Consider the following 57,671-nt stretch of genomic DNA (forward strand, 5'->3'; position numbering starts at 1 on the left):
GCTCAGGCGTGCAACCTGAAAGACTCCGGTGTAGACGTAACTGTCGGTCTGCGTAAAGGCTCGGCTACCGTTGCCAAGGCAGAAGCTCACGGCCTGAAAGTGGCTGACGTGGCTTCGGCTGTTGCTGCTGCCGACCTGGTCATGATCCTGACCCCGGACGAATTCCAGGGCACTCTGTACAAGAACGAAATCGAGCCGAACATCAAGAAAGGCGCCACCCTGGCCTTCTCCCATGGCTTCGCGATCCACTACAACCAGGTCGTGCCACGTGCTGACCTCGACGTGATCATGATCGCGCCGAAGGCCCCAGGCCACACCGTGCGTTCCGAGTTCGTCAAAGGCGGCGGCATCCCTGACCTGATCGCTATCTACCAGGACGCTTCGGGCAACGCCAAGAACGTTGCTCTGTCGTACGCTGCAGGCGTCGGCGGCGGCCGTACCGGCATCATCGAAACCACCTTCAAGGACGAGACTGAAACCGACCTGTTCGGCGAGCAGGCTGTTCTGTGTGGCGGTACCGTCGAGCTGGTCAAAGCCGGTTTCGAAACCCTGGTTGAAGCTGGCTACGCGCCAGAAATGGCCTACTTCGAGTGCCTGCACGAACTGAAACTGATCGTTGACCTCATGTACGAAGGCGGTATCGCCAACATGAACTACTCGATCTCCAACAACGCCGAATACGGTGAGTACGTGACTGGCCCTGAGGTCATCAACGCCGAATCGCGTCAGGCCATGCGCAACGCTCTGAAGCGCATCCAGGACGGCGAATACGCCAAGATGTTCATCTCCGAAGGCGCTACCAACTACCCATCGATGACCGCCAAGCGTCGTAACAACGCCGCCCACGGTATCGAAGTGATCGGTGAGCAGCTGCGTTCCATGATGCCTTGGATCTCGGCCAACAAAATCGTCGACAAGACCAAGAACTGAGTCTTTGCGATGACATGAAAAACGCGGCTTAGGCCGCGTTTTTTCGTTTAAGCGGCGCGCTTCTGGTATAAAGCGACCAGTGGCTTGCCGTCAGTTTGTGCTTCGCAAGCCTGTATCGAACATTTTCCAATCAAGGTAATTTTCATGAGCGAACGTCCCGAAGAGCCGAACACGCCCTCCGACGCCGAAAGCCTGCTACCTGTAGATGAGCACGTTGAAGAAGGGCATGACGCCGAAGGGCGCAAGGTCCGCCACCGCGGTATCTACCTGCTGCCCAACCTGTTCACCACGGCTAACCTGTTCGCCGGCTTCTACTCGATCATCAGCTCGATCAGTGCGCAGAGCGCCATGAGCGCAGGTGACCCGCGCGAGGCGAGCAAGTACTTCGCCTTTGCCGCTATCGCCATTTTCGTGGCCATGGTGCTCGACGGCCTGGATGGCCGGGTAGCACGCATGACCAACACCCAGAGCGCATTCGGCGCCGAGTACGACTCGCTGTCGGACATGGTCGCCTTCGGCGTGGCGCCCGCGCTGCTGGCATTCGGCTGGGCACTGGGTGACATGGGCAAGGTCGGCTGGATGGTTGCTTTCATCTATGTCGCTGGTGCTGCCCTGCGTCTGGCACGCTTCAACACCCAGGTCGGCACTGCTGACAAACGTTACTTCATCGGCCTGGCCAGCCCGGCTGCGGCAGGCGTGGTGGCCGGTACCGTATGGGCCTTCAGCGATTTCGGCATTCAGGGCTCAAAGCTGTCGTTCCTGGTGGCGCTGCTGGTGGCGGCTGCGGGCATGCTGATGGTCAGCAACGTCAAGTACAACAGCTTCAAGGAACTCGACCTGCGCGGGCGGGTGCCGTTCGTGGCGATCCTTGCAGTGGTGCTGGTGTTTGCCGTGGTATTCAGCGATCCGCCGCGCATTCTGCTGTTGATCTTCCTCGGTTATGCCGTGTCGGGCCCGGTGCAGTATCTGCTGCGGGTACGTCGGCAAAAAAACTGAAGTTGATTTAATGACGGAATAACCTTCCGGCTCCATAGTCTTACGGGTACATCAGTTGCCCGCACTGTGGAGCCGTTATGCTCATCAAGATCGCTCGTCCATCCGACTGCAAAGCGTCGGATATCACCCCTGAAGGTATCTACCTTTCTCGACGTACCATGCTCGGTGCTTCCCTGGCGGGTGCCGCCGTGGCCGCATTGCCTGGCGTTGCGCTTGGCGCCGAGCCTTCGCGCTACGCCGATGTCGAACCTGGCGCCGCGCCGGGCTGGTTCAAGGACAAGCTCGGCGCGACCCGGTGGGGCGCGGTGACGGTCGAGAACGAGGCGATCACGCCGTTCAAAGACGCCACCCACTACAACAACTTCTATGAATTCGGCACCGACAAGGGTGATCCAGCCGCGAATGCCGGCAGCCTGAAAACCGAGCCGTGGAGCCTGGTGGTGGATGGCGAGGTGGCCAAGCCAGGGCGCTATGCGCTGGAAGACTTCGTCAAACCCTATCAGCTGGAAGAGCGCATCTATCGGCTGCGCTGCGTCGAGGCCTGGTCGATGGTGATCCCGTGGTTGGGCTTTAGCCTGGCGCAGGTGCTCAAGCAGGTCGAGCCAACTTCGAAGGCGCGCTACCTGCGTTTCGAAACCCTGCAGGACCCAAAGGTAATGCCCGGCCAGCGCTCATCGTTTGCCTTGATCGACTGGCCCTACGTGGAAGGCCTGCGCCTGGACGAGGCGATGAACCCATTGGCGATTCTTGCGGTGGGCATGTATGGACGTGAACTGCCTAACCAGAATGGTGCGCCACTGCGGCTGATCGTGCCGTGGAAGTACGGCTTCAAAAGCATCAAGTCGATCGTGCGCATCAGCCTGGTCGCGGAGCAGCCGCAAACTACCTGGGAGCGCCTGGCGCCGACCGAGTATGGCTTCTATGCCAACGTCAACCCGACGGTCGATCATCCGCGCTGGACTCAGGCCCGTGAGCGGCGGCTGCCGAGTGGCCTGTTCAGCCCGAACGTGCGCGACACCCTGATGTTCAACGGCTATGGCGATGAAGTAGCGTCGTTGTACAGCGACCTTGATCTGCGGAAGAACTACTGATGCGCTATCCCTGGTTGCGCCTGGGCATCTTTGTGCTGGGCTGCCTGTTCCCCTGCTGGTGGCTGTATCAGGCGGCGACCAACCAGCTCGGCCCGGACCTGGGCAAGATCATCATGGACCGGTTGGGCCTGGGGGCGCTGATCTTCCTTTTGATCACCTTGAGCATGACGCCACTGCAGCGGCTTACGGGCTGGTCGGGGTGGATCGTGATCCGCCGGCAACTGGGGCTGTGGAGCTTTGCTTATATAGTGCTGCACATGATCACCTACATGGTGTTCATTCTCGGCCTGGACTGGGGGCAGTTCGGCGTTGAGTTGCGCAAGCGGCCATACATTATTGTCGGTGCGCTGGCCTTCCTCGGCTTGCTGGCCTTGGCGCTGACTTCCAATCGTTACAGTCAGCGGCGCCTGGGTGCGCGTTGGAAGAAGCTGCACAAGCTGGTGTACGTGATTCTTGGGCTGGGTTTGCTGCATTTCCTGTGGATCGTGCGGTCGGACCTTAAAGCGTGGGCGATCTACGCCTCGATCGGCGCATTGCTGTTACTGCTGCGGGTTCCGCTGGTGGCGCGGCGCGTTCCGCGGTTGATCGGCAGGCGGGGCAGGGCGGTGTGAGAGGCTTATTCCAGTGATATTGCACAAAGCTGAAATTAACGGTTGACGGGGTTTCATATGCGCTTATAATGCGCCCCACTTCCAGCGTAGTTGGAGCGGAAAACTCCTAGAGTTTCAAAGAGTTAGAAGTTTCATTAGTGCTGCAAGGGCTTCGATCGAAAGATCGCCAGCGGTGAAAAAGGCAGTTGACAGCAGGTTGTAACGCTGTAGAATTCGCCTCCCGCTACGAGAGATCGCAAGCGAGTCAAGTGTTTGAAGTTGAACGAGTTTCTCGCAAAATACTTCGAAATAAACGCTTGACAGACACAGAGGAAAGCGTAGAATGCGCGCCTCGGTTGAGACGAAACGCTCAGCCAACCGCTCTTTAACAAATTGAATCAAGCAATTCGTGTGGGTGCTTGTGAGTACGGTTTGATAGTCGCCAAGATTATCAGCATCACAAGTGGCCGCATGAGAAATCATAGTAGTCATTTGAGATTGCTGAGCCAAGTTTAGGGTTTCTTAAAAACCCAAGCAGTATTGAACTGAAGAGTTTGATCATGGCTCAGATTGAACGCTGGCGGCAGGCCTAACACATGCAAGTCGAGCGGATGAGAAGAGCTTGCTCTTCGATTCAGCGGCGGACGGGTGAGTAATGCCTAGGAATCTGCCTGGTAGTGGGGGACAACGTTTCGAAAGGAACGCTAATACCGCATACGTCCTACGGGAGAAAGCAGGGGACCTTCGGGCCTTGCGCTATCAGATGAGCCTAGGTCGGATTAGCTAGTTGGTGAGGTAATGGCTCACCAAGGCGACGATCCGTAACTGGTCTGAGAGGATGATCAGTCACACTGGAACTGAGACACGGTCCAGACTCCTACGGGAGGCAGCAGTGGGGAATATTGGACAATGGGCGAAAGCCTGATCCAGCCATGCCGCGTGTGTGAAGAAGGTCTTCGGATTGTAAAGCACTTTAAGTTGGGAGGAAGGGCAGTAAGCGAATACCTTGCTGTTTTGACGTTACCGACAGAATAAGCACCGGCTAACTCTGTGCCAGCAGCCGCGGTAATACAGAGGGTGCAAGCGTTAATCGGAATTACTGGGCGTAAAGCGCGCGTAGGTGGTTTGTTAAGTTGGATGTGAAAGCCCCGGGCTCAACCTGGGAACTGCATCCAAAACTGGCAAGCTAGAGTACAGTAGAGGGTGGTGGAATTTCCTGTGTAGCGGTGAAATGCGTAGATATAGGAAGGAACACCAGTGGCGAAGGCGACCACCTGGACTGATACTGACACTGAGGTGCGAAAGCGTGGGGAGCAAACAGGATTAGATACCCTGGTAGTCCACGCCGTAAACGATGTCAACTAGCCGTTGGAATCCTTGAGATTTTAGTGGCGCAGCTAACGCATTAAGTTGACCGCCTGGGGAGTACGGCCGCAAGGTTAAAACTCAAATGAATTGACGGGGGCCCGCACAAGCGGTGGAGCATGTGGTTTAATTCGAAGCAACGCGAAGAACCTTACCAGGCCTTGACATGCAGAGAACTTTCCAGAGATGGATTGGTGCCTTCGGGAACTCTGACACAGGTGCTGCATGGCTGTCGTCAGCTCGTGTCGTGAGATGTTGGGTTAAGTCCCGTAACGAGCGCAACCCTTGTCCTTAGTTACCAGCACGTTATGGTGGGCACTCTAAGGAGACTGCCGGTGACAAACCGGAGGAAGGTGGGGATGACGTCAAGTCATCATGGCCCTTACGGCCTGGGCTACACACGTGCTACAATGGTCGGTACAGAGGGTCGCCAAGCCGCGAGGTGGAGCTAATCTCACAAAACCGATCGTAGTCCGGATCGCAGTCTGCAACTCGACTGCGTGAAGTCGGAATCGCTAGTAATCGCGAATCAGAATGTCGCGGTGAATACGTTCCCGGGCCTTGTACACACCGCCCGTCACACCATGGGAGTGGGTTGCACCAGAAGTAGCTAGTCTAACCTTCGGGAGGACGGTTACCACGGTGTGATTCATGACTGGGGTGAAGTCGTAACAAGGTAGCCGTAGGGGAACCTGCGGCTGGATCACCTCCTTAATCGAAGACATCAGCCTGCTGATGAGCTCCCACACGAATTGCTTGATTCACTTGTATAAAGACGATGCTGTAACGTGACCCTGTTATAGGTCTGTAGCTCAGTTGGTTAGAGCGCACCCCTGATAAGGGTGAGGTCGGCAGTTCAAATCTGCCCAGACCTACCATTGCAGATACACGGGGCCATAGCTCAGCTGGGAGAGCGCCTGCCTTGCACGCAGGAGGTCAGCGGTTCGATCCCGCTTGGCTCCACCATTTTGCTTCACGCAGCACAGCGCGTCAGAACTTAGAAATGAACATTCGTTGATGAATGTTGATTTCTGACTTTTGTCAGATCGTTCTTTAAAAATTCGGATATGTGATAGAAATAGACTGACATGCACTTTCACTGGTGTGTGATCAGGCTAAGGTAAAATTTGTGAATGCTCGAAAGGGCAGTACGAATTTTCGGCGAATGTCGTCTTCACAGTATAACCAGATTGCTTGGGGTTATATGGTCAAGTGAAGAAGCGCATACGGTGGATGCCTTGGCAGTCAGAGGCGATGAAAGACGTGGTAGCCTGCGATAAGCTTTGGGGAGTCGGCAAACAGACTGTGATCCAGAGATCTCTGAATGGGGGAACCCACTCAGCATAAGCTGAGTATCTTGTACTGAATACATAGGTGCAAGAGGCGAACCAGGGGAACTGAAACATCTAAGTACCCTGAGGAAAAGAAATCAACCGAGATTCCCTTAGTAGTGGCGAGCGAACGGGGACCAGCCCTTAAGTTGGTTTGAGATTAGTGGAACGCTCTGGAAAGTGCGGCCGTAGTGGGTGATAGCCCCGTACACGAAAATCTCTTATCAATGAAATCGAGTAGGACGGAGCACGAGAAACTTTGTCTGAACATGGGGGGACCATCCTCCAAGGCTAAATACTACTGACTGACCGATAGTGAACCAGTACCGTGAGGGAAAGGCGAAAAGAACCCCGGAGAGGGGAGTGAAATAGATCCTGAAACCGTATGCGTACAAGCAGTGGGAGCCTACTTGTTAGGTGACTGCGTACCTTTTGTATAATGGGTCAGCGACTTATATTCAGTGGCGAGCTTAACCGAATAGGGGAGGCGTAGCGAAAGCGAGTCTTAATAGGGCGTTTAGTCGCTGGGTATAGACCCGAAACCGGGCGATCTATCCATGGGCAGGTTGAAGGTTGGGTAACACTAACTGGAGGACCGAACCGACTACCGTTGAAAAGTTAGCGGATGACCTGTGGATCGGAGTGAAAGGCTAATCAAGCTCGGAGATAGCTGGTTCTCCTCGAAAGCTATTTAGGTAGCGCCTCATGTATCACTGTAGGGGGTAGAGCACTGTTTCGGCTAGGGGGTCATCCCGACTTACCAAACCGATGCAAACTCCGAATACCTACAAGTGCCGAGCATGGGAGACACACGGCGGGTGCTAACGTCCGTCGTGAAAAGGGAAACAACCCAGACCGTCAGCTAAGGTCCCAAAGTCATGGTTAAGTGGGAAACGATGTGGGAAGGCTTAGACAGCTAGGAGGTTGGCTTAGAAGCAGCCACCCTTTAAAGAAAGCGTAATAGCTCACTAGTCGAGTCGGCCTGCGCGGAAGATGTAACGGGGCTCAAACCATGCACCGAAGCTACGGGTATCACCTTTTGGTGATGCGGTAGAGGAGCGTTCTGTAAGCCTGTGAAGGTGAGTTGAGAAGCTTGCTGGAGGTATCAGAAGTGCGAATGCTGACATGAGTAACGACAATGCGAGTGAAAAACTTGCACGCCGAAAGACCAAGGTTTCCTGCGCAACGTTAATCGACGCAGGGTTAGTCGGTCCCTAAGGCGAGGCTGAAAAGCGTAGTCGATGGAAAACAGGTTAATATTCCTGTACTTCCGATTGTTGCGATGGAGGGACGGAGAAGGCTAGGCCAGCTTGGCGTTGGTAGTCCAAGTTTAAGGTGGTAGGCTGAGATCTTAGGCAAATCCGGGATCTCAAGGCCGAGAGCTGATGACGAGTTGCCTTTAGGCGACGAAGTGGTTGATGCCATGCTTCCAAGAAAAGCTCCTAAGCTTCAGACAATCGGGAACCGTACCCCAAACCGACACAGGTGGTTAGGTAGAGAATACCAAGGCGCTTGAGAGAACTCGGGTGAAGGAACTAGGCAAAATGGCACCGTAACTTCGGGAGAAGGTGCGCCGGCGAAGGTGAAGGGTTTACCCCGTAAGCTTTTGCCGGTCGAAGATACCAGGCCGCTGCGACTGTTTATTAAAAACACAGCACTCTGCAAACACGAAAGTGGACGTATAGGGTGTGACGCCTGCCCGGTGCCGGAAGGTTAATTGATGGGGTTAGCGCAAGCGAAGCTCTTGATCGAAGCCCCGGTAAACGGCGGCCGTAACTATAACGGTCCTAAGGTAGCGAAATTCCTTGTCGGGTAAGTTCCGACCTGCACGAATGGCGTAACGATGGCGGCGCTGTCTCCACCCGAGACTCAGTGAAATTGAAATCGCTGTGAAGATGCAGTGTATCCGCGGCTAGACGGAAAGACCCCGTGAACCTTTACTATAGCTTTGCACTGGACTTTGAATTTGCTTGTGTAGGATAGGTGGGAGGCTTTGAAGTGGGGACGCCAGTTCTCATGGAGCCACTCTTGAAATACCACCCTGGCAACTTTGAGGTTCTAACTCAGGTCCGTTATCCGGATCGAGGACAGTGTATGGTGGGTAGTTTGACTGGGGCGGTCTCCTCCCAAAGAGTAACGGAGGAGTACGAAGGTGCGCTCAGACCGGTCGGAAATCGGTCGTAGAGTATAAAGGCAAAAGCGCGCTTGACTGCGAGACCCACACGTCGAGCAGGTACGAAAGTAGGTCTTAGTGATCCGGTGGTTCTGTATGGAAGGGCCATCGCTCAACGGATAAAAGGTACTCCGGGGATAACAGGCTGATACCGCCCAAGAGTTCATATCGACGGCGGTGTTTGGCACCTCGATGTCGGCTCATCACATCCTGGGGCTGAAGCCGGTCCCAAGGGTATGGCTGTTCGCCATTTAAAGTGGTACGCGAGCTGGGTTTAGAACGTCGTGAGACAGTTCGGTCCCTATCTGCCGTGGACGTTTGAGATTTGAGAGGGGCTGCTCCTAGTACGAGAGGACCGGAGTGGACGAACCTCTGGTGTTCCGGTTGTCACGCCAGTGGCATTGCCGGGTAGCTATGTTCGGAAGAGATAACCGCTGAAAGCATCTAAGCGGGAAACTTGCCTCAAGATGAGATCTCACTGGGATCTAGAATCCCCTGAAGGGCCGTCGAAGACTACGACGTTGATAGGTTGGGTGTGTAAGCGCTGTGAGGCGTTGAGCTAACCAATACTAATTGCCCGTGAGGCTTGACCATATAACACCCAAGCAATTTGCTCATGCAGGTTGCGGTGGTGAAGACGAAACGCCGAAGATTCGTACACAAACATCACATATCCGAATTTGCTGGGCCGTTCATCTGGACGTTCTGGCTACAGAATTTCTTGACGACAATAGAGCATTGGAACCACCTGATCCCATCCCGAACTCAGTAGTGAAACGATGCATCGCCGATGGTAGTGTGGGGTCTCCCCATGTGAGAGTAGGTCATCGTCAAGATTCATTTCGCAAAACCCCTATCTGCGCGAGCAGGTAGGGGTTTTGTCTTTTCCGGGATCCGGAAATCTGCGGCTACATAGCGTCCCCCATCGCACCACCCCCGCCCATGATATGGTTCCCCCCCAGGACGAACGCCTTTCAGAGAGAGCGCAATGGCAGATACCCGCTTGCACCCCGGCTTCATGGTTGTTCACGGCAACCGCCTGGACGACCTGCGCAGCTTGGTGGTGAGTATGATGCGCCGCTTCCCTCTGGCCCCGTTGGAAAACGAAGTCGCCCTGGTGCAAAGCAATGGCATCGCCCAATGGCTGAAACTCGCCCTGGCCGAAGACCCACAAGACGATGACAGCGGCGGTTGTGGCATCGCTGCCGCCATCGATGTGCAATTGCCCGGTACCTTCATGTGGCAGCTGTACCGTAAGGTGCTCGGCCGCGACGAAATCCCCGAAGTATCCCTGCTCGACAAGGCCCCACTTACCTGGCGCCTGATGCGCTTGCTGCCGGCGCTGATCGAGCGCCCGCACTTCGAGCCGCTACGGCGCTTTCTGACTGACGACAGCGACCTGCGCAAGCGCTACCAGCTGGCCGAGCGCCTGGCTGACCTGTTCGACCAATATCAGGTCTACCGCGCCGACTGGCTGCAGGATTGGGCAGCCGGTAAGCATGTTCTCAATACCGCCCGCGCCCAGCGCAAGCCACTGGCTGCCGGCAACTGCTGGCAGGCCGAACTGTGGCGGGCGTTGCTCGAAGATGTAGGCCAGGCCGGTATGGAGCAGAGCCGTGCCGGCGTGCACCAGCGCTTTATCGAGCGTATGAACAGCCTCGAGCAGCCGCCCAAGGGCCTGCCAGCGCGAGTCATCGTCTTTGGTATTTCGTCCCTGCCGGCGCAGGCACTCGAAGCTCTGGCGTCGTTGGCCCGTTTCAGCCAGGTGCTGCTTTGCGTGCACAACCCGTGTCGGCACCACTGGGGCGATATCGTTGCCGACAAAGACCTGCTCCGCCACCAATACAAGCGCCAACAGCGCAAGCAAGGCATGCCCATGCAACTGGACGACGAGAGCTTGCACCAGCATGCCCACCCGCTGCTCGCTGCCTGGGGCAAACAGGGTCGCGACTACATCAACCTGCTCGACAGCTACGATGACCCTGCTAGTTACCTTGGCGTGTTCAACGAAGGCCGCATCGACCTGTTCAGCGAGGCCCAGCCAGGCAATCTGCTCAACCAGTTGCAGGATGACATTCTCGAGTTGCGGCCATTGGCCGAAACCCGCGAAGTCTGGCCCGCAGTGGACCCGACCAAGGACCGCTCGGTCAGGTTTCACATCGCCCACAGCGCCCAGCGTGAAGTCGAGATCCTCCACGATCAGTTGCTGGCCCGCTTCAGCGCCGATCCTACCCTGCGCCCGCGCGATATCATCGTCATGCTGCCAGCCATCGATGACTACGCCCCGCATATCCGCGCGGTGTTCGGCCAGCTCGATCGCCACGACCCGCGCTATATCCCGTTCACCCTGACCGATCAGGGCCAGCGTGGCCGCGACCCTTTACTTATCGCTCTTGAGCATCTGCTCAAGCTGCCCGACAGCCGCTTTGCCGTTAGTGAGGTGCTCGATCTTCTCGACGTGCCCGCACTGCGCGCGCGCTTCGCCATTCAGGAAAGCGACCTGCCGACTCTGCATCGCTGGATCGAAGGCGCTGGCATCCGTTGGGGACTGAGTGCCGCCCAGCGCGCCAGCCTCGGCCTGCCCGAAGGGCTGGAGCAGAACAGCTGGCGGTTTGGCTTGCGCCGGATGCTGCTCGGTTACGCAGTGGGCGTAGGCGAGGGCTGCGATGGCATCGAGCCGTACGACGAGATCGGCGGCCTCGATGCCGCCTTGATCGGGCCGCTAGTGGCGTTGCTCGATGCGCTTGATGTGGCCTGTGTCGAGCTCGCTCAAGCGGCAACAGCAGTTGAGTGGGGCGAGCGCCTGAACGCACTGCTGCAGGTGTTTTTCCTGGCCGAAAACGAGCATGACGAGTTTCTTCTGGTACAGCTTCAGGACCTGCGCGACACCTGGCTGCAAACCTGCGATACGGTCACCCTTCACGACCCACTACCACTGACAGTAGTGCGCGAGGCATGGCTGTCAGGTCTCGATCAAGGCAAACTTTCGCAACGCTTTCTCGCCGGCTCAGTAAACTTCTGCACGCTGATGCCGATGCGAGCGATCCCCTTCCGGGTGGTCTGCCTGCTGGGCATGAACGACGGCGATTACCCACGAGCCCAGCAGCCGCTGGATTTCGACCTGATGGCCAGTGACTACCGCCCAGGCGACCGCTCGCGCCGTGAGGATGACCGCTACCTGCTGCTCGAAGCCCTGCTGTCTGCCCGCGACCAGCTGTATGTCAGCTGGGTAGGGCGCAGCATCCGCGACAACAGCGAGCGGCCGGCCTCGGTCCTGATCGGCCAGTTGCGCGATCACCTGGCCGCCGGTTGGCAAGTCGCCAACGCCAAGCCAGGCCTGCGCGAAGACGCCGGCCAGCAACTGCTGCACGGCCTGACTCAGGAGCACCCGCTGCAGCCGTTCAGCCAGCGCTACTTCCAGAAAGGTAGCCCGCTGTTCAGTTACGCCCATGAGTGGCAACTGTTGCATCAGGCCGAGGCTGCCACACCCCTCGCAGACGACACGCTAGCGCCCTACGTCAATGACGAGCCGCTGAGCATGACCCAACTGCAGGACTTTCTGCGCCACCCGGTGCGGCATTTCTTCCGCCAGCGCTTGAAGGTGTTCTTCGAGTCACTCGAGGCACCGACCCCGGACGAAGAACCGTTCGTGCTCGACGCACTGCAGCGCTACGGCCTCAGCGAAAGCCTGCTGGATGCCGCCCTGGCTGACCCAGGCAACGCCGAATCGGCCCTGTACGCCCAGGCGCGCCGCCTGCAAGGCCATGGCCTGCTGCCGTTGGCCGGTTTTGGCGAGATCCTCCAGGCCGAGCTGATCGAGCCCCTGCCCAATCTGCTGCAACGTCATCGACACCTGCTGCAACGCTGGCCGAGCCTGGTCGAAGGCGCGCTGCCGATTCACTTTGAGCATGGCCGCGAGCGCCTGCAAGGCTGGCTTGGGCGGGTGTATCAGGCGGCCGACCAAAGCCTGCTGAGCATCACGACCATCCCCAACACCATCAGTGCCGGGCGTAACAACCTCAAGCGCCATCGGCTGATTCCGACCTGGGTCATGCACCTGGCTGCCTGCGCTGCCGGCTACCCGCTGCACAGTGCACTGGTGGCCAGCGACCTGACCCTGCTGCTGGAACCTTTGCCACAGGCTGAGGCCAGTGAGCGGCTTGCTGATCTGCTGGTCGCACGTCAGGCCGGCATGAACGCGCCGCTGCCGGTGGCGGCCAAGACCGCCTTCGCCTGGCTCGGCCAGGACGACCCGGACAAGGCCTTGGCCGCTGCCGCCCGGGCCTACGAAGGCGACGGCCAGAACAGCTTTGGCGAACGCAGCGAAAGCCTCGCCCTGGCGCGCCAGTTCCGCGACTTCGCCGCACTGAGCGCCGATGAAACCTTCGAAGGCTGGTGTGAAGCCCTGTACCGCCCCCTGTTCGCCGCGCCCTGGCAAACCCAGGGCAATCCGGAGAGTGCCGCATGACCCAGGCCCGCCCCTTGGCCTTGAGCTTCCCGCTGCATGGCAGCCAGCTGATCGAAGCCAGCGCCGGTACCGGCAAGACCTTCACCATCTCGGCGCTGTACCTGCGGCTGATCCTTGGCCATGGCGATGCGCACGGCTTTGGCCGCGAGCTGTTGCCGCCGCAGATCCTCGTGGTGACCTTTACCGATGCGGCCACCAAAGAGCTGCGTGAGCGCATTCGTACGCGACTGGCCGAAGCCGCACGGTTCTTCCGTGACGAGCTGGCCGACGCCGACCCGCTGCTGCAGATGCTCCGTGCCGACTACCCGGCAGAGCTCTGGCCACGTTGCGCCAGCCGCCTGGAAGTGGCCGTACAGTGGATGGACGAAGCCGCCGTATCGACCATTCACGGATGGTGCCAACGGATGCTGCGCGAACACGCCTTCGACAGCGGCAGCCTGTTTACTCAAAGTCTTGAGACCGATCACAGCGAACTGCTCGGCCAGGTCATGCGCGACTACTGGCGGCGTTTCTGCTATAGCATGCGCGGCGAATCCCTGAACTGGGTACGCGGCAACTGGGTCAGCCCCGATGCCTTGTTGCCGCGCCTGCGTCCGCTGTTTGGCCGTGTCGCCAGCAGCGCCGATGATATCGAGCCGCAGGCACTGATCGAGACCACTCTGGAGCAACGCGCGCAGCAGCTGTGCCAGCTCAAGGCGCCTTGGGGCGTCTGGGCTGACGAGTTGCAGCAGATCTGCCACGCGGCGGTTGCGGCCAAGCACGCTGATGGGCGCAAGTTGCAGGCGCGTTACTTCGAGCCGTGGTTCGAAAAACTGCGCGCCTGGGCCGGTGACGATCAGGTCCTCGAACTGGATCTGGGCACCGGCTTCACCCGCCTGACTCCAGCCGGCATGGCCGAAGCCTGGAAGCACGGTGACCCACCCGATCACCCGGCCCTGCGCGCCATGGAAAACCTGCGCCAGCAGTTACAAGGCCTGGCCAGCCCCGAAGTGCCTTTGCTCGAGCATGCCGCCAGTTGGGTGTCAGCACGCTTCGAGCAGGAAAAACGCCGCCGTGCCGAAATGGGCTTCGACGACATGCTCCTGCGTCTGCAGCACGCGCTTAATCAGGAGTCCGGCGAACGCTTGGCCGCGCTCATCCGCGAGCAGTTCCCGGTCGCCCTGATCGACGAGTTCCAGGACACCGACCCGGTCCAGTACGGCATCTTCGAGCGCATCTACCAGATCAGCCAGAACCACGCCGAAACCGGCCTGTTCATGATCGGCGACCCGAAGCAGGCGATCTACGCTTTCCGCGGTGCCGACATCTTTACCTACCTGGCGGCCCGCCGCGCCACTGCCGGGCGCCTGCACAGCCTGGACACCAACTACCGTTCCAGCAAAGCCATGGTCAGTGCGGTAAACCGCCTGTTCCTCGCCGCAGAAGGGCGTAGCAGCGGCCGCGGCGCATTTCTGTTCCGTGAGGGGCAAGACAATCCCTTGCCGTTTATCCAGGTTCACGCCAAAGGCCGCAGCGAGCAACTGCTGATCAACGGCCAGCCATCCGCCGCGCTGCATTGCTGGCGGCTGGACAGTGATGAACCGGTGTCCAGCACCCTCTATCGTCAGCAACTGGCCGCCAGCTGCGCCAGCCATATCGTCGGCCTGCTCAATGGCGGTCAACAGGGCGTCAGTGGTTTCCAAAAGCCCGATGGAAAATTAACAGCCTGTCTGCCGTCAGATATCGCCATTCTGGTACGCGATGGCCGCGAAGCGCAGCTGGTCCGCGCTGAGCTGGCAGCGCGCGATGTGCGCAGTGTGTACCTGTCGGACAAAGACTCGGTGTTTGCCGCCCAGGAGGCGCACGACCTGCTAGCCTGGCTCAAGGCCTGCGCCGAACCCGACTCCGAGCGCCTGCTCAAGACCGCCTTGGCCAGCCCGACCCTTGAACAGTCACTGCTTGAACTCGAGCGGCTGAATCAGGACGAGCGGGTCTGGGAAGACTGGGTCATGCGCTTCCGCCAGTACCGCGAAACCTGGCAGCGTCAGGGCGTATTGCCGATGCTGCGGCGCCTGCTGCATGACTTCGAACTGCCGCGCCGGCTGATCGCCCGTAGCGACGGCGAGCGGGTGCTGACCAATTTGCTGCACCTGGCCGAACTGCTGCAGCAGGCCGCTGGCGAACTGGATGGCGAGCAAGCCTTGATCCGCCATCTGGGCGAGAACCTGGCCGGCTCCGGGCAGGCGGGCGAAGAGCAGATCCTGCGCCTGGAAAGCGACGAGCAACTGGTCAAGGTCGTGACCATTCACAAGTCCAAGGGCCTTGAGTATCCGTTGGTGTATCTGCCGTTCATCTGCACCAGCAAGCCGGTCGATGGCCAGCGCCTGCCGCTGATCTGGCACGACAGCGACGGCCACGCGCACCTGACCCTGACACCCGACCAAGAGCAGATCGAGCGCGCCGATGACGAGCGCCTGGCCGAAGATCTACGCTTGCTCTACGTCGCCTTGACCCGCGCCCAGCACGCCTGCTGGCTCGGTGTCGCCGACCTCAAACGCGGTAACCAGAAACACTCGCTGCTGCATCGCTCGGCCCTGGGCTATCTGCTCGGCGGCGGCCTGCCGCTGGCCTCGTCGGCACAGCTGGCCGAGTGGCTGCAAAGCCTGCAAGCGAGCTGCGCGGATATCGTCTGTGAAGAGCTGCCCGGCGCAGACCAACAGCGCTATCTGCCCCCACAAGATGGTCACGAGCTGATTGCCGCGCGCAAGCCACGCCGGTCTGCGGCAGAGAACTGGTGGATCGCCTCCTACAGCGCCCTGCGCGTGGGCGACCAGGGCCTTGCCGGTGACAGCTCGCTGGCCCAGCAGCTGACCGATGACGAGCGCATCGACGCCCAGCAGTTGCGTGATATCCCGGCTCAGAGCGGCGACATTCATCGCTTTCCACGCGGGCCCAATCCCGGCACCTTCCTGCACGGTCTGCTCGAGTGGGCCGGGCGTGAGGGCTTCGCCGAAGTCAGCCAGCAGCCTCAGCTCATCAAACACACGGTCGGCCAGCGCTGCAACCGGCGGGACTGGAAAGGCTGGATCCCGGGCCTCACCGAGTGGCTGCAGCATCTGCTGGTCGAGCCGCTGCCGTTACATGGCGAGAATCGCCAATTGACCTTGGCGCACCTGCAGCAGTATCAGATCGAGATGGAATTCTGGTTTGCCAGTCACAAGGTCGATGTCATCGAGCTTGATCAGTTGGTGACCCGGCATACCCACGGCGGCAGCGCGCGTGCCGCCGCCGAGCCGAGCCAGCTCAACGGCATGTTCAAAGGTTTCATCGACCTGGCCTTCGAGCTGGACGGTCGTTATTACGTTACCGACTACAAATCCAACTGGCTCGGCCCGGACCTGCACAGCTACAACGCGCTGGCCATGGAACAGGCGATTCTCGATCACCGCTACGACCTGCAGTACGTGCTCTATCTGCTCGCGCTGCACCGCCAGTTGCGCGCGCGCATGCCCGACTACGATTACGACCGCCATGTCGGCGGTGCGCTGTTCATCTTCCTGCGTGGCGCCAGCCGGGCAGGCCACGGGGTGTATTTCAGCAAGCCGCCACGTGAGCTGATCGAAGCCCTCGATGCCCTGTTCCGCGGTGCCCCGGTGCCGGCACAGCAGGACCTGTTTGCCGGAGCCGCGCCATGAGCCGCCGCCTTGAAGACCTGTTGCCAACCCCCCTGCAAGCCGAGCAGCTGGCTGCCCTGGCGCCGCTGCAGAGTAGCCATGACCTGCTGATCCTGCTCGACCGCTGGGTTGAGCGCGGCTGGCTGCGCGCGCTCGACCGCGCACTGGTGGCTTTTCTTGAAGAGCGTGCGCCCGGCAGCGACCCGCTGCTGTTGCTCGCCGCTGCCCTGGCCAGCCACCAGTTGGGTCACGGGCATGTCTGCCTGGACCTCGCCCAGACCCTGGCCGAGCCGGACTTCGCCCTGTCGCTGCCACCGGAAGGTGATGCACTCGACGGGCCATTGCTGCTGCCATCACAACTGCTGACGAAGCTCGAGCAGCACACCTGGTGCGAGCGCATCACGGCCAGCCCGCTAGTGGCCACTGGCAATACGCCGGGACACAGCGCGCGACCACTGGTCCTCAGCGGCTTGCGCCTGTACCTGCGCCGATACTGGAGCTACGAGCGACAGATCGACAACGCGCTGCGCCAGCGCCTGGCAGCGGATCAAGTCATCGCGCCAGCGCTGCCGGAACGGCTTGAGCAACTGTTCAAGGGTGGCGCGCCGCAAGGCCAGGTCGACTGGCAGAAACTCGCCTGCGCCTTGGCTACTCGCGCCTCGTTCAGCATCATCACTGGCGGCCCCGGCACCGGCAAGACCACAACAGTGGTGCGCCTGCTGGCACTGCTGCAAGGGCCTGCGGTGGAGCAGGGCAGGCCGCTGCGGATTCGCCTGGCAGCGCCCACCGGCAAGGCCGCTGCGCGCCTGACCGAGTCGATTGGCCAACAGGTCGAGTTGCTTGAGGTCAGCGCTGAGGTCCGCCAGCAGATTCCGACCGATGTCAGCACCGTGCACCGCTTGCTCGGCAGCCGCCCGGGCTCGCGCCATTTCCGCCACCATGCTGGCAACCCGTTGCCACTGGATGTGTTGGTGATCGATGAAGCATCGATGATCGACCTGGAGATGATGGCCGTGCTGCTCGACGCCTTGCCACCGTCGGCGCGGCTGGTGCTACTGGGTGACAAGGACCAGTTGGCCTCGGTCGAAGCCGGTGCAGTGCTCGGTGACCTGTGCCGCGATGCCGAGGAGGGTTTCTATTCGGCGGCCACCCGCGCCTGGCTGGAGCAGGTCGGCGGACAGTCCCTGCAGGACAGCGGGCTAACCCCCGGCGACGCCGGGCAGCACCCACTTGCGCAGCAGGTGGTGATGTTGCGCCACTCGCGGCGTTTTGGTGAAGGCAGCGGGATCGGTCAGCTGGCCCGCCTGGTCAACCGCCAGCAAGCCCAGGCGGCGCGCGAACTGCTGACGCAAAAGCTCGACGACGTGCACGGCCTGTCGCTGCAAGGCGAGCATGATCGACGCTTCGACAGACTGCTGCTCGATGGCCTTGATCGCGGCACCGACGGCCCGCAGGGCTACCGCCATTACCTGCGCAACATCGGTCGCCTGCGCCCCCCGCCCGCGACCGCAGCAGACGACCCGCGCTGGGAGCAGTGGGCCGGCCAGGTGCTGCACAGTTTCGAGGACTTCCAGCTGCTCTGTGCAGTACGCAAGGGGCCGTGGGGCGTGCAGGGTCTGAACGAGCGCGTCACCCGCGTGCTGCACAACGCTGGTCTGATCGACAGTCAGCAGCCGTGGTACGAAGGCCGGCCGGTGCTGGTCACCCGCAACGACTATGGTCTGGGCCTGATGAACGGCGATATCGGCATTGCCCTGCGCCTGCCCGACGAACGCGGCGTCGCCTTGTTGCGCGTGGCCTTTGCGCGTAACGACGGCAGTGGTGGGGTGCGCTTCGTGTTACCCAGCCGGCTCAATGAAGTCGAAACCGTCTATGCCATGACCGTGCACAAGTCGCAGGGCTCGGAGTTCAGCCACACCGCTCTGGTGCTGCCGGACGCGCTCAATCCGGTGCTGACCAAGGAGCTGGTATATACCGGCATTACCCGCGCCAAGCACTGCTTCAGCTTGATCGAGCCCCGTGCGGGAGTGTTCGAAGAGGCGGTTGAACGCCGCGTGCGGCGCATCTCCGGCCTGATGTTGGAGCAAGGCTGACGTTCTGCCGCAGCGGCAATATGCTATCGTTGCGGCATTATCTGACAAGATTTTGAGAAAATTCCCACATGATCGTGGCTGTCTCGACCTGGGCGCGCGCAACGGGCGCTGCGCTTGCCCTGCTGCTCGCCGCCCTTTTGCTCTACGCCAGCCCCAGCCGGGCAGAGACCGCTGCCAGCGCCGCCCTGGCGCAGCAGCGGGGCAAGGCCGTGACCCAGGTGGTGTTGGGCATTTTCAGCTACGCGCGCTGGCCCAGTGAGCCGGCCCCGTTGCGGCTGTGCCTGATCGGCCCGACCGAATACGCCGATGACTTGATCAAGGGCACCGAGCAGAACTCTGGCAAGCCGCTGCAGACCCGTCGCCTTCTGGCCGACGATCCGCAAACCGCCGGTGCCTGTGATGCGGTGTATATCGGCAAGCTCGATCGTGGCCAGCGCGAGCGGTTGTTTCATGCCCTCAACGGCCGGCCGGTGCTGAGCATCAGCGAAGCAGACGACCCCTGCACGGTCGGTAGCCTGTTCTGCCTGCGCGTGAGCGACGAGCAGGTAACCTTCGAGGTCAACCTCGATTCGGTAGCCCGCAGCGGTGTGCGTATCCACCCCAGCGTGCTGCAGCTGTCGCGTCGCCGCGCGGTGCAGCCATGATCCGCTCAGCCAGGCGCGACCGCCGGCCGACCCTGCGCGCTGTGCTCGGCCGCGGGCATTTGGGCGTGGCCCTGCTCGCGGTCGGCCTGGCTGGCCTGTGCGTGACCCTGCTTGGCGTGCTGGCCTTGCGTGTATATGCCAACCAGAACCTGCACCTGATCGCGCGCTCGATCAATTACACAGTCGAAGCCGCGGTGGTGTTCGACGACAGCGCCGCCGCCAACGAGTCACTGGCGCTGATCGCCGCCAACGAAGGCGTGGCCGACGCCAAGGTGTTCAACAACGATGGTGAGCTGCTGGCCCACTGGCAAAGGCCCGAAGACGGCGTGCTGGCGCCGCTGGAACGGTCGCTGGCAAGCAGCTTTCTGGTCGAGCCGGTGCACATGCCGATTCTCCATCAGCAACAGCAGGTCGGCCACATCGAAGTCACCGGCCAGGGCCGCAGCGTATTGCGCTTTCTGCTCAGCGGGCTGACCGGCATCCTCTTGTGCATGCTGCTCAGCGCCTGGGTCGCCAGCCACTGGTCGCGGCGCCTGTTCGGCGACATCATCCGGCCCCTGCGCAACCTTGCCAGCGTCGCCCACGCCGCCCGCCGCGAGCGCAGCTTCGACCGCCGCGTACCGGAAACCCACATCGCCGAGCTCAACGAGCTGGGCAACGACTTCAATGCCCTGCTCGACGAACTGGAGAACTGGCAGAACCACCTGCGCAGCGAGAACGCCACCCTGGCCCATCCGGCCAGCCACGACAGCCTGACCGGGTTGCCGAATCGCGCTTTCTTCGAGGGGCGCCTGAGCCGCACCTTGCGCACTGCCGAGCGTCACCAGGAATATCTGGCGCTGCTGTTCATCGACTGCGATCACTTCAAGCAGATCAACGACAGCCAGGGCCATGCCGTTGGCGACGAGGTGCTGGTCACCGTTGCTGCGCGAGTGCGTGCGCAGTTGCGCGAGCATGATCTGGTCGCGCGGCTGGGCGGTGATGAGTTCGCGGTATTGCTGACCCCGCTGCAATCCTGCGAGGACGCCCAACGGATTGCCGAGAAGATCGTTGCCAGCATGAAGCTGCCGATTGCCCTGAACGAGGGCACCAGCATCAGCGCTTCACTCAGCGTTGGCATCGCGTGTTACCCGGACGATGGCCATGACCCGGCCAGTCTACTCAATGCCGCTGATGCGGCGATGTACCAAGCCAAACGCGCACGCCGCGGCCAGTGGCATGTGGCGCATACGGAAAGTAGCGCCGCAGATTTTGAAAAAAGGAGTTAATCGTGTTGCAACTGTTTGTACGTTTGCGCCTGCCTTGCATGGCAGTGTTGTTGAGTCTGCTGGCCTTGAGCGGTTGCCAGAGTGTGCCACCGCCCGGACTGACTGCCGAGCAGATCGCCGTGCTCAAGCGCGAGGGCTTCACCCCCACCGATGAAGGCTGGAGTTTCGATCTGTCCGGCAAAGTGCTGTTCGGCAGTGATCTGGACAGCCTCAACAGCCAGAGCCGAGCCATCGTCGAGCGTATTGGCCGGGCCTTGCTCAGCGTCGATATCCAGCGTGTCCGCGTTGACGGCCACACCGATGCCTCGGGCAAAGCGGCCTACAACCAGCAACTGTCCGAACGCCGCGCCCAGAGCGTGGCCAAGGCGCTGATCGAGATCGGCATGCAACCGCAGAACATTCAAAGTCGCGGCCTCGGCAGCAGCCAGCCAGTCGCCGACAACCGCACCAGCGCCGGGCGCACGGAAAACCGCCGGGTCTCGATCGTTGTGGCGTCCAACTGAGTCAGTCCTGGGCGAAGCGCATCTCGCGTGATTCGCCTAGCAACAGCGGCGCATTGGCCTCGGTCACCTCGCGGATGTAATCCCACAACAGGGTAATCCGCTTGAGCTTGCGCAAATCCTCCCGGCAGTACATCCAGAACTGCCGGGTAATCGCGATCTCCTCAGGCAACACTGTCACCAGTCGTGGATCCTGTGCAGCCAGGAAGCACGGCAGAATCGCCAGGCCGCGCCCTTGCAGCGCTGCGGTGTACTGAGCGATGACGCTGGTGCTGCGCAGGTGGGCGTGGGCGTTGGGGATCATGTTGGCCAGGTACAGCAGCTCTGAACTGAAGGCCAAGTCGTCGACGTAGCTGATGAACGGGTGTTCGGCCAGGTCGCTGACCTGGCGGATCGGCGCGTGGTTGTCGAGGTAGTCCTGGGTGGCGTACAGACGCAGGCGGTAGTCGGTCAGCTTGCAGCACACGTAGGGGCCATGTTCGGGGCGCTCGAGGGCGATGACGATGTCGGCTTCGCGCTTGGACAGGCTGATGAAGTGCGGTAGCGGCAGGATGTCCACGGTGATCGCCGGCCAGGCGTCGACGAAGTGGCTCAGCTGCGGAGTAACGAAGAAGCTGCCGAAACCTTCGGTGCAGCCCATGCGCACGTGCCCGGACAAGGCCACGCCGGAGCCTGATACCTGCTCGCAGGCCATGTGCAGGGTGCTCTCGACGGATTCGGCGTAACCGAGCAGGCGCTGGCCTTCGTTGGTCAGGACAAAGCCATTGGTGCGCGACTTTTCGAACAGCAACGTGCCCAGCGCCGCCTCCAGCGAGCTGATTCGCCGCGACACCGTGGTGTAGTCGACATTCAGCCGTTTGGCCGCGCTGCTTGCCTTGCGCGTGCGCGCCACTTCAAGAAAGAACTTCAGGTCATCCCAGTTCAGCGAACTGAGGGAGGTAAGGTCTTTTTGCATGATGATCCGGTTTTTATGTGCGTTCTTATTGGATGTTTGCACATCTATACTTCAAATCAGCGCCTCGACGCCAGCCCCGCCTGGCAATCTCGTCTCCCACAATAATTCCAAGGAACGCGCAGATGAACGCACCCCAATCCCCGACCCAGACTCAGGTAGAGCAGGTCAAGCTGCTGATCGACGGCCAATGGGTCGAGTCGAAAACCACCGAATGGCGCGATGTAATCAACCCGGCCACCCAGCAGGTGCTGGCGCGGGTGCCGTTTGCCACGGTCGACGAGGTCGATGCCGCTGTCGCTGCCGCCCAGCGTGCATTCGCCAGCTGGCGCGACACGCCGATCGGGGCGCGCATGCGCATCATGCTCAAATTGCAGGCGCTGATCCGCGAGCACAGCAAACGCATCGCCCAGACCCTCAGCGCCGAGCAGGGCAAGACCATTGCCGACGCCGAGGGCGATATCTTCCGCGGCCTGGAAGTGGTCGAACACGCAGCGTCGATTGGCACCCTGCAGATGGGTGAGTTCGCCGAGAACGTCGCTGGCGGTGTGGACACCTACACCCTGCGTCAGCCGATCGGCGTCTGCGCCGGGATCACCCCGTTCAACTTCCCGGCGATGATCCCGCTGTGGATGTTCCCGATGGCCATCGTCTGCGGTAACACCTTCGTCCTCAAACCGTCCGAACAGGACCCGTTGTCGACCCTGATGCTGGTCGAGCTGGCGCTGCAGGCCGGGGTGCCGGCCGGTGTGCTCAACGTGGTCCACGGCGGTAAGCAGGTTGTAGATGCGATCTGCACGCACAAGGACATCAAGGCGATCTCGTTCGTCGGTTCGACCGAGGTCGGTACCCACGTCTACAACCTCGGCAGCCAGCACGGCAAGCGCGTGCAGTCGATGATGGGCGCCAAGAACCACGCGGTAGTGCTGCCCGATGCCAACCGCACGCAAACCATCAACGCGCTGGTCGGCGCCGCCTTTGGTGCCGCCGGGCAACGCTGCATGGCCACCTCGGTGGCGGTGCTGGTCGGCAAGGCCCGCGAGTGGCTGCCGGACATCAAGGCTGCTGCCAGTCAGCTCAAAGTCAACGCCGGTTGCGAGCCAGGCACGGATGTTGGCCCGGTGGTCTCGAAACGGGCCAAGGAGCGCGTGCTGGGCTTGATCGAAAGCGGCATCGCCGAGGGCGCGAAGCTGGAGCTGGATGGCCGTGACGTCAGCGTGCCGGGCTATGAGCAAGGCAACTTCGTCGGCCCGACGCTGTTCTCCGGGGTCACCACCCAGATGCAGATCTACACCCAGGAAATCTTCGGCCCGGTGCTGATCACCCTTGAAGTCGACACGCTCGACGAGGCCATCGCCCTGGTCAACAGCAACCCGTTCGGCAACGGTACCGGCCTGTTCACCCAGAGCGGCGCTGCGGCGCGCAAGTTCCAGAGCGAGATCGACGTCGGCCAGGTCGGCATCAACATCCCGATCCCGGTGCCGGTGCCGTACTTCAGCTTCACCGGTTCGCGCGGCTCCAAGCTCGGCGACCTCGGCCCGTATGGCAAGCAGGTGGTGCAGTTCTACACTCAGACCAAGACGGTCACGGCCCGTTGGTTCGATGACGACAGCGTCAACGACGGCGTCAACACCACCATCAGCCTGCGCTAAGGAGGCTCCATGCGTATTGCATTCATTGGTCTGGGCAACATGGGCGCGCCCATGGCCCGCAACCTGATCAAGGCTGGGCATCAGCTCAACCTGTTCGACCTCAACCAGAGCGTGCTGGCCGAACTTGCCGAGCTTGGCGGGCAGATCAGCGCCTCACCCAAGGACGCAGCGGCCAACAGCGAGCTGGTCATCACCATGCTGCCGGCGGCAGCGCATGTGCGTGGCGTCTACCTCAACGATGACGGCGTGCTGGCTGGGATTCGCCCAGGTACGCCGACCGTCGATTGCAGCACGATCGACCCACAGACCGCCCGCGAAGTGTCCAAGGCTGCTGCGGCCAAGGGCGTCGACATGGGCGATGCGCCGGTGTCCGGCGGTACCGGTGGCGCAGCGGGCGGCACCCTGACCTTCATGGTCGGCGCCAGCGCTGAACTGTTTGCCAGCCTTGAGCCGGTGCTCAAGGACATGGGCCGCAACATCGTCCATTGCGGCGAAGTCGGTACCGGGCAAATCGCCAAGATCTGCAACAACCTGCTGCTGGGCATCTCGATGATCGGCGTGTCCGAGGCGATGGCGCTGGGCAATGCGCTGGGCATCGACACCCAGGTGCTGGCCGGCATCATCAACAGTTCCACAGGCCGTTGCTGGAGTTCGGATACTTACAACCCATGGCCGGGTGTAATTGATACGGCGCCTGCCGCGCGCGGTTATACCGGCGGCTTTGGTGCCGAGCTGATGCTCAAGGATCTTGGGTTGGCCACTGAAGCTGCGCGACAGGCGCATCAGCCGGTGATTCTCGGTGCCGTGGCGCAGCAGCTGTATCAGGCGATGAGCCTGCGCGGCGATGGCGGCAAGGACTTTTCGGCAATCGTCGAGGGCTATCGCAAGAAGGATTGAGCGTCACGTGTCTTGATCGTGGCTCGAAGCGCCCTCCCACTGTAACTGCGCACCTGGGGGAGGGCGGTTCGAGTCGCGATTTTTTTTGCCTTGCGCTTAGCCGATCAACTCAATCTTTGATCAGGCAAAGACAAAATACTTGCGCACGGTTTCGACCACTTCCCAGGTGCCTTTCATGCCCGGCTCGATGACGAACACATCGCCCGCCTTGAGGTGCTTGGGCTCTTCGCCTTCCGGGGTGATGATGCAGTAGCCGTCGAGGAAGTGGCAGAATTCCCACTTGTCGTAGTTGACCTCGAACTTGCCCGGCGTGCAGATCCAGGTGCCCATGATCTTGCTGCCGTCAGCCGACAGGTAGGCGTTGAGGTTGACCGTGTGCGGGTCACCGCCAATGCGCTTCCACTTGGTCGCGTCGACTACCGGGATCGGGCAGGTTTCACGCAGGACGGTAATGAAATCGGACATGGCAGGTGTTCCCTTTGGGATGCTTATGGACGCATCACCATAGGGCTATCGCGCGTGGCCCAGTTGCCTGCGCTCGACCTCTACCTGCCTGCCCGCGCTATCGCCGCGCGGTTATGCCCACCAGTAACGCACGAAGTGAAAGAACACCGGCGCGGCAAAACACACCGAGTCGATGCGGTCGAGCATGCCGCCGTGGCCTTCGATCATGTGCCCCCAGTCCTTGACCCCACGGTCGCGCTTGATCGCCGACATCACCAGCCCGCCGAAGAAGCCCATGGCGTTCACGGTCAGCGCCATCAACGCCGCCTGCCAGAAGCTGAACGGGGTGATCCAGCACAGTGAGGCGCCGATCAGGGTGGCCAGGGCTACGCCGCCGAGCAGGCCCTCGATGGTTTTCGACGGCGACAGGTTGGGTGCCACTTTGCGCTTGCCGAACAGCTTGCCGCAGACGTACTGCAGCACATCGCTGATCTGCACTACCAGGATCAGCCAGGCGATCAGCAGCAGGTTGCGGCCTTCGAAACCGGGGATGTCGAGGGTCATCAGCGCCGGCACCGCTGACACGCAGTACACGGCAATCATCAGCCCCCACTGCACTTTCGAGGCGCGTTCGAGAAAGCGCGTGGTATCGCCGCCAAAGCTGGCCAGAATCGGCAGCAACAGGAACAGGTACACCGGGATGAAGATGCTGAACAGGCCGTACCAGTCCATCGCGATCAGCAGGTACTGCAGCGGCAGTGCCACATAGAACGCTGCCACCAGCGCGGGGTAGTCGCTGCGCCGGGTCGGGGTCAGCGTCATGAATTCGCGCAGGGCATAGAACGACACGCAGTAGAACAGCACGATCACGCCGTACTTGCCGAACAGGAAGGCGATGCCGATCACCAGCACCATCACCCACCAGGCGTTGATCCGCGCATTGAGGTTGTCGATCACCGCATGGGGGCCGCCGCCGGCGCGCCACTTGAGCAGGCGGCCGATGACGCTGGCGAGCAGCAGCAGCGCGCCGATCCCGGCAAACAGCAAAACAGTGTTGTGGTCCATCTCAGACTTCCTTGGGGGCCAGGTTCAGCAGGGCCTGGCGGGCCCGCTCGAGAAACGCGTGCTTGTCTTCAGCGGCCTGCACCTGCAGCGGTTCGCCGAAGCTCAAGGTGCACAACAGCGGCAGCGGCAGGGCGCGGCCCTTGGGCATGACCCGGTTGAGGTTGGCGATCCACACCGGCACCACTTCCATGTCGGGATTGGCGGCGGCGAGGTGGAACAAACCGCTCTTGAACGGCAGCAGCGGCTCGTCACCGAGGTTGCGCGTGCCCTCGGGGAAGAAGATCAACGAATCGCCACCGGACAGCGCATCAAGCACCGGCTGCAGCGGGTTGGCCTGGACTTCGCTGCGCTGCCGGTCGATCAGCACACCGTTGAATACCTTGCGGATGACGAAGTTACGCAGGCCCGGTTTGGCCCAGTAGTCGGCGCCTGCAACCGGTCGCGTGCGCTGGCGCAGCGGCCCCGGCAGCGACGCCCAGAGCAGGACGAAGTCGCCGTGGCTACTGTGGTTGGCGAAGTACAGGCGCTGCACCGGCTGCGGCGTGCAGCCGAGCCAGAGGGCGCGGGCGCCGGTGATCAGGCGCGCGGCGGAGGTGATGGCAAAGGCAGTCAGGGCGGTGAGCATGGCACGGGTCTTATCCGATCAAAGGGAGTGTCAGCAGCGTAGTCAGGCACAGCGCGATCTGCAGGGCCAGGCACAGGCCTTGGCGGCGTAACAGGCCGAGCGCAGCCTGGCTGCGCGTGGTCCAATCGCGCGGGTCGCTGGCGCTGGGTTTGAGGTTGAGGTCGAACAAGGCGCGGTCGAGCTGGCCCGTGGCGGCTGGCAGGTCGCTCCGCGAAGCCAGCTCGGCAAATAACTCGGCATCCAGCGCGACTCGCACCGCCAGGTATTTATGCACAAGGCCGAGTATCACCAGCAGGGCGCATAATCCACTGCCCAGCAGCGGCAGTGGGGTGCCTAGCAGCGGCGCCAGGCCATAGCCCAGCGCGATCAGGCTGATGCCGTCGGACAGTCGTTCCAGTTGCTGGCCGCGGCCGAGCAGGCTGGCGGTTACGCGCAGGTGCATGCTTGCCCCTCCAGTTGCCTGAGCATGTGCTGGTGTGCGCTGCGCAGGACGATGCCCGGGCGCGCCTTGCGCAAGCGCAGTTCGGCTTCAGCCAGGCTCGTGCAGCGGCCACTGAGCAGCAACCAAGCAGCGACGGCGGTGGCGCTGCGCGAGTAACCCAGCGCGCAACAGACCAGCAACGGCCCTTGCTGGCGCAGCGTCTCGATAGCGTCGGCGGCGGCGCGGCACAGCTGTAGATCGGCGACCACCAGATCCAGGGTCGGCAGGCTGCGGTAATGGTTTGCCGATGGTTTGGCTGGCAGGCATGGCAGTTCGGCACATAGGTCGACAATCGCCGAAAACTGCCCCGCCTCACCGGCTGCCGGAATACGGCCGAGGAAGACCCCGTCACAGATTTCGTCCGCCTGCGGATGGCGTCGCGTCCACAGCCGCGAGTTGATCCAGGCGCCGAGCAGGTAGGGCGCAAACAGCCAGCTGGCGGCCATCGACAGGCGCCCATCAGCGCCTTTTTGAAACGCGCTGGCACCGAGTATCGCGTAGCTCAAGGCCACCAGCAGCAGCGCCAGTGCCGGCCACGATAGCCACAGCCAGGCGCCGCCGGCCCAGCTCGCCAAACCGGTGCACAGCGCAGCGCCGAGGGTGTAGTAAAGCGCCAGCCGCCAGCGCTTGGGATCCTGCGTCAGACGCGCAGCCTGCAACGGCGGTTGACCGTCGCGAGGCCACAGCCAGACGCATAGCAGCCCGACCAACGCACCGCTCGGCAAGTCGATGAAGTGGTGCTGCCAGGTGGTCAGCACCGACACCCCGATCAGCGCCATCCAGCCGTGCATCAGCCAGCGCCCAAGCGGGTTGCGCAGGTGGCGGGCGAACATCGTCCAGATGATCACCAGCAGGGCGATGTGCAGCGAGGGCGCCTGATTGAAGGGTTTGTCGAAGCCCATCAGCACATCGAACAGCCAGCCGAACAAGCCGCTCAGCTCCGGTCGCTCGAAGGTAAAGCGCAGCGGCCAGAGCAGAAAGCCGGCCACGCAGATCAGCTGCGCGCTCAACAAGGCCAGGGCGTGGCGATCCATCTCGCGGCGGTTGCGTGGCAGCAGAAACGACAAGCCGTAGAGCAGGTCGATCGACCAATACGGGATGATCGTCCACGGCCACAACGGCATCTGGCTTTCCCAGCCGAACACCAGGCTGCCGACATCGGCCCGGCCCGCCGTGTAGGTGTTGGCCAGGCCGTAGCTGAGAAAGAAAAACGGCCCGAGCAGCAGTAGCCACAAGACCCCACGACGGATCAGCCCGGCTTCACGCGCCATCACTCGACCCGCTGCGCCAGGCTGACACTGAAGATGCCCCATTCGTCGATGCGCTGGGTGATCTTGCGAAAACCAGCGGCGGCAACCAGCTGATCCATTTCGGCCTGGCTGCGTCGACGCATGACCCAGGCCTGACCGCCGCGGTGGCTGGTCAGGGCGCGGGCGATCATCTCCAGCTGCGGGTGCCACGGCTGGCCGGTGTAGACCAGATAGCCGCCCGTTTCGACGGCATCAGCCAAGCCGGCCAGCGAGGTGCTGACCATCTGGTTGCTGGCGAACAGTTCGTACAGCCCGGAAACCACAGCCAGGCTCGGGCGCGGCTCGAGTGTGGCCAGGCTCTGCCGGTCAAAGGCGTCGCCCTGGACGAAACGCGCGATATCGCCCAAGCCCTTTTCGGCAATCAGCGCCGTGCCCTGCTGTACATTCAGTTCGCTGTAATCGCGCAGCAGGATCGAGTCCGGCAGTTGCTCGAGTTCCTGCAAGGCTTCAAGAATGTAGCGGCCATGGCCGGCTGCGATGTCGACGATATCGACGCTGCGGCCCTGCTCGCGCAGGCGCCGGATCGCTTCGCGTAGCAGCTCTTCGACATGCAGCTTGCGCTGGCGAATACCGCGCCAGCCGATGGCGTCGAGGTAGTTGCGGTCAATCATCTGCCCCAGCTTGCCCTTGCCGGTGGCCTGATTGCGATAGACATAGTCAAGGGTGCTGCCGGAGTCGAAGCCGGTATCGAAGCCCAGCTTGACCCCGTCTGCCATGCCTTTGCCCAGGCGCAGGCCGGCGCGGGTGGCGCGCCAGTACAGATCCCGTGGCGAGTTGCGCGGCAGTGGCGCGGCGAGGCTTTCGGCTTCGGCGCAGCTGGCGCCGGACTGGTCGGCATCGAGCAGCGAAGGTGCCGCCAGCGGGGCATCGAAGCAGTGCTCGACGAAGCGCTTGATGCGCGGCAGTACATGGCCGCGGTCACGCTCGCCAAGGGTGTCGTGGAAGAACCCAGGCAGCAGATGCAGCTCTTTGCGGGCACTGCCCAGGCGCTCGAAGAACTGCTCTTGCGGCGCCCGCTCGACCACCAGGTCGGCGCCCGAAACCAGCAGTTGGGTCGGCAGTTGGATCGCCTGGGCGTCCGCCACTATCCGGTCTGCGGCTTCATACAGGCCGAGCAGCATGGTCACCGAGATGGGCCGGCTGATCAGCGGGTCGGCCACATACGAAGCCACCCGCTCCGGGTCGTGGGTGAGCAGCCGTGGCTTGACGTAGCTGTTGACGAAGAAGTTGCCGCGCGCGGCTTTCATCAACTTCAGGCCAGGGCGGGCGAACGGCACGTAGAGTTTGACCTTGAACGCCGGCGAGGCCAGCACCAGGCAGCGCACCTTGGGCGCGTAGTCATGCGCCCAGGTGGCAATCAGCACGGCACCGACGCTTTGCGCCAGCACCACGGTGTTGTCTTCGGCGATGCCGTGGCGGGTTTGAATGTGCTCGATGAAGGTCTGCACATCGCGCACGCTGGTGGCAAAGCTCGGGCTGTCGCCGCGCGCCCCTGGCGACTGGCCGTGGCCACGTGCGTCCCAGGCAAAGAAGTCATAGCCGGGCATGTCCAGTTCGTCTGCCAGGTGCGCCAGGCGCCCGCCGTGCTCATGGCCGCGGTGGAACATCACCACCGCCCGACGCGGCTGATGCTCGCTGCGGATGGCCGGCCAGTAGCGATAGTGCAGCTCGACGCCGTCATGGGTAGAGAAGTGCAGCGATTGCGCCTGGCGCATGGCAAAGGTCCTTTTGGCTGGCGGCGGTGCGGTCAGTGGCGACGATCAGTTGGCGTGGGCCAGGCCCTGACGTACACGGTTGTAGAGGGTATAGAGCGAGAGCAGCAGAATCACCAGCAGCAGGCCGTTGATCCAGGTTGGATTGAGCAGGCCAAAGGCGACACCGGTGCCGAGCAGGCCAAAGGCAAACGCGCGATCGCTCTTGCCCATCGGCCCGTCGTAGCGCCGCGCTGCACCGGCCAGCGGGCCCATCACCCCCGCGTATTCGCTGATCAGTGCGCTCAACACCACCAGCACCACCAGCACGGGCGATACCCCGACCAGCAGGGCAAACGGCAGGTACAGCGCAGCGTCGGCGATCACGTCGCTCAGTTCATTGAGGTAGGCACCAAGCCTGGACTGCTGGCCAAACTCGCGGGCGAGCATGCCATCCACCGCGTTGAGCGCCATGCGCAGCAGCATCCAGATCGGCAGCAGGATGAACAGCCCGTGGATGTGGGCAAAGCAGGCCAGCAGCAGGCCCAGCAGCAGCGAGACTATTCCAGCGACAACCGTGACCTGATTGGCCGTCACCCCGCGGTCGTACAGGCGCTGCACGGTGGGTCGCAGCAGGGCCTGGAAGCGGGGTTTGAGCTGATAGATGGACGGCACGGGGAGATCCTTATCGGGTGCGCAATGAAAGCCAATCGGTGGATTGTGAGAAACCCGCCGGCTGGCGGCAAGCGACATTTGTCAGCTATTTGAACGGCTCAACGTTTACCCGAGGCGGCGCTGAGCATGTCGATGCGTTGCACCTCGAAATCGCGCTGCAGATAGTCCATGCGCTGCGCGGCAAACTGCTGCATATGGGCCAGCGCGCAGTGCGCATCGAACGCCGCCTGATCGGCCCACACCTCATAGAAGATGAACAGGCTCGGGTCCTGCTGATCGCGCAACATGTGGTATTCGACGCAGCCCGGCTCCTGGCGGCTTGGTTCGACGTAGGCGCGGAACAGTTGCTCGAATGCTTCGGCCTTTTCCGGGCGGGTCTTGGCTTTGAGAATAAAGGCGTATTGAGCGTTCATGACTACACCTTGTAAATAAGTGGAAAAGCGATTTTAAAGCAACAGTATGGTGATGATTCGTGATTACAAGGCAAAACTGATTTGCCCAATGCTGGCTGTTTCCGCCAAGGGCGAGCCTCTAACCTGCAGCCAACTGAAGTGCATCGGTCTGCGGATCGACACACAACCTTAGAGGCTCGATATGAAAAAGATTCTTCTGCTCAATGGCGGCAAACAGTTCGCCCACTCCGATGGCCGCTTGAACGAAACCCTGCACGATGCCGCGCTGGCCTATCTGGACCGGGCCGGTTTCGATGTCAAACAAACCTTCATCGACGGCGGCTACGACATCAAGGAAGAAGTGCAGAAATACCTTTGGGCCGACGTGATCATCTATCAGATGCCCGGCTGGTGGATGGGCGCCCCGTACACCGTCAAACAGTACTTGGATGAAGTGTTCACCGAAGGCCACGGCAGCCTCTACGCCAGCGACGGCCGGACCCGCTCCGACGCTTCGCAGAAGTACGGCAGTGGCGGCCTGATCCGGGGCAAGCAGTACATGATTTCGGCCACCTGGAACGCGCCGCAACAGGCCTTCGACGACCCCAACGACTTCTTTGAAGGCAAGGGCGTGGATGCGGTGTACTTCCCGTTCCACAAGGCCAACCAGTTCCTCGGCATGAGCGGCCTGCCAACCTTCCTCGCCGTCGATGTGATGAAGCGCCCGGATGTGGCCGCTACCGTGGCAGCCTACGAGGCGCATCTGGCCAAGGTGTTCGGCCAGGCCCGGTAGGCGATGCGCGGCATGACCGCCGCGGCAGTTGCCTGCCCGGCAATAAACGGCCGACAATCCAGGCCTCATCCTGGCCCAGGCACTGCCGTGAAAACCCGCTCAGAAGAACTCCAGGTATTCGTCAGCGTGATCGACTGCGGCTCGATTTCCGCCGCTGCCGAGCAACTCGGGCAAACCCCGTCTGCGGTCAGCCGCACCCTGGCGCGGCTGGAAGGCAAGCTCGGCACCACGCTGATCAACCGCACCACGCGGCGCATGGACCTGACCGAAGAAGGGCGGTTCTTTGTACTGCACGCGCGGACCATCCTCGAACAGATGAGCGAGCTCGAAGAGCGCCTGTCGCTGCACCGGCAGACGCCGTCGGGGCGCCTGCGCATCAACGCCGCAGCACCGTTCATGCTGCACGCGATCGTGCCCTGGATCGCTGAGTTTCGCGCGCTGTACCCGGCCATCGAGCTGGAGCTGAACACCGATGACCTGATCATAGACCTGCTCCAGCAAAGCACCGACGTCGCCATCCGCATCGGCGAGCTGGCCGACTCCAGCCTGCATGCGCGCTCGCTGGGCTGCAGCCCGATCCAGATTCTGGCCAGCCCCGAATACCTGCAACGCCACGGCGTGCCGCACCAGGTCAGTGACTTGAGCGAGCACTGCCTGCTCGGCTTCAGCTCCGTCGACAGCCTCAACCAATGGCCGCTGCGCCACGCCGACGGCGACAGTTGGCGAATCCGCCCGCAGTTGACCGCATCCAGTGGCGAGACCTTGCGTCAGCTGGCGCTGGCCGGGCAGGGTATCGTCTGCCTGTCGCACTTCATGACCCACCAAGACATCCGCGCCGGGCGCCTGCAGGTGCTGTTGAACGAGGCCAACAATGGGTACCGGCAGCCGATTCATGCGGTTTACTACCGCAACACCCAGCTGGCGCTGCGGATTCAGTGCTTCCTTGATTTCATCCAGGCCAAGCTGGCGGCGTATGCCTGCTGAGCAGGGTCACTGTCTGGCATTGCTGGGGCCGCTACGCGACCCTTTCGCGACACAAGGCCGCTCCTATGCCGACGGCGTCCACTCAGGCTGACGCGGCCCCGGCAATCTCGCCTAGTAGGAACCGTTCCAAAAACGACACAAATAACGCAATGACGTCGTCCTGCGCCTGCTGCATTTGCTTAGTCAAAAAGCTTCAGTGTTAATAAGTGATCAACAAAAACAACACCAAGGAAGTGCTCATGCGTCTCGTCATGTTCCAGTCCATGGCCCTCGGGGCCGCGATCCTGAGCTGTTCGTCGGCCTTCGCGGTGACTCTTGAAGGCGGCGCAGTGGCCGCGCCCGATCAATATGGCGCACAGGTCGCCGCCGATATCCTGAAAAAAGGCGGCAACGCCGTCGATGCCGCCGTGGCCACTGCCTTCACCCTGGCAGTCACCTATCCAGAAGCCGGCAACATCGGCGGCGGTGGCTTCATGACCCTGTACGTGGACGGCAAAGCGTACTTCCTCGACTACCGCGAAGTGGCGCCCAAGGCGGCCACCCGCAATATGTACCTAGACGAAAAAGGCGAGGTCATCGAGAACCTCAGCCTGGTCGGCGTGCGCGCCGCTGGTGTACCAGGCACAGTAATGGGCTTGTGGGAGGCGCATCATAAGTTCGGCAAGTTGCCCTGGAGCGAGCTGCTGACTCCGGCCATCGGTTACGCCAACAACGGCTTCAAGATCGCCCAGAAGCAGTACCAGTATCGCGACGATGCCCAAGGCCTGTTCAAGACCGCTACCAACTTCAACGATTATTTCGGCAGTATGAAAGTCGGCGAGCTGTTCAAGCAGCCGGAGCTGGCGCAGACCCTCGAACGCATCGCCGACAAAGGCGTCAGCGAGTTCTATCAAGGCAAGACCGCCGACCTGCTGGTTGCGCAGATGAAGGCCGATAACGGCCTGATCAGCAAAGACGACCTGAAGGCCTACAAAGCCCTCTGGCGCGAGCCGATGGCCATCGACTGGCGCGGCAACGTGGTCTACACCGCGCCACCGCCAAGCTCAGGCGGCGTAGCGCTGGCGCAGTTGCTCGGGATCAAGGAAAACCGCGCGGCAGACTTCAAGGGCGTCGAGCAGAACTCGGCGCGCTACATCCACCTGCTGGCCGAGATTGAAAAGCGCGTGTTCGCCGACCGCGCCGACTATCTTGGCGACCCGGCCTTCACCGAGGTACCGGTAGACAAGCTGGTGGCCAAGGACTACCTGAAAAAACGCGCCGAGCAGGTCAACCCAACCGTCATTTCCGCCACCGACAAGGTCCGCCCGGGGCTGGAGCCGCATCAAACCACGCACTTCTCGATCGTCGACAAACAGGGCAACGCGGTCAGCAACACCTACACCCTCAACCTCGACTACGGCAGTGGTGTGGTGGTCAAGGGCGCAGGCTTCCTGCTCAACGACGAGATGGATGACTTCAGCAGCAAGCCCGGTACCGCCAATGCCTTTGGCGTGGTCGGCGGCGATGCCAACGCGATTGCTCCGGGCAAACGCATGCTGTCGTCGATGAGCCCAAGCCTGGTGACCCGCGACGGCAAGGTCAGCCTGGTCATCGGTACGCCGGGCGGCTCGCGCATCTTCACCTCGATCTTCCAGGTGATGAACAACCTCTACGACTACAACATGCCGCTGGCCAAGGCTGTTGCAGCGCAGCGCGTGCATCACCAGCTGCTGCCCAAGGACACTATCTACTTCGACAGCTATGCACCGTTGACCGGCAAGGTCGCCGACGAGCTGAAAAAGATGGGCTATGTGCTTGAGGATCAGGGCTGGGAGATGGGCGATATCCAGGCCATTCGCGTCACCGATGGCAAGCTTGAAACCGCCTCCGACCCGCGCGGTCGTGGTGTTGGCCTGATCGTCAAGTAACGCCAGCGCTGCTCAGCCCGGCCAGCGTTGCGCTGGCCGGGCTGAGCAGTTCACAAGGCAGCGGTCAAACGCGGAACTTGCTTACCAGCGTCTGCAGATGACTGCCAAGGCGTGCCAGCTCGACGCTCGACGCGGCGGTTTCATCACTGGCTGCGGCTGTCTGTTCCGACACATCGCGTACATTGAGAATGCTCCGGCTGATCTCCTCGGCAACCGCGCTCTGTTGCTCGGCGGCTGCGGCGATCTGCTGGTTCATCGACTGGATGTTGGACACAGTGCGGGTGATGTTCTCCAGCGAACCACCGGCCTTGCGCGCCAGCTCGACGCTGCTTTCAGTCAGGTTGCGGCTGCCCAGCATGGCGTTGGCCACTTGCTGGGTGCCGTTCTGCAGGCTGGCGATCAGCTCTTCGATCTCTTCGGTGGACTTCTGCGTACGCTGCGCCAGGCCGCGCACTTCGTCGGCGACCACGGCAAAACCACGCCCGGCTTCACCAGCGCGGGCGGCTTCAATGGCCGCGTTCAATGCCAGTAGGTTGGTCTGCTCGGCAACCGACTTGATCACGTCCATGACACTGCCGATTTTCTGGCTTTCCTGCTGCAGCAGGTTCATCGCGTCAGTCGAGCGCTGGACTTCGTCGGCCAGGCGTTCGATCTGGTTGATCGCCTCGCCCACCACCCGGTCACCGGCACGCGCTTCATCATCGGCACCCGTTGCCGCGCGCGAAGCCTGTTCAGCGTTGCGGGCGACTTCCTGCACGGTCGCAGCCATCTCGTGCATGGCAGTGGCAACCTGGTCAGTCTCGACTTTCTGGCTGTTGGCACCCGCGCTGGTCTGCTCGGTCACGGCCGACAGCTCTTCGGCGGCGCTGGCAATCTGCGTGACGCCATCACGAATACCACCGATCAACTCGCGCAGGGTGCTGCCCATGCGGCTGATGCTTTGTTGCAGCACGCCCAACTCGTCACGGCGGGTGACCCGCAGCTCACTGGACAGGTCGCCACCGGCAATACGCTCGACGGCGTCCATGGTTTCGCGCAGCGGGCGGGTGATCTGGCGGGTGATGATGATCGCGGCGAACACACCAACCAACAACGCCAGCAGGGTCGAGATGATCTGCAGGTTGCGCGCTTGGTCGCTTTCGATGTCGCGGCGCTCGAGCTGGATCTTGTACAGGGCGTCGCTGCGTTTGACGATGTCGGCACCTTGTACGGTCATCTCGGCACGGGCCACGGCGATGGCGGCGGTGGCGTCGCGGAAGTCGCGCACGGCAGAGCGGTAAGCCTGCACACTCTGGTCGAACAGTTGCAGGCGGGTGCTTTCGTTGGGTAGCTGGCGCTTGAGGTTGTCGATCTCGACCAGGGCCGCGTCGAGCTGGCGCAGGGCGGCCTGTTCATTGGCCGCGCTGTTGTCAGCGATGTAGCCGCGTACATCGACGCGCACTTGCAGCAACTGCTGACGCGTCTTGCTGATGGCCTGATACTGGGCCAGGCGTACGCTGTCGACTTCCGGCTGGGCCAGCACGTCGCGGCTGATCGCATCAAGGATCTGATCGGCCTTGGCGGCGGTCTGGTTCATGTTCTCGCGGTTGGCGAGGGTGGTCTTGTAGCCCGCGCGCATCTTGCTCAGCGACAGTTTGTAGTCGCTGATGATCGCGCCCAGCTCGTTGAGCAGCTTGACGTTTTCAGGGCTCTTGAACGAGGCCACCAAGCGCTGCTGCTGGGCACTGAAGGTGTCCAGTTTGGTCTGGGTGTTGGCCGCAGCGGCGTCATCGCCGTTGGCGATCATGTACTGCAGACGTGCTATGCGCAGGTCGGTGAGGTCTTTGTTGAGCTGGCTGATGTCGCTCATCCAGTTACTGCGGTCGATCAAGCTGCCCAGGCTGTTCCAGCCGGTCAGGGCCAGCAGGCCGGTCAAGAGCAGAACCAGGCCAAAGCCCAGGCCCAGTTTGAGGTTGACGCTGATGTTGGCAAACCAACTGTTCATGCACGCACTCCATAAAGATTATTCGCTCAGTTGTTGTCAATCGCTGGCGTTATTCTTCCTGGGGCCCGCTGATTCGTGCATGAGTTATCGGCTGAAAACGAGGTAGCTGAAACGCTTTTTCAGCAGATTTATAACTGTTTGAAAATCCGAGGGTTTTACTGCGGCATTGGCGTTAAAAAGCGGCGCATTCAACGACACCTCCTGAGCGCAAAAAAAGGGCTCAAGAGGCGTTATTGAATGCGGATTGGCGGGGAGTTACAGCGTGCGTGCGTTGAAGGTATCGCAGCGGTTGACGTCACCGTCGGTGAAGCCGGTCTTGAACCAGCGTACGCGCTGCGCCGACGTGCCGTGGGTGAACGAATCCGGCACCACGCGACCTTGGCCTTGCTGTTGCAAGCGGTCATCACCGATGGCGTTGGCGGCGTTAAGCGCCTCTTCGATGTCACCCGGTTCCAGCCAGTTCAGGCGTTTCTGCGCCTGATAGGCCCAGACCCCGGCAAAACAGTCGGCCTGCAATTCCTGACGCACCAGCAGGCCGTTGTCACCTTCCATCTTCTGCCCACGCTGGCGAGCGGCCTGGACCTGATTGGAGACGCCGAGCAGCGTCTGCACATGATGGCCGATCTCGTGTGCGATGACATAGGCCTGGGCGAAGTCGCCGGCGGCGGCAAAGCGCGTTTCCATTTCGCGGAAGAAGGTCATGTCCAGGTACACCCGCTGGTCAGCCGGGCAGTAGAACGGCCCGACCGCCGAGGAGGCGAAGCCGCAGGCCGAATTGACCTGGCCACTGAACAGCACCAGCTTGGGGTCACGGTATTGCTTGCCGGCCTGGGCGAACAGCGCCTTCCAGGTGTCTTCGGTGTCACCCAGGATCGAGGCGACGAACGCTGCCTGATCATCATTGGCCGGCGGCGCCTTGCCTTCGACGTTGGCCGGCGCGCTTTGCTGCATCTGCCCGGTCAGTTGGCCAAGAATCTGCAGCGGGTCCTGGCCGGTCATCCAGCCGATGCCGACGATCAGCAGGATGGCGCCCAGGCCCAGCCCCTTGCCGCCGCCAAAGCGCATGCCGCCGCCACCGCCGCCGCCTGCACCGCGAGCATCGACCACATTGTCGCTACGCCGACCTTTTCGCCATTCCATCGAGCTTCTCCAAACCGCGAGGTTGAGGGTATAGATTAGTTCAGTGCTGCTGCCTTGTGCAGGCACGCTGCAAGGCATAACCAAACAGTTATGGCTAAGACCGCTGATTTCAATATTCATCCCATTCAGGCTATCGGAAACTGCAAGTCCGCCCGCCACGCACGGGCGCTCGCACAACTCCAATAAGAGGAACACCGGTATGCCTGCCGAGGACACCAGCCGCTTTGTGATCCGTGATCGCAACTGGCACCCGAAAGCGCTGACCCCAGATTACAAGACGTCGATTGCCCGCTCGCCGCGCCAGGCGCTGGTCAGCATCCCGCAGTCGATCAGTGAAAGCACCGGCCCGGACTTCACTCACCTGGGCTTTGGCCAGCATGACAACGACCTGCTGCTCAACTTCGACAACGGTGGCCTGCCGATCGGCGAGCGCATCATCGTCGCCGGCCGAGTGATCGACCAGTACGGCAAACCGGTGCCAAACACCTTGGTGGAAATGTGGCAGGCCAACGCCGGCGGTCGTTACCGCCACAAGAACGACCGTTACCTGGCGCCGCTGGACCCCAACTTCGGCGGTGTCGGTCGGGCCCTGACCGACCGCGAGGGCTATTACAGTTTCCGCACCATCAAGCCCGGCCCGTACCCATGGCGCAACGGCCCGAATGACTGGCGGCCGGCACACATTCACTTCTCGATCAGCGGCCCGTCGATCTCGACCAAGTTGATTACCCAGCTGTACTTCGAAGGTGACCCGCTGATCCCGCTGTGCCCGATCGTCAAGTCGATCGCCAACCCGCAAGCGGTGCAGCAACTGATTGCCAAGCTCGACATGAGCAACGCCAATCCGATGGATTGCCTGGCGTACCGTTTTGACATCGTTCTGCGCGGTCAGCGCCAGACCCACTTCGAAAACCGCTGAGGAGCCGCGACATGCCAATCGAATTGCTGCCGGAAACCCCGTCGCAGACTGCCGGCCCTTACGTGCACATCGGCCTGGCCCTGCAAGTAGCGGGCAACCCGGTTCGGCCGACCGAAATCTGGAACAGCCTGGCGCGCCCTGAAGCCGCCGGCGAGCACATCCTGCTGATCGGTCAGGTCTACGATGGCAATGGCCATCTGGTGCGTGATTCATTCCTGGAAGTGTGGCAGGCCGATGCCGACGGCCAGTACCAGGATCAGTACAACCTGGAAAACCCGTTCAACAGCTTTGGCCGTACCGCCACCACCTTCGACTCCGGTGACTGGACGCTGCACACGGTCAAACCGGGTGTGGTCAAGAATGCCGCCGGCGTGCCAATGGCGCCGCACATCAACATCAGCCTGTTTGCCCGCGGCATCAATATCCAACTGCATACGCGGCTGTACTTTGATGACGAAGCCGAGGCCAACGCCAAGTGCCCGGTGCTCAACCTGATCGAGCAGCCGCAACGGCGCGAGACGCTGATTGCCAAACGCTGCGAAGTCAACGGCAAGACTGCCTATCGCTTCGACATGCGGATTCAGGGCGAAGGCGAGACGGTGTTCTTCGACTTCTGATACAAGCCTGAAGCTAGCTTACGCCAGCGAGGCCCCCAAAAGCCTCGCTGGCGCCGGTATCAGCACATCGCACTGCTAGCCTGCCGGGCTGCTCAGTTGCAAGCGCTGCGGGTGGGTTGGCCGTGCCGAAGCATTGCAGCCCCGGCAGACGTCGGTTCAGCGTCGGACCAGCAGCACACCGCTTTCCATATGGTGGGTATAGGGGAACTGGTCGAACAGGGCGCAGCGTTCGATCCGGTGTGTATCGTGCAACTGAGCGATATTGGCCGCCAGGGTTTCCGGGTTGCAGGATATGTACAGAATGCGTTCGAAGCGTCGAGTCAGCTCGCAGGTATCCGGGTCCATCCCCGCGCGCGGCGGGTCGACGAACACTGTGCCGAACTGATAGCTCTTCAGGTCGATGCCCTGCAGGCGTCGGAACGGGCGCACTTCGTTCAGTGCCTCGGTCAGCTCTTCAGCCGACAGGCGCACCAGGCGCACGTTATCCACGCCGTTTTCGTCGAGGTTGTGCAAGGCGGCATTGACCGAGGTCTTGCTGATCTCGGTGGCCAGCACCTGGCGTACGCGGGTTGCCAGCGGCAGGGTGAAGTTGCCGTTGCCGCAGTACAGCTCGAGCAGGTCGTCGTCGCGCTCGCCGATGGCCTCAAAGGCCCAGTTGAGCATCTTCTGGTTGACCGCGCCGTTGGGCTGGGTGAAAGCACCCTCGGGCTGGCGGTAGCTGAAGGTGCGGCCGGCGACGTCGAGTTTTTCCACCGCATAGTCACGGCCAATTACCAAGCGCTTGCCTTTGGAGCGGCCGACCAGGCTCACGTCGAGCTCGGCGGCCAGCTCGCGGGCGGCAGCTTCCCACTCATCGTCGAGCGGGCGGTGGTAGCACAGGGTGATCATTGCGTCGCCGGCCAGGGTGGTCAGGAACTCCACCTGGAACAGCCGATTGCTCAGCGTCTCGCTCGCCTGCCAGGCCGCTTTCAGGCGCGGCATCAGCGCATTGATGCGTTGGCTGGCAATCGGGAAATCCTCGATCAGGATCGCCTTGTGCTTTTCGCCCGGGGCAAACATGGCGTAGTGACGCTGGCCGTCTTCACGCCACAGGCGAAACTCGGCGCGCAGGCGGTAATGCTCGCGCGGCGACTCGAACACCACAGGCTCGGGCGCGCTGAACGGCGCCAGCAGCTCGCGCAGGCGCGCGACCTTTGGCGCCAGCAGGCTTTGGTAGGCAGATGGATCGAAAACAGAACTCATGCGTTGAACCAGCCCAGCTTGATAACGAACAGAATCGACAGGATGATCAGCGCCGGGTTCAGGTCCTGGCGGCGGCCCGACAGCAGCTTGATCGCGGTCCAGGCAATGAAGCCGAAGGCGATGCCGTTGGCGATCGAGTAGGTCAGCGGCATGGCCAGGGCAGTCACCACCACAGGGGCGGCCTCGGTGACGTCGTCCCAGTTGATTTCAGCGAGGCCCGAGGCCATCAGCACGGCGACGAACAACAGCGCCGGTGCGGTGGCGAAGGCCGGCACACTGCCGGCCAACGGCGCGAAGAACAGCGCCAGCAGGAACAACACCGCGACCACGATGGCGGTCAGGCCAGTACGGCCACCGGCGCTTACACCTGCTGCCGACTCGATGTAGCTGGTGGTGGTCGAGGTACCCAGCAGCGAGCCGGCCATGGCCGCGGTGCTGTCCGCGATCAGCGCACGGCCCATTTTCGGCATGTGGCCATCCTTGCTCATCAGGCCCGCGCGCTTGGCCACGCCGATCAGCGTGCCGGAGTTATCGAACAGGTCGACGAACAGGAAAGCAAAGATCACGCTGACCAGGCCCACATCCAGAGCGCCAGCGATGTCCAGCTGGAGGAAGGTCGGCGCCAGTGATGGCGGCATCGAGACTACACCGGCAAACGGCGTCACGCCCATCAGGATCGAGGCTACTGTGACGGCCAGAATGCCGATCAGTACTGCACCGCGAACCTTCATCGCTTCCAGCGCGACGATGAGGAAGAAGCCCAGCGCAGCGAGCACCGGAGCAGGCTTCTTGAGATCGCCCAAACCAACCAGGGTGGCTGGGTTATCAACGACGATGCCGGCATTGTTCAGCGCAATCAGCGCGAGGAACAGGCCGATACCGGCGGCGATCGCCGAGCGCAGCGGCAGCGGAATGCTGTTCACGATCCACTCGCGGATGCGGAAGATCGACAGCAGGAAGAACAACACCGCCGAGATGAACACCGCACCCAGCGCCACCTGCCAGGTATGGCCCATGTGCAGGACCACGGTGTAAGTGAAGAAGGCGTTCAGGCCCATGCCCGGCGCCAGTGCGATCGGGTAGTTGGCGATCAGGCCCATGGTCGCCGAGCCGATGGCCGCAGCCAGGCACGTCGCGACAAAGATCGCGCCCTTGTCCATACCGGTCTCGCCGAGGATGCTCGGGTTGACGAAGAGGATGTAGGCCATGGCCAGGAACGTGGTCACGCCCGCAAGCATCTCGGTGCGCACGTCTGTGTTGTGTGCTTTTAGTTGAAACAGCCTTTCCAGCATGCCCGCTCCCAAAGACGCCCCCGGGGCGCCGTTAATGTATCGACCTCATCAGCAAAGCACAGACCGTACCGGATGCCGTGGTTTTATCTGGGGTAGAAAAAAGCCGCGCATCATACCAGCATGCTTGCTGAGCGGTAATCAATGTCGCGATACACTGCGCATTCAGTGCCGATCACCCAGACGGCCGCCGCCGAGATGACGCTGTGCAGCTGATTGACTACTCGCAGCTAACCCCGGTTCAGCGTGGGCAACTGCTGGAGATCCAGCTGCCGTCAGAGCAGCAGTGCTTTGCGGGTGACGTGGCGGATGCCTTGTATCTGTTGCTCGGTTGCGGCTCTGATCAGCGCCGCGGCGTTGCGCTGTTGCTCGATGATGTGCCCAGAGCGTTTCTGCTGCTTCAGCGTGGCGCATTTCTGCCCGCCTGGGGCCAGCCTGATGCAGCGATGATGACTGCGTTACAGGTCGACCGCAGGTTTCAGGGGCAGGGCCTTGGGCGCTTTTGCATGCAGGCGCTACCGGCTCTTTTGCACACGATGTGGCCTGATATCAGGCGCCTGCAGTTGTCAGTGGACCGCGCCAACCTCGGCGCTTTGGCCTTGTACGGTGCAACCGGCTGGCGCGAAAGCGGCAACGGCTTTCGCGCCCGGGTCGGCTACGAGCAGCAGATGAGCCTGCTGCTGGCGGGGTCAACCTTTGATCGGTGCGGCTGACGCCGCTGGCACTTCTGCTACCGGCTGGCTGTGCAGTTGATCGCGGTTGGCCAGGGTCGGGAACAACTTTATCCACACCCCGGTCACCACCAGCGTGCCAACCCCACCCAGCACCACAGCCGGCACGGTGCCCAGCCAGTGCGCGGTAACGCCCGATTCGAACTCTCCGAGCTGGTTCGAAGCCCCGATGAACAATCCATTTACTGCGCTGACCCGGCCGCGCATTTCGTCAGGCGTCTCCAGCTGCACGAAGGCGCTGCGGATGACCATGCTGATCATGTCTGCCGCGCCCAGCACCACCAGCACCGCCAGCGAGAACCAGAACGAGGTCGACAGGCCAAAGGCGATGGTGGCCACGCCGAACACGCCGACTGCGGTGAACATGGTCCGGCCGACCTTGCGCTCGAACGGGAAGCGCGCCAGCCAGAGCGACATCAACAGTGCGCCGACCGCCGGTGCCGAGCGCAGCAGGCCCAGGCCCCAGGCACCGGTCAACAGGATGTCCTTGGCGAAGACCGGCAGCAAAGCGGTGGCGCCGCCCAGCAGCACGGCGAACAGGTCCAGCGAGATGGCACCGAGGATGTCCGGCCGGCTACGGATGAAGCGTATCCCGGCCAATAGAGACTCCAGCGTTGCCCGGCCGCGCTGCTGGACCTGCTGGCGGGCATCCAGGCTCAGGGTCAGGCCGCAGGCGATCACATACAGTGCCACGGTCGGGCCGTACACCCAGATGCTGCCCAACGCATACAACAAGCCGCCGACCGCAGGGGCGACGATAGTGGCGGCCTGGGTCGCCGATGCCGATGCCGCCACCGCCCGCGGGAACAGTCCGGGCGGGACCACGTTTGGCAGCAGGGCCTGAGTCGCCGGCATTTCAAACGAACGTGCGGCGCCGAGCAGGAAGGCCAGGCAGAAGATCAGCTCACGGCTGACGTTGTCGCTGGCACTGCCGAGCACCAGTGCCAGCGCAATCAGCGCTTGCAGGCTCTGGCACAGCGCTGCCACCCGGCGCCGGTCATAGCGGTCGGCCACGTGCCCGGTATGCAGCATGAACAACACCCGCGGGGCGAATTCGACCAGGCCGACCAGGCCCAGATCGAGCACGTTGCCGGTCAGCTGATAGAGCTGCCAGCCGATTGCCACGGTGAGCATCTGAAAGCCGCTCGCGGTAAACACGCGGGCCAGCCAGAACGCGAGAAACGGGCGGTGGTGACGCAACAACAGCGGGGCAGAATCGGACATCGGCAGCCTGCGACCTGTAAGGAACTCGGGGTCCAGCAGCCTATCATCTGTTTGTAACAAAGAGTTGCACAAGCCCTGATCAAGCACCTTTTGTCGCTGCCTGGAAGAGGGTGGGGCAATGCGCCACGCGGCATCCAGCCACAGGCCCTGGGGCGGGATTCGGGGCTATGCTGGATACAGCCATTGATCTGGGTCAATCGTTGCAAATGCATTGATCGGCCCGTGCGGCGTGAATCCCTGCAATCGAATAGAACAATTCCAACAGGTCGCACTCGATAATCGTGGGGGCAGTGGGCATCAGGGCCACAAGCCCGAAATGCCGGTTCACCTGAAGAGGAAGCACCATGTTCGGCTTAGAAGCCCTAGAGCTCGCCCGAATCCAGTTCGCCTTTACCGTGTCCTTTCACATCCTGTTCCCGGCCATCACCATTGGCCTGGCCAGTTATCTGGCGGTTCTCGAAGGCCTCTGGCTGAGAACCGACAACCGCGTCTACCGCGATCTCTATCATTTCTGGTCGAAGATCTTTGCCGTCAACTTCGGCATGGGCGTGGTCTCGGGCCTGGTCATGGCCTATCAGTTCGGCACCAACTGGAGCCGCTTCTCTGATTTCGCCGGCGCCGTCACCGGGCCATTGCTGACCTACGAAGTGCTCACTGCATTCTTCCTCGAAGCGGGCTTCCTTGGCGTCATGCTGTTTGGCTGGAGCCGAGTAGGCCGCGGCCTGCACTTCTTCTCGACGCTGATGGTGGCGCTGGGCACGCTGGTCTCGACCTTCTGGATCCTGGCTTCCAACAGCTGGATGCAGACCCCGCAGGGCCACGAAATCATCGATGGCCGGGTAATCCCGGTGGATTGGCTGGCGGTGATCTTCAACCCATCGTTCCCCTACCGCCTGGCGCACATGGCCACTGCCGCCTTCGTCGCCACGGCGTTCTTCGTCGGCGCCTCGGCGGCCTGGCATCTGTTGCGCGGGCGGGACAACCCGGCCGTGCGCAAGATGCTCTCGATGGCGATGTGGATGGCCCTGATCGTGGCCCCGGTGCAGGCGATTATCGGCGACTTCCATGGGCTCAATACGCTCAAGCATCAGCCGGTGAAAATCGCCGCCATCGAAGGCCACTGGGAGAACAAGCCCGGTGAGGCGACGCCGCTGATCCTGTTCGGCATCCCCGACATGGAAGCCGAAACCACTCGCTTCAAGGTCGAGATTCCGGTGCTCGGCAGTTTGATCCTGACCCACAGCCTGGACAAGCAAGTGCCGGCCATGAAGGAATTCCCCAAAGAGGATCGGCCCAACTCGACGATCATCTTCTGGTCGTTCCGGGTCATGGTTGCGCTGGGCATGTTGATGATTGCCGCTGGCCTGTGGAGTCTGTGGCTGCGTAGAACCGGCGCGATCTACCATTCGCGGCCGTTCCTGTACTTTGTCTTGTGGATGGGCCCATCCGGCCTGATCGCCATCCTCGCCGGTTGGTTCACCACCGAGATCGGCCGCCAGCCGTGGGTGGTGTATGGCCTGATGCGCACAGCCGACGGTGTTTCCAACCATAGTTATGGCCAGCTCGGCTTCACCTTGGTGATGTTCGTGGTGGTCTACTTTGCGGTGTTCGGCACTGGCCTGGCGTACATGATGCGCCTGGTGCGCAAAGGCCCGCATACCGGTGAAGAAGAGCAGCCACCTGGTGGCCCAGGGCAAAAACGGACCCCGGCGCGGCCCTTGTCCGCTGCCGATGACGGCCATGAGGCCAACTCCAGCCTGACCGAGAGGAACTGAGCCATGGGTATCGATCTTCCGCTGATCTGGGCTGTGATCATCATCTTTGGCGTGATGATGTATGTGGTGATGGACGGGTTCGACCTGGGTATCGGCATTCTCTTCCCGTTCGTCAAGGCCGAGCATGACCGCGACGTGATGATGAACACCGTCGCGCCGGTCTGGGACGGCAACGAAACCTGGCTGGTGCTGGGCGGTGCGGGCTTGTTCGGGGCGTTTCCGATGGCCTACGCGGTGGTGCTGGAGGCACTGTACCTGCCGCTGATCTTGATGCTGATCGGGTTGATCTTCCGCGGTGTGGCCTTCGAATTCCGCTTCAAGGCCACTGCTGCCAAGCGCCACGTGTGGGATAAAGCGTTCATCGGCGGCTCGCTGCTGGCGACGTTCTTTCAGGGCGTGGCATTGGGCGCGTTCATCGAGGGCTTCAAGGTGGTCGACCGCCACTATGCCGGCGGCGCCTGGGACTGGGTCACGCCGTTCAGCCTGTTCTCCGGACTGGGCCTGATCGTCGCCTACGCCTTGCTGGGTTGCACCTGGCTGATCATGAAAACCGAGGGCCCGCTGCAACAGCAGATGCATGTGCTTGGCCGGCCCCTGGCGCTGGTGCTGCTGGCGGTCATCGGCATCGTCAGCCTGTGGACGCCGATCGCTTACCCGCAGATTGCCGAGCGCTGGTTCAGCATGCCTAACCTGCTGTGGTTCATGCCGGTGCCGATTCTGGTCATGGTGACGTTCTATGGCCTGTTCAAGGCGATTGCCCGCTCAGCGCACTACACGCCGTTTCTGCTGACCCTGGTGTTGATCTTCTTGGGCTACAGCGGCCTGGGGATCAGCATCTGGCCAAACATCATCCCGCCGTCGATCTCGATCTGGGAGGCCGCCGCACCGCCGCAGAGCCAGGGCTTCATGCTGGTGGGGACGCTGTTCATCCTGCCGTTGATCCTCGGTTACACGTTCTGGAGCTATTACGTGTTCCGCGGCAAAGTCACCCATGACCAGGGCTATCACTAGGAGGTGCGCGGCATGACCGGTATCGAACAGAAGAAGCCACTGTGGCAGCGGCTAGGTTGGCTGGTGATGATCTGGGCGGCGAGTGTCGCCGCCCTGGGTGTGCTGGCTTGGCTGATGCGCATGTTCATGAGCGCAGCCGGGCTGAGCACGCATTGACCGGGCGAATTACTTGCGCGCTTTGAGGATGACGAACTTGGGGGTCGCGGCAACTTGCTCGACCCCACGGAACAAGCGCGCCAGCTTGCTGTGATAGCCCAGGTGGCGGTTGCCGACGATGTACAGGGCGCCGCCCACCACCAGCGCATCGCGGGCCTGCTGGAACATGCGCCACGCGAGGAAGTCACCGACCACCTGTTGCTGGTGGAACGGTGGGTTGCACAGCACCACATCCAGTGATTGCTTCTCGAACCCGGCCAAGCCATCTGCCGCAAGTACTTCAACCGGCCGATCGGCCAGCGCCGTCTGCCAGTTTTCCAGTGCCGACTGCACGGCCATGTACGACTCATCGACCAGACTGAACTGCGCCTGTGGATTGAGCAGCGCACAGGCGATCGCCAGCACGCCGTTACCGCAACCCAGGTCGGCGACCCGGGCCTGACCAAGATCGCGCGGCAGGTGCGGGAGAAACGCACGGGTGCCGATATCCAGTCCTTCGCGGCAGAACACATTGGCGTGATTGACCAGCTCCAGGGGCGGTTGATCCAAGGTGTAACGGCTAGGGTAGGGCGATTGAGCCGGAGCCCGTTCGCTGAAGCTGGCCGTCAGCAGGCGCGCTTTTTTCTGCGCCAGCGAGGCCTGCACCGGGCCGATGTACTTTTCCAGCAAGTCGCCAGCGGCACGGGGCAAGTGCTTGATCATGGCCGTGGCGATCACCTCGGCGCCCGGTGCCAGGTGGCCTTGCAGGCGGATCAACTGCTCTTCAAGCAAGGCCAGGGTTTTCGGCACCCGCACCAGCACCCGGTCAAACGTTCCCTGCCAGACCTGGTTGGACGGCACGAACGGCACGCGGTCAAACGCCTTGGCATTGCGCGCGAGGTTCTTTTCCAAGGCCATGCGCGCCAGGTGCGAATCGCCGCTGCTGGTCACCTGCAGGCTGTCGCACAGGCTGGCCGCCAGCGCGCCAAAGCTGTCATTGAGTACCAGCACACGGCAGTCGGCGGGCAACCCTTGGCTGGCGAGGTGCTCGAGCAGGTACTGGTCAGCAGCGTCGAACGCTTGCAGCGGGTCATCGGCCTGTTCCGGTTGGCGGATCAGATCAAGTTCGGCGAAAGGGCTGGTCAGCAGGGGCATGGCGTGGGGCTCAGCTATGAATCTGCTCGGCGCAGACCACGACGAGCTTGAGGTGCGAGATTCTACAGGGCTTTATCCACGGGGGGGAGGTTGCGCTCAGAACAGCCCACGGCTGGCTGCGATGGCGATGGCGCCGGCTTTGTTGGAAGCGTTGGTCTTGGCGATCACGCTGCGGATATGGAAGTTCACGGTGCTGGTCGACAGGGTCAGAATACGTGCGATGTCTGCCGCCGTCTTGCCATCGGCCGACCATTTGAGTACCTCCAACTCACGCTCGGTGAGTTTGGGCACCGGCGCCAGGCTGGCCAGATGATGATCGCAGAGTAGCCCATGCAGGGTATGGCAGAGCCACAGCACGCGCGCGCCGCTTTCATAGAACTCGCCGAGCTGCACCGGCCGGGTTGGCCTGGCAACACTCATCTGAGTTTGATTGTGGCGCTTATCGTAGACCGACTGGGTCCAGCCGTGGCGCAAACCGTGCTTGCTGGCAGTTTCGCGGAAAACCGGGACTTCGCGGTAAGCCTCGTCCGTCCACAGTACAGCTTGGGTCGACTGGTGGCAGCGGGCTGCTACCGGATCTGCTTTCAGTACATCCGCATTGGCGTAATAGCTCAACCAGTCGCTAGGATAATTGCTATACAGAATGATATGCGGTCGGCTGGCTGCTAGGTGGATGTGCAAGGCCAGGCCGAGGTAGGTCATGTCCATTTCCTGCACCAGCGTCAGCGCACGATCGAACAACTGCTGTGGCTCGCGCTCGGCGATCAGCAACTGCAATTGCTCGGCTCTCCATTGCGGCATGAACGACAATCTCCGTGGATTATTCTGGATCCATTAGATTCTGTGGACAGATTGTAGGAAAAGACTTAGTCCTTTGTTAGGTTTTTTTCTCATTAAATGTGTGGCCTGTTGTTCATCGCGCGACTTGCCCTTGCAAACCGTCGGTTTTCATTCAGGCGGCTTTCGGCGAAACTGGGCACATCTGATTTATGGAGCCCGTCATGACCGCCAGCGCCGACAAGTTCACCCGCCAGACCCTGCTCGACGTTCGGCCGTTGACGCCCAACCTGTTTTCCCTGCGCGTGACGCGCGAGCCTGGCTTTCGTTTTCGCGCAGGGCAGTTCGCTCGGTTGGGCGTGAGCAAAGCCGATGGCAGCGTGGTCTGGCGCGCGTACTCGATGGTCAGTGCGCCGCATGACGAGTATCTGGATTTCTTCTCGATCGTTGTGCCTGGCGGCGAATTCACCAGCGAGCTCAGCCGCCTGGCGCAGGGCGACAGCTTGCTTATCGATCGCCAGGCGTTCGGCTATCTAACCCTTGATCGACTGCCACCTGGCCGCGATCTGTGGCTGCTGGCGACCGGTACCGGCATTGCACCGTTCATGTCGATCCTGCAGGACTTCGAAGTCTGGGAACGCTTCGACAACATCAAACTGGTGTATTCGGTACGCGAGGCCGCGGAATTGGCCTACGTCGATGAAATTGCCGGGCTGGAGCAGCGCGACTATCTGGCCGAATATGCCGGCAAGTTGCAGTTCATTCCAGTGGTCACGCGCGAAGCGTATCCGGGTGCACTGAATGCGCGGATTACCCAGTTGATTGAAAGCGGCGAGCTGGAGCGGGCGGCGGGGCTTGAATTATCCCCTGAGCATTCGCGGATCATGCTCTGCGGCAACCCGCAGATGATCGACGACACGCGCCAGGTGTTGAAGGCGCGCGATCTGCAACTCAACTTGAGCAAACGTCCAGGCCAGGTAGCAGTGGAAAACTACTGGTAAGGGGCGCGGCGCGCCCCTTCGCTCGGTCAGGGCAGACGGTTCTGATTCTGCGTCTTGAGCAGATCGCGAATCTCGGTCAGCAGGGTTTCCTGAGGGGTTGGCACCGGTGGCGTGGTAGGCGCCACGGCTTCTTCGCGCTTGAGGCGGTTGATCGCCTTGACGCCCATGAAGATGGCGAATGCGACGATGACGAAGTCAATCACGGTCTGAATGAACTTGCCATACGCCAGCACCACGGCCGGGATATCGCCTTCGGCGGCTTTCAAGGTGATCGCCAGGTCACTGAAGTCGACGCCACCGATCAGCAGGCCCAGCGGCGGCATCACAACGTCGCCCACAAACGACGAAACGATTTTGCCGAAGGCGGCGCCGATGATGATACCGACCGCCATATCGACAACATTGCCTTTTACGGCAAATGCCTTGAATTCACTGATCATGCCCATGGTGTATTCCTTGTAACAAATGGATAAGTAAAACGCAGTGTAAGCCACTAAAACGCTTCATGCGTGACGCTGCAGTGACCGAGGTTAGTAAGTGACTGCGGTTAGATCGAATAGTTTTGTCGCATCCTGCGGCGTTCGAGACACGTCTGGCTCGGCTATCATGGCCACTTTTTCCAGGAGACTGCCCCTATGGCCAAGGCCAAGCGCTTGTATGGCTGCACCGAGTGCGGCGCGACCTTTCCCAAATGGGCGGGCCAGTGCGGCGAGTGCGGCGCCTGGAACACCCTGGTCGAGAGCATGATCGAAAGCGGCGGCGCTGCGGCGCCAAGCGGGCGTGCTGGCTGGACCGGGCAGCAAGCCCAGCTGAAAACCCTGGCCGAAGTCAGCGTCGAGGAAATCCCCCGCTTCAGCACCAGCAGTGGCGAGCTGGACCGGGTGCTCGGTGGTGGTCTGGTAGATGGCTCGGTGGTGTTGATCGGCGGTGACCCCGGTATCGGCAAATCGACCATCCTGTTGCAGACCCTGTGCCACATGGCCGCCGCCATGCCGGCGCTGTATGTCACCGGCGAAGAGTCGCAGCAGCAGGTAGCGATGCGCTCACGGCGTCTGGGCCTGCCGCAGGACAAGCTCAAGGTCATGACCGAAACCTGCATCGAGACCATCATCGCCACCGCTCGCGTCGAGCAGCCGCGGGTCATGGTCATCGACTCGATCCAGACCATCTTCACCGAACAGCTGCAATCCGCACCAGGCGGGGTCGCCCAGGTGCGCGAGAGCACGGCATTGCTGGTGCGTTACGCCAAGCAGAGCGGCACGGCGATCTTCCTCGTTGGTCACGTGACCAAGGAAGGCTCGCTGGCCGGGCCGCGGGTGCTCGAGCACATGGTCGATACCGTGCTGTATTTCGAGGGCGAGTCCGATGGCCGTCTGCGCTTGTTGCGTGCGGTGAAAAACCGCTTTGGCGCGGTCAACGAACTGGGCGTGTTCGGCATGACCGATCGCGGCTTGAAAGAGGTCTCCAACCCGTCGGCGATTTTCCTCAATCGCACTCAGGAAGAAGTCCCCGGCAGTGTGGTCATGGCGACCTGGGAAGGCACCCGGCCGATGCTGGTCGAGGTGCAGGCGCTGGTCGACGACAGCCACCTGGCCAACCCGCGCCGGGTCACCCTGGGCCTGGACCAGAACCGCCTGGCCATGCTCCTGGCCGTCTTGCACCGGCACGGCGGCATCCCGACCCACGATCAGGACGTGTTCCTCAACGTGGTCGGCGGGGTCAAGGTGCTGGAAACGGCCTCTGACCTGGCGTTGTTGGCCGCAGTAATGTCGAGCTTGCGCAATCGGCCCCTGGCCCATGACCTGCTGGTGTTCGGTGAAATCGGCCTGTCTGGCGAAGTACGGCCGGTGCCCAGCGGCCAGGAGCGTTTGAAGGAAGCCGCCAAGCATGGCTTCAAGCGTGCCATCGTGCCCAAGGGCAATGCGCCCAAGGAGTCTCCGCCGGGGCTGCAGGTGATTGCCGTGACCCGGCTTGAACAGGCCCTCGACGCGCTGTTCGAGTAACCAGGCAAAACCGCCGCATAAAAAAGGGGAGCCGACGATGCGCGTCGGCTCCCCTTTTTACTGCTCGGTCAGGCGTCAGTGCTCGGCCACCGCGTTGCGCCGTCGCGCCTCGCCGTCCTGCTCTGCGCCCTCTTGCAGTGGCACCTCGTTGCCTTCGGCGTCGAACAGTTTGCCCTCTTTGAAGTAGTCGCCATCACGCAGGGCGGAGATGTCCGAGTACTGGATGGTGCGCTCGTAGGCTGCGGCGAACACCGACTGGTTCTCCGAGTTACCGGTGGTGAAGTGGTTGAACATCAGGTTGAGCAGAATCGCCATGATCGCCGCCGAGCTGATGCCGGAGTGGAAGATGGTCTCGAACCAGTTCGGGAATTGGTGGTAGAAGTTCGGTGCGGCAATCGGGATCATGCCAAAGCCCAGCGAGGCGGCGACGATGATCAGGTTGACGTTGTTCTTGTAGCTGACCTTGGACAAGGTGCGAATCCCGCTCGCAGCCACGGTACCGAACAGCACGATGCCAGCACCGCCAAGTACTGGCGTCGGCACTGCGGCGATCACCCGGCCCATCACCGGCAGCAGGCCCAGCACGACCAGGATCAGGCCGCCGGTAGCCACTACATAGCGGCTCTTGACTCCGGTCACAGCCACCAGGCCGACGTTCTGGGCGAAGGCGCTCTGGGTGAAGGAGCCAAAGATCGGTGCCAGGATGCTGGAGGCCATGTCGGCGCGCAGACCGTCGCCCAGGCGCTTGGAGTCAACCTTGGTATCGATGATCTCACCGACCGCAAGGATGTCTGCCGAGGTTTCGACCAGGGTCACCATGATCACGATGCACATCGACAGGATCGCGGCGATATGGAAGGTCGGCATGCCGAAGTGGAACGGCGAGGGCATGGCGAACATCGGGCCCTCGGCGACCTTGCTGAAATCGGCCATGCCCAGCGACCAGGCAATCAACGTACCGACCACCATCGCCAGCAGGATCGACAGTCGCGAGATGGTTGCGCTGCCGAGTTTGCTCAGCACCAGCACGATGGCGAAGGTCAGCGCGGCCAGGCCGATGTTGGCCATGCTGCCGAACTCTGGCGAGGCACTGTTGCCGCCCATGACCCAGCGCGCCGCAACCGGCATCAGGGTCAGGCCGATGGTGGTGATGACGATGCCGGTCACCAGCGGTGGGAAGTACTTGGTGATCCGCGAGAACACCGGCGTGATCAAAAAGCCGAGCACCGAGGCCGCCATCACTGCGCCGAGCACCCCCGGCAGGCCACCGCCACCTTCACTGCTGAGGATCGCGCCCATGGTCGCCACACCGGCGAAGGACACACCTTGAACCAGCGGCAGCTGGCAGCCGAAAAACGGTAAACCAAGTGTTTGCAGCAAGGTCGCCAGGCCACCGGCAAACAGTGAGGCGGCGATCAACAGACCGATCTCGGCGGGGTTCAGGCCCGCTGCCTGGCCCAGGATCAGCGGGACCGCAACGATCCCGCCATACATGGTCAGCACATGCTGCAGACCGTAGGCCAGGTTGGCGCCAAGGCCGAGGTTTTCGTCCTCGGGACGTTGGGCTGCAGATGTTCCAGGGGGCGTCGTCATGGAGCAGGCTCTCTGTTTATTGTTGTGGGGCTACTGTAGACACTTCCTACAAAGGATGGCCACAAAAATTGTATACAATATTTTGATCGGAGCGCGCACAAGAGTGCCCGTAAACAGCGTGTCAGCTGAATGCAGAAAGCGTTCCAACAGAGCGCAAGCGTGATTATAAAGTTGTGTACAAGTCCCCAGACCGCTTGCAAGAAGCTGTCTGGGTAGACAGGAAACACATTGAGGAGGGGCAGGTTAGCTAGCTAACAGATAGTATTATTCGATGAGTTCGCGCAGTTCGCGCATCATTTCAGTGCGATCAGCCAGGTTCAATTCCACAAGACGGTGCAGATGGCTCATCGAGTCGAGGTCGATGTAGAGGCAGACGAAGCCCAGCTTGCTGGTTTCTTCATGACGCAGCTCGACCAGCATTTCCAGTTGCACCTCGGGGCTGAGGTGTACCGTCGCTTCAAAATCCTGCGTGGCATCTGGCTCCCAGCGCTCGGGGCGGCTGACCAGAATGCCCTTGAGGGAGATATCCAGCAGCTTTACCTGCCATTTTTGCGAGCCTTGGCGCAGTTCTGCGGTGGCATCGAAAGCAATTCGCTGGAAACGCCGACGTTCGTCGTGATCGCTCATGGTCAAAGCCCTCTGCAAGACATCCTGACTATAGTTGAAGGTATGGGCGTATGTGCTTGCGCAATCGGGCGGCAAAGGCTCTAGAACAAAGCAAATGTGGCAATGCGCCTTGACTGGCCCTAGACTCGCTTGGCGGTCTTTCCAATCCACCAGCTGGAAGTAAACCATGAACAACAATAATAGCCTGCTACGCCACATTCCGTGGCTGGTGTTGGCAGTACTGGGAGCCTGTGCGCTGGGTGTAGTTGCCCTGCGTCGCGGCGAGGCAGTCAACGCCTTGTGGATTGTGGTGGCGGCAGTGGCCTTGTATCTGGTCGCCTATCGCTACTACAGCCTGTTCATCGCCACCAAGGTGATGCAGCTCGACTCGCGTCGGGCAACCCCTGCGGTACTCAACAACGATGGTCTGGACTATGTGCCGACCAACAAGCACATCCTCTTCGGTCACCACTTCGCCGCCATCGCTGGCGCGGGGCCGCTGGTCGGTCCGGTCCTCGCCGCGCAGATGGGTTACTTGCCCGGTACACTGTGGCTGATTGCCGGTGTGGTCCTGGCAGGTGCCGTTCAGGACTTCATGGTCCTGTTCATGTCCACCCGCCGCAATGGCCGCTCGCTGGGTGACATGGTCCGTGAAGAAATGGGCCGGATCCCGGGCACCATCGCCCTGTTCGGCTGCTTCCTGATCATGATCATCATCCTCGCGGTGCTGGCGCTGATCGTGGTCAAGGCCCTGGCTGAAAGCCCATGGGGCATGTTCACGGTGATGGCGACCATCCCGATCGCGATGTTCATGGGCATCTATATGCGCTATATCCGCCCGGGGCGGATTGGCGAGATCTCGATCATCGGCGTGGTCCTGCTGCTGCTATCGATCTGGATCGGTGGCCTGGTGGCTGCCGACCCGGTCTGGGGCCCGGCGTTCACCTTCACCGGTGTACAGATCACCTGGATGCTGGTGGGCTATGGCTTCGTTGCCGCCGTCCTGCCGGTATGGCTGGTACTGGCGCCGCGTGACTATCTGTCGACCTTCCTCAAGATCGGTACCATCGTCGCGCTGGCGCTGGGCATCCTGATCCTCGCGCCTGAACTGAAGATGCCTGCGCTGACCCAGTTCACTGACGGCACTGGCCCGGTCTGGAAGGGCACGCTGTTCCCGTTCCTGTTCATCACCATCGCCTGCGGTGCGGTATCCGGTTTCCATGCGTTGATCTCTTCGGGCACTACGCCCAAGCTGCTCGATAACGAAACCAACGCCCGTTACATCGGTTACGGCGGCATGCTGATGGAGTCGTTCGTGGCAATCATGGCCATGGTCGCCGCTTCGGTGATCGAGCCAGGCGTGTACTTCGCCATGAACAGCCCAGCGGCAGTGGTCGGTTCCGACGTGGTAAGCGTTGCGCAGACGGTCAGCAGCTGGGGCTTCCTGATTACCCCTGAGCAACTTGAAGCGGTTGCCCGCGACATTGGCGAGCACACCATTCTGGCCCGTGCCGGTGGTGCGCCAACGCTGGCAGTCGGTATCGCGCAGATCCTGCACCAGGTATTGCCGGGTGAAAATACCATGGCCTTCTGGTACCACTTCGCGATTCTGTTCGAGGCGCTGTTCATCCTCACTGCAGTGGACGCCGGTACCCGTGCCGGGCGCTTCATGCTGCAAGACCTGCTCGGCAGCTTCGTGCCTGCACTCAAACGTACCGAGTCGTGGGGCGCCAACCTGCTTGCCACTGCTGGCTGCGTGGCGATGTGGGGCTACCTGCTGTATCAAGGCGTGATCGATCCGCTCGGTGGCATCAACACCTTGTGGCCGCTGTTCGGTATCTCCAACCAGATGCTGGCCGGTATCGCGCTGATGCTCGGCACCGTGGTACTGATCAAGATGAAGCGCCAGCGCTACATGTGGGTCACCCTGGTACCGGCGGTATGGCTGCTGATCTGCACCACTACTGCAGGCTTCATCAAGCTGTTCGATCCGAACCCAGCTGTTGGCTTCCTGGCCCTGGCGAACAAGTACAGCGTCGCGCTGGACGCCGGTCAGGTACTGGCTCCGGCCAAGGACGTTGGTCAGATGCAGCACGTGATCTTCAACGCCTATACCAACGCTGGCTTGACCATCCTGTTCCTGGTGGTGGTGTTCAGCATCCTGTTCTTCGCCCTCAGAGTCGGTTACTCGGCACTGGGTCGCAAAGAGCGCAGCGATAAAGAAACCCCGTTCCAGGCGCTGCCTGACGCGTAAACGAGAGGACTGCAGCCATGTTCAACGACCTGGGTCGTCTGGGTAAGTACCTGGGGCAAGCTGCCCGGCTGATGGTCGGCATGCCCGACTACGACAATTATGTCGAGCACATGCAGGGTAAGCACCCGGACAAGCCGATGATGAGCTACGAGGAGTTCTTCCGCGAGCGACAGGAAGCCCGTTACGGCGGCAAGTCCGGGCCCAAGTGCTGTTGAACCAGCGGCAAGTGTGATCGAGTGGGAGCCCGGGCAACCGGGCTCCCACTTTCATTTATGGCCAAAGGAGATGTCTGCGTGCAAACGCCTATTCCTGTAACGGTCCTCACCGGTTTTCTCGGTGCGGGCAAGACCACCCTGCTCAAGCACATGCTCAAGGCCGAGCATGGCCTGAAGATCGCCGTGATCGAAAACGAATTCAGCGAAGCCGGCATCGACAGCCAATTGCTAGGAGACGAGCCGGTGCAGGTCATGACCCTGGCCAACGGTTGTGTGTGCTGCACCATCCACACCGACCTGACCAAAGCCCTGTACCTGCTGCTGGAGCGGCTGGATGCCGGCGACATCGCGTTTGACCGGCTGGTGATCGAATGCACCGGTCTGGCTGACCCGGCGCCAGTCGCGCAGACCTTCTTCATCGAAGAAGAGCTGCGCGATCGCTACATCCTCGACGGCATCATCACCCTGGTCGACGCCGCCCACGCCGATGTCCACCTGACTCAGGCCATTGCCCAGGCTCAGGTCGGCTTTGCCGACCGCTTGCTGTTGAGCAAGACCGATCTGGTCACGGCAGAGGCTGTCGAGGCCTTGCAGGAGCGCCTGGCGCGGATTAACGGCCGCGCGGCGATTCGCATCGTCGAGCAGGGCCGCATCAACCTCGCCGAGCTGCTCGATGTGCGTGGCTTCAATCTCAATCCTGATCTGGGTGCGAGCATCACCCGCAGCCTGCGCCCGGTGCTCAAGCCGGCGACCCCGGATCGCATCTCGACGCTGGTCTTGCGTAGCAGCACTGCGCTGGATATCGATCGCCTCAGCGAGTTCATGAACGAGCTGCTGGAAAACCACGGCAAACAATTGCTGCGCTACAAAGGCGTGCTCAACATCGCCGGGGATGACCGCCGTTTGGTGTTCCAAGGCGTGTTGAAGCTGTACGGGTTCGACTGGGACAGCGAATGGAAGGCCGACGAGGCGCGTGAAAGTGTGATGGTGTTTATCGGCGATGAACTGCCCGAAGACGAGATCCGTGCAG

46 protein-coding genes, 2 tRNA genes and 3 rRNA genes (2 of these 51 cut by a window edge) are annotated in these 57,671 nt (G+C 61.7%); 31 read left to right on the forward strand and 20 right to left on the reverse strand.

What is annotated here, in order from left to right:
• The 4 genes from ilvC to msrQ form a co-directional block, all read left to right on the forward strand.
• Positions 1-930, forward strand: partial view of a ketol-acid reductoisomerase gene (gene ilvC, locus HU736_RS19075; RefSeq protein WP_103438582.1) — the 3' portion only. 87 nt of this gene lie to the left of the window's left edge; only the last 930 of its 1,017 coding nucleotides appear in the window; its start codon lies off the left edge, out of view; its stop codon occupies positions 928-930.
• A 144-nt stretch (positions 931-1,074) separates the two neighbouring features.
• Entirely contained in the window at positions 1,075-1,926 is an 852-nt protein-coding gene (gene pssA, locus HU736_RS19080; protein WP_101322124.1) for a CDP-diacylglycerol--serine O-phosphatidyltransferase, read from the forward strand.
• A 77-nt stretch (positions 1,927-2,003) separates the two neighbouring features.
• A complete protein-coding gene (gene msrP / locus HU736_RS19085) occupies positions 2,004-3,017 on the forward strand; it encodes a protein-methionine-sulfoxide reductase catalytic subunit MsrP (RefSeq protein ID WP_103438581.1) in 1,014 nt (337 codons plus the stop codon).
• Positions 3,017-3,628, forward strand: coding sequence for a protein-methionine-sulfoxide reductase heme-binding subunit MsrQ (gene msrQ / locus HU736_RS19090; protein WP_186701257.1), 612 nt, complete (start codon positions 3,017-3,019; stop codon positions 3,626-3,628). The genes msrP and msrQ overlap by 1 nt, the downstream gene beginning before the upstream one ends.
• 114 nt (positions 3,629-3,742) lie before the next feature.
• Here msrQ and HU736_RS19095 read toward each other — a convergent pair whose 3' ends face one another.
• Entirely contained in the window at positions 3,743-4,099 is a 357-nt protein-coding gene (locus HU736_RS19095) for a hypothetical protein (protein WP_217862395.1), read from the reverse strand.
• 50 nt (positions 4,100-4,149) lie between these two features.
• Here HU736_RS19095 and HU736_RS19100 point away from each other — a divergent pair.
• From HU736_RS19100 to yfiB, 11 genes are all read left to right on the forward strand, one after another.
• Positions 4,150-5,686, forward strand: a 16S ribosomal RNA gene (locus HU736_RS19100).
• 87 nt (positions 5,687-5,773) lie between these two features.
• Positions 5,774-5,850: transfer RNA gene (locus HU736_RS19105), tRNA-Ile, on the forward strand.
• A 12-nt stretch (positions 5,851-5,862) separates the two neighbouring features.
• Positions 5,863-5,938 (forward strand) — tRNA-Ala (locus HU736_RS19110).
• Positions 5,939-6,178: 240 nt separating this feature from the next.
• Positions 6,179-9,070, forward strand: a 23S ribosomal RNA gene (locus tag HU736_RS19115).
• Between the two features lie 126 nt (positions 9,071-9,196).
• Positions 9,197-9,312 (forward strand): 5S ribosomal RNA (gene rrf, locus HU736_RS19120).
• The 16S, 23S and 5S rRNA genes sit together here with 2 tRNA genes alongside, the layout of an rRNA operon.
• Positions 9,313-9,464: 152 nt before the next feature.
• Positions 9,465-12,944 carry an exodeoxyribonuclease V subunit gamma gene (recC, locus tag HU736_RS19125; protein ID WP_186701013.1) on the forward strand — a complete coding sequence of 1,160 codons (3,480 nt, stop codon included), beginning with the start codon at positions 9,465-9,467 and terminating at the stop codon, positions 12,942-12,944.
• On the forward strand, positions 12,941-16,618 hold the full coding sequence (recB, locus tag HU736_RS19130; protein ID WP_186701014.1) for an exodeoxyribonuclease V subunit beta: 3,678 nt from the start codon (positions 12,941-12,943) through the stop codon (positions 16,616-16,618). The genes recC and recB overlap by 4 nt, the downstream gene beginning before the upstream one ends.
• The gene (gene recD, locus HU736_RS19135; RefSeq protein ID WP_186701015.1) at positions 16,615-18,690 is read left to right on the forward strand and encodes an exodeoxyribonuclease V subunit alpha; all 2,076 of its coding nucleotides are present in this window, start codon (positions 16,615-16,617) and stop codon (positions 18,688-18,690) included. The genes recB and recD overlap by 4 nt, the downstream gene beginning before the upstream one ends.
• A gap of 68 nt (positions 18,691-18,758) precedes the next feature.
• On the forward strand, positions 18,759-19,334 hold the full coding sequence (gene yfiR, locus HU736_RS19140; protein ID WP_186701016.1) for a regulatory sequestration protein YfiR: 576 nt from the start codon (positions 18,759-18,761) through the stop codon (positions 19,332-19,334).
• Positions 19,331-20,602, forward strand: coding sequence for a diguanylate cyclase DgcN/YfiN (gene dgcN, locus HU736_RS19145; RefSeq protein ID WP_186701017.1), 1,272 nt, complete (start codon positions 19,331-19,333; stop codon positions 20,600-20,602). Before yfiR ends, dgcN begins: the two co-directional genes overlap by 4 nt.
• A gap of 11 nt (positions 20,603-20,613) precedes the next feature.
• Positions 20,614-21,105: an outer membrane lipoprotein YfiB gene (gene yfiB / locus HU736_RS19150; protein ID WP_479692325.1), complete on the forward strand. Its 492-nt coding sequence runs from the start codon at positions 20,614-20,616 to the stop codon at positions 21,103-21,105.
• 1 nt (position 21,106) lies between these two features.
• Here yfiB and HU736_RS19155 read toward each other — a convergent pair whose 3' ends face one another.
• Entirely contained in the window at positions 21,107-22,057 is a 951-nt protein-coding gene (locus HU736_RS19155; protein WP_186701018.1) for a LysR family transcriptional regulator, read from the reverse strand.
• Between the two features lie 122 nt (positions 22,058-22,179).
• Here HU736_RS19155 and HU736_RS19160 point away from each other — a divergent pair, with 122 nt between their 5' ends.
• Both HU736_RS19160 and mmsB read left to right on the forward strand, forming a co-directional pair.
• Complete coding sequence (locus HU736_RS19160) at positions 22,180-23,706, forward strand: CoA-acylating methylmalonate-semialdehyde dehydrogenase (RefSeq protein WP_186701019.1); 1,527 nt, start codon at positions 22,180-22,182, stop codon at positions 23,704-23,706.
• Between the two features lie 9 nt (positions 23,707-23,715).
• A complete protein-coding gene (gene mmsB, locus HU736_RS19165; RefSeq protein ID WP_103438574.1) occupies positions 23,716-24,603 on the forward strand; it encodes a 3-hydroxyisobutyrate dehydrogenase in 888 nt (295 codons plus the stop codon).
• 120 nt (positions 24,604-24,723) lie between these two features.
• On the opposite strand, the gene HU736_RS19170 is transcribed toward mmsB, so the two are convergent.
• The 8 genes from HU736_RS19170 to HU736_RS19205 all read right to left on the reverse strand — a co-directional run bounded on the left by HU736_RS19170 (position 24,724) and on the right by HU736_RS19205 (position 31,307).
• On the reverse strand, positions 24,724-25,068 hold the full coding sequence (locus HU736_RS19170; protein ID WP_101322114.1) for a cupin domain-containing protein: 345 nt from the start codon (positions 25,066-25,068) through the stop codon (positions 24,724-24,726).
• 111 nt (positions 25,069-25,179) lie between these two features.
• Positions 25,180-26,112 (reverse strand): phosphatidate cytidylyltransferase, encoded by a 933-nt coding sequence (locus tag HU736_RS19175; RefSeq protein WP_186701020.1) that lies wholly within the window; start codon positions 26,110-26,112, stop codon positions 25,180-25,182.
• Position 26,113: 1 nt separating this feature from the next.
• The gene (locus tag HU736_RS19180) at positions 26,114-26,737 is read right to left on the reverse strand and encodes a lysophospholipid acyltransferase family protein (RefSeq protein WP_186701021.1); all 624 of its coding nucleotides are present in this window, start codon (positions 26,735-26,737) and stop codon (positions 26,114-26,116) included.
• A gap of 10 nt (positions 26,738-26,747) precedes the next feature.
• Positions 26,748-27,179, reverse strand: a complete 432-nt coding sequence (locus HU736_RS19185; protein ID WP_186701022.1) for a hypothetical protein — start codon at positions 27,177-27,179, stop codon at positions 26,748-26,750.
• On the reverse strand, positions 27,164-28,489 hold the full coding sequence (locus tag HU736_RS19190) for a phosphatase PAP2/dual specificity phosphatase family protein (RefSeq protein ID WP_186701023.1): 1,326 nt from the start codon (positions 28,487-28,489) through the stop codon (positions 27,164-27,166). Before HU736_RS19190 ends, HU736_RS19185 begins: the two co-directional genes overlap by 16 nt.
• The gene (locus HU736_RS19195) at positions 28,489-30,243 is read right to left on the reverse strand and encodes a bifunctional alpha/beta hydrolase/class I SAM-dependent methyltransferase (RefSeq protein WP_186701024.1); all 1,755 of its coding nucleotides are present in this window, start codon (positions 30,241-30,243) and stop codon (positions 28,489-28,491) included. The genes HU736_RS19190 and HU736_RS19195 overlap by 1 nt, the downstream gene beginning before the upstream one ends.
• A gap of 45 nt (positions 30,244-30,288) precedes the next feature.
• A complete protein-coding gene (locus HU736_RS19200) occupies positions 30,289-30,894 on the reverse strand; it encodes a CDP-alcohol phosphatidyltransferase family protein (RefSeq protein WP_186701025.1) in 606 nt (201 codons plus the stop codon).
• A gap of 98 nt (positions 30,895-30,992) precedes the next feature.
• A complete protein-coding gene (locus HU736_RS19205) occupies positions 30,993-31,307 on the reverse strand; it encodes a putative quinol monooxygenase (protein ID WP_186701026.1) in 315 nt (104 codons plus the stop codon).
• Positions 31,308-31,488: 181 nt separating this feature from the next.
• Between HU736_RS19205 and mdaB the strand changes: the two genes are divergently transcribed.
• The 3 genes from mdaB to ggt all read left to right on the forward strand — a co-directional run bounded on the left by mdaB (position 31,489) and on the right by ggt (position 34,970).
• Positions 31,489-32,079 (forward strand): NADPH:quinone oxidoreductase MdaB, encoded by a 591-nt coding sequence (mdaB, locus tag HU736_RS19210; protein ID WP_103438567.1) that lies wholly within the window; start codon positions 31,489-31,491, stop codon positions 32,077-32,079.
• 87 nt (positions 32,080-32,166) lie between these two features.
• Positions 32,167-33,063: a LysR substrate-binding domain-containing protein gene (locus tag HU736_RS19215; RefSeq protein WP_186701027.1), complete on the forward strand. Its 897-nt coding sequence runs from the start codon at positions 32,167-32,169 to the stop codon at positions 33,061-33,063.
• Between the two features lie 239 nt (positions 33,064-33,302).
• Positions 33,303-34,970, forward strand: a complete 1,668-nt coding sequence (gene ggt / locus HU736_RS19220) for a gamma-glutamyltransferase (protein ID WP_186701028.1) — start codon at positions 33,303-33,305, stop codon at positions 34,968-34,970.
• 64 nt (positions 34,971-35,034) lie between these two features.
• On the opposite strand, the gene HU736_RS19225 is transcribed toward ggt, so the two are convergent.
• Positions 35,035-36,954 carry a methyl-accepting chemotaxis protein gene (locus tag HU736_RS19225; protein ID WP_186701029.1) on the reverse strand — a complete coding sequence of 640 codons (1,920 nt, stop codon included), beginning with the start codon at positions 36,952-36,954 and terminating at the stop codon, positions 35,035-35,037.
• 255 nt (positions 36,955-37,209) lie between these two features.
• Positions 37,210-38,094, reverse strand: a complete 885-nt coding sequence (ypfJ, locus tag HU736_RS19230) for a KPN_02809 family neutral zinc metallopeptidase (RefSeq protein ID WP_103438564.1) — start codon at positions 38,092-38,094, stop codon at positions 37,210-37,212.
• A gap of 199 nt (positions 38,095-38,293) precedes the next feature.
• Here ypfJ and pcaH point away from each other — a divergent pair, with 199 nt between their 5' ends.
• Together pcaH and pcaG are read left to right on the forward strand one after the other, a co-directional pair.
• Positions 38,294-39,013: a protocatechuate 3,4-dioxygenase subunit beta gene (pcaH, locus tag HU736_RS19235; RefSeq protein ID WP_186701030.1), complete on the forward strand. Its 720-nt coding sequence runs from the start codon at positions 38,294-38,296 to the stop codon at positions 39,011-39,013.
• 11 nt (positions 39,014-39,024) lie between these two features.
• Positions 39,025-39,630, forward strand: a complete 606-nt coding sequence (gene pcaG / locus HU736_RS19240; protein ID WP_186701031.1) for a protocatechuate 3,4-dioxygenase subunit alpha — start codon at positions 39,025-39,027, stop codon at positions 39,628-39,630.
• Positions 39,631-39,786: 156 nt separating this feature from the next.
• On the opposite strand, the gene trmA is transcribed toward pcaG, so the two are convergent.
• Both trmA and HU736_RS19250 read right to left on the reverse strand, forming a co-directional pair.
• Positions 39,787-40,872: a tRNA (uridine(54)-C5)-methyltransferase TrmA gene (gene trmA, locus HU736_RS19245; RefSeq protein WP_186701032.1), complete on the reverse strand. Its 1,086-nt coding sequence runs from the start codon at positions 40,870-40,872 to the stop codon at positions 39,787-39,789.
• Positions 40,869-42,164 (reverse strand): NCS2 family permease, encoded by a 1,296-nt coding sequence (locus HU736_RS19250; protein ID WP_186701033.1) that lies wholly within the window; start codon positions 42,162-42,164, stop codon positions 40,869-40,871. Before HU736_RS19250 ends, trmA begins: the two co-directional genes overlap by 4 nt.
• A gap of 203 nt (positions 42,165-42,367) precedes the next feature.
• Here HU736_RS19250 and HU736_RS19255 point away from each other — a divergent pair, with 203 nt between their 5' ends.
• Positions 42,368-42,874: a GNAT family N-acetyltransferase gene (locus HU736_RS19255; protein WP_186701034.1), complete on the forward strand. Its 507-nt coding sequence runs from the start codon at positions 42,368-42,370 to the stop codon at positions 42,872-42,874.
• Here the strand turns inward: HU736_RS19255 and HU736_RS19260 are convergent.
• Positions 42,851-44,116, reverse strand: coding sequence for an MFS transporter (locus HU736_RS19260; RefSeq protein WP_186701035.1), 1,266 nt, complete (start codon positions 44,114-44,116; stop codon positions 42,851-42,853). The two genes, HU736_RS19255 and HU736_RS19260, sit on opposite strands and share 24 nt — an antisense overlap.
• A 344-nt stretch (positions 44,117-44,460) precedes the next feature.
• On the opposite strand from HU736_RS19260, the gene HU736_RS19265 reads away from it, so the two are divergent.
• From HU736_RS19265 to HU736_RS19275, 3 genes are read left to right on the forward strand one after another with little or no spacing between them, the layout of a single operon-like run.
• Positions 44,461-45,891, forward strand: a complete 1,431-nt coding sequence (locus HU736_RS19265; RefSeq protein WP_103438557.1) for a cytochrome ubiquinol oxidase subunit I — start codon at positions 44,461-44,463, stop codon at positions 45,889-45,891.
• Positions 45,892-45,894: 3 nt separating this feature from the next.
• Complete coding sequence (cydB, locus tag HU736_RS19270) at positions 45,895-46,902, forward strand: cytochrome d ubiquinol oxidase subunit II (RefSeq protein WP_103438556.1); 1,008 nt, start codon at positions 45,895-45,897, stop codon at positions 46,900-46,902.
• Between the two features lie 12 nt (positions 46,903-46,914).
• A complete protein-coding gene (locus HU736_RS19275; RefSeq protein WP_101322094.1) occupies positions 46,915-47,058 on the forward strand; it encodes a DUF2474 domain-containing protein in 144 nt (47 codons plus the stop codon).
• A 9-nt stretch (positions 47,059-47,067) separates the two neighbouring features.
• On the opposite strand, the gene HU736_RS19280 is transcribed toward HU736_RS19275, so the two are convergent.
• Together HU736_RS19280 and HU736_RS19285 are read right to left on the reverse strand one after the other, a co-directional pair.
• Complete coding sequence (locus tag HU736_RS19280) at positions 47,068-48,192, reverse strand: methyltransferase (protein ID WP_186701036.1); 1,125 nt, start codon at positions 48,190-48,192, stop codon at positions 47,068-47,070.
• 96 nt (positions 48,193-48,288) lie between these two features.
• Complete coding sequence (locus HU736_RS19285; RefSeq protein WP_186701037.1) at positions 48,289-48,993, reverse strand: autoinducer binding domain-containing protein; 705 nt, start codon at positions 48,991-48,993, stop codon at positions 48,289-48,291.
• Between the two features lie 200 nt (positions 48,994-49,193).
• Here HU736_RS19285 and HU736_RS19290 point away from each other — a divergent pair, with 200 nt between their 5' ends.
• Positions 49,194-49,970, forward strand: a complete 777-nt coding sequence (locus HU736_RS19290) for a ferredoxin--NADP reductase (protein WP_186701038.1) — start codon at positions 49,194-49,196, stop codon at positions 49,968-49,970.
• Positions 49,971-49,996: 26 nt separating this feature from the next.
• Here the strand turns inward: HU736_RS19290 and mscL are convergent, their stop codons facing one another.
• Positions 49,997-50,416, reverse strand: a complete 420-nt coding sequence (gene mscL, locus HU736_RS19295) for a large-conductance mechanosensitive channel protein MscL (RefSeq protein WP_103438552.1) — start codon at positions 50,414-50,416, stop codon at positions 49,997-49,999.
• A 189-nt stretch (positions 50,417-50,605) separates the two neighbouring features.
• Between mscL and radA the strand changes: the two genes are divergently transcribed.
• Positions 50,606-51,973, forward strand: coding sequence for a DNA repair protein RadA (radA, locus tag HU736_RS19300; RefSeq protein ID WP_101322090.1), 1,368 nt, complete (start codon positions 50,606-50,608; stop codon positions 51,971-51,973).
• A 75-nt stretch (positions 51,974-52,048) separates the two neighbouring features.
• Here the strand turns inward: radA and HU736_RS19305 are convergent, their stop codons facing one another.
• Positions 52,049-53,566, reverse strand: a complete 1,518-nt coding sequence (locus HU736_RS19305) for a nucleobase:cation symporter-2 family protein (RefSeq protein ID WP_103438551.1) — start codon at positions 53,564-53,566, stop codon at positions 52,049-52,051.
• 264 nt (positions 53,567-53,830) lie between these two features.
• Positions 53,831-54,193: a PilZ domain-containing protein gene (locus HU736_RS19310; protein ID WP_103438550.1), complete on the reverse strand. Its 363-nt coding sequence runs from the start codon at positions 54,191-54,193 to the stop codon at positions 53,831-53,833.
• Between the two features lie 166 nt (positions 54,194-54,359).
• On the opposite strand from HU736_RS19310, the gene HU736_RS19315 reads away from it, so the two are divergent.
• The 3 genes from HU736_RS19315 to yjiA form a co-directional block, all read left to right on the forward strand.
• Positions 54,360-56,426, forward strand: a complete 2,067-nt coding sequence (locus HU736_RS19315; protein ID WP_101322087.1) for a carbon starvation CstA family protein — start codon at positions 54,360-54,362, stop codon at positions 56,424-56,426.
• A 17-nt stretch (positions 56,427-56,443) separates the two neighbouring features.
• Entirely contained in the window at positions 56,444-56,641 is a 198-nt protein-coding gene (locus tag HU736_RS19320) for a YbdD/YjiX family protein (RefSeq protein ID WP_101322086.1), read from the forward strand.
• A 78-nt stretch (positions 56,642-56,719) separates the two neighbouring features.
• Positions 56,720-57,671, forward strand: the 5' portion of a protein-coding gene (gene yjiA, locus HU736_RS19325; protein WP_186701039.1) for a GTPase. The gene runs 20 nt beyond the window's last position; 952 of the gene's 972 nt are visible here — the first part of the coding sequence; its start codon is at positions 56,720-56,722; its stop codon lies off the right edge, out of view.

Origin of the sequence: Pseudomonas shirazensis (genome assembly GCF_014268785.2) — a bacterium.
Classification (GTDB): Bacteria; Pseudomonadota; Gammaproteobacteria; order Pseudomonadales; family Pseudomonadaceae; genus Aquipseudomonas; species Aquipseudomonas shirazensis.

What these genes read in the sequence shown, in the direction of transcription:
- pssA (WP_101322124.1), top strand. Translation starts at nt 1,075, where the DNA reads ATGAGCGAACGTCCCGAAGAGCCGAACACGCCCTCCGACGCCGAAAGC.
- msrP (WP_103438581.1), top strand. Translation starts at nt 2,004, where the DNA reads ATGCTCATCAAGATCGCTCGTCCATCCGACTGCAAAGCGTCGGATATC.
- msrQ (WP_186701257.1), top strand. Translation starts at nt 3,017, where the DNA reads ATGCGCTATCCCTGGTTGCGCCTGGGCATCTTTGTGCTGGGCTGCCTG.
- HU736_RS19095 (WP_217862395.1), bottom strand. Translation starts at nt 4,099, where the DNA reads ATGACTACTATGATTTCTCATGCGGCCACTTGTGATGCTGATAATCTT.
- recC (WP_186701013.1), top strand. Translation starts at nt 9,465, where the DNA reads ATGGCAGATACCCGCTTGCACCCCGGCTTCATGGTTGTTCACGGCAAC.
- recB (WP_186701014.1), top strand. Translation starts at nt 12,941, where the DNA reads ATGACCCAGGCCCGCCCCTTGGCCTTGAGCTTCCCGCTGCATGGCAGC.
- recD (WP_186701015.1), top strand. Translation starts at nt 16,615, where the DNA reads ATGAGCCGCCGCCTTGAAGACCTGTTGCCAACCCCCCTGCAAGCCGAG.
- yfiR (WP_186701016.1), top strand. Translation starts at nt 18,759, where the DNA reads ATGATCGTGGCTGTCTCGACCTGGGCGCGCGCAACGGGCGCTGCGCTT.
- dgcN (WP_186701017.1), top strand. Translation starts at nt 19,331, where the DNA reads ATGATCCGCTCAGCCAGGCGCGACCGCCGGCCGACCCTGCGCGCTGTG.
- HU736_RS19155 (WP_186701018.1), bottom strand. Translation starts at nt 22,057, where the DNA reads ATGCAAAAAGACCTTACCTCCCTCAGTTCGCTGAACTGGGATGACCTG.
- HU736_RS19160 (WP_186701019.1), top strand. Translation starts at nt 22,180, where the DNA reads ATGAACGCACCCCAATCCCCGACCCAGACTCAGGTAGAGCAGGTCAAG.
- mmsB (WP_103438574.1), top strand. Translation starts at nt 23,716, where the DNA reads ATGCGTATTGCATTCATTGGTCTGGGCAACATGGGCGCGCCCATGGCC.
- HU736_RS19170 (WP_101322114.1), bottom strand. Translation starts at nt 25,068, where the DNA reads ATGTCCGATTTCATTACCGTCCTGCGTGAAACCTGCCCGATCCCGGTA.
- HU736_RS19175 (WP_186701020.1), bottom strand. Translation starts at nt 26,112, where the DNA reads ATGGACCACAACACTGTTTTGCTGTTTGCCGGGATCGGCGCGCTGCTG.
- HU736_RS19180 (WP_186701021.1), bottom strand. Translation starts at nt 26,737, where the DNA reads ATGCTCACCGCCCTGACTGCCTTTGCCATCACCTCCGCCGCGCGCCTG.
- HU736_RS19185 (WP_186701022.1), bottom strand. Translation starts at nt 27,179, where the DNA reads ATGCACCTGCGCGTAACCGCCAGCCTGCTCGGCCGCGGCCAGCAACTG.
- HU736_RS19190 (WP_186701023.1), bottom strand. Translation starts at nt 28,489, where the DNA reads ATGGCGCGTGAAGCCGGGCTGATCCGTCGTGGGGTCTTGTGGCTACTG.
- HU736_RS19195 (WP_186701024.1), bottom strand. Translation starts at nt 30,243, where the DNA reads ATGCGCCAGGCGCAATCGCTGCACTTCTCTACCCATGACGGCGTCGAG.
- HU736_RS19205 (WP_186701026.1), bottom strand. Translation starts at nt 31,307, where the DNA reads ATGAACGCTCAATACGCCTTTATTCTCAAAGCCAAGACCCGCCCGGAA.
- mdaB (WP_103438567.1), top strand. Translation starts at nt 31,489, where the DNA reads ATGAAAAAGATTCTTCTGCTCAATGGCGGCAAACAGTTCGCCCACTCC.
- ggt (WP_186701028.1), top strand. Translation starts at nt 33,303, where the DNA reads ATGCGTCTCGTCATGTTCCAGTCCATGGCCCTCGGGGCCGCGATCCTG.
- HU736_RS19225 (WP_186701029.1), bottom strand. Translation starts at nt 36,954, where the DNA reads ATGAACAGTTGGTTTGCCAACATCAGCGTCAACCTCAAACTGGGCCTG.
- ypfJ (WP_103438564.1), bottom strand. Translation starts at nt 38,094, where the DNA reads ATGGAATGGCGAAAAGGTCGGCGTAGCGACAATGTGGTCGATGCTCGC.
- pcaH (WP_186701030.1), top strand. Translation starts at nt 38,294, where the DNA reads ATGCCTGCCGAGGACACCAGCCGCTTTGTGATCCGTGATCGCAACTGG.
- pcaG (WP_186701031.1), top strand. Translation starts at nt 39,025, where the DNA reads ATGCCAATCGAATTGCTGCCGGAAACCCCGTCGCAGACTGCCGGCCCT.
- trmA (WP_186701032.1), bottom strand. Translation starts at nt 40,872, where the DNA reads ATGAGTTCTGTTTTCGATCCATCTGCCTACCAAAGCCTGCTGGCGCCA.
- HU736_RS19250 (WP_186701033.1), bottom strand. Translation starts at nt 42,164, where the DNA reads ATGCTGGAAAGGCTGTTTCAACTAAAAGCACACAACACAGACGTGCGC.
- HU736_RS19260 (WP_186701035.1), bottom strand. Translation starts at nt 44,116, where the DNA reads ATGTCCGATTCTGCCCCGCTGTTGTTGCGTCACCACCGCCCGTTTCTC.
- HU736_RS19265 (WP_103438557.1), top strand. Translation starts at nt 44,461, where the DNA reads ATGTTCGGCTTAGAAGCCCTAGAGCTCGCCCGAATCCAGTTCGCCTTT.
- cydB (WP_103438556.1), top strand. Translation starts at nt 45,895, where the DNA reads ATGGGTATCGATCTTCCGCTGATCTGGGCTGTGATCATCATCTTTGGC.
- HU736_RS19275 (WP_101322094.1), top strand. Translation starts at nt 46,915, where the DNA reads ATGACCGGTATCGAACAGAAGAAGCCACTGTGGCAGCGGCTAGGTTGG.
- HU736_RS19280 (WP_186701036.1), bottom strand. Translation starts at nt 48,192, where the DNA reads ATGCCCCTGCTGACCAGCCCTTTCGCCGAACTTGATCTGATCCGCCAA.
- HU736_RS19285 (WP_186701037.1), bottom strand. Translation starts at nt 48,993, where the DNA reads ATGCCGCAATGGAGAGCCGAGCAATTGCAGTTGCTGATCGCCGAGCGC.
- HU736_RS19290 (WP_186701038.1), top strand. Translation starts at nt 49,194, where the DNA reads ATGACCGCCAGCGCCGACAAGTTCACCCGCCAGACCCTGCTCGACGTT.
- mscL (WP_103438552.1), bottom strand. Translation starts at nt 50,416, where the DNA reads ATGGGCATGATCAGTGAATTCAAGGCATTTGCCGTAAAAGGCAATGTT.
- radA (WP_101322090.1), top strand. Translation starts at nt 50,606, where the DNA reads ATGGCCAAGGCCAAGCGCTTGTATGGCTGCACCGAGTGCGGCGCGACC.
- HU736_RS19305 (WP_103438551.1), bottom strand. Translation starts at nt 53,566, where the DNA reads ATGACGACGCCCCCTGGAACATCTGCAGCCCAACGTCCCGAGGACGAA.
- HU736_RS19310 (WP_103438550.1), bottom strand. Translation starts at nt 54,193, where the DNA reads ATGAGCGATCACGACGAACGTCGGCGTTTCCAGCGAATTGCTTTCGAT.
- HU736_RS19315 (WP_101322087.1), top strand. Translation starts at nt 54,360, where the DNA reads ATGAACAACAATAATAGCCTGCTACGCCACATTCCGTGGCTGGTGTTG.
- HU736_RS19320 (WP_101322086.1), top strand. Translation starts at nt 56,444, where the DNA reads ATGTTCAACGACCTGGGTCGTCTGGGTAAGTACCTGGGGCAAGCTGCC.